Here is a 57,671-nt window from a genome sequence, read left to right as displayed (position 1 = left end):
CGCCGAGTCGAACCTCACCACGATCGAGGGTGCGAAGTCGTTCGTGCCGGCCGAGTGGTCGACCCACGAGTGGTCGGGCGACCCCTACGGCCGCGTGCTGCACTTCGGCATCCGCGAGCACGCCATGGGCGCGATCCTCAACGGCATCGTGCTGCACGGCAACACCCGCGCCTTCGGGGGCACCTTCCTCATCTTCAGCGACTACATGCGCCCCGCCGTGCGGCTCGCGGCCCTCATGAAGGTGCCGTCGATCTTCGTGTGGACGCACGACTCGGTCGCGCTCGGCGAGGACGGCCCCACCCACCAGCCGATCGAGCAGCTCACGACGCTGCGCGCCATCCCAGGCCTCGACATCGTGCGCCCCGCGGACGCCAACGAGGTCGCCTGGGCCTGGAAGGCGATCCTCGACCGCCACACCAACCCGACCGGCATCGCGCTGAGCCGCCAGAACCTCCCCGTGTTCGCGCGCGGCGAGGGTGCTGCCGAGGGCGACACCCTCGCGTCGGCCGAGAACGTGGCGCGCGGCGCCTACGTGCTCGCGGAGGCGCCCGGCGGTACGCCCGACGTGATCCTGCTGGGCACGGGCTCCGAAGTGCAGTTCGCCCTGGAGGCGCGCGAGCAGTTGAAGGCCGAGGGCGTGAACGCCCGCGTCGTGTCGGTTCCGAGCCAGGAGTGGTTCGCCGAGCAGGACGAGGCCTACCGCGAGTCGGTGCTGCCGGCATCCGTCACGGCCCGCGTCTCGGTCGAGGCGGGCCTCGCCCTCACCTGGGCGCCCTACCTCGGATCGCACGGACGCTCGGTCTCGATCGAGCACTTCGGCGCCTCGGCCGACTACAAGACCCTCTACCGCGAGTTCGGGATCACCACCGAGCACGTCGTCGCGGCAGCCAAGGAATCGCTCGCCGCGGCGGGCAAGTAACCCCCATCCCTCTGGGAACACAGCCTCAACGGAAGAAGATCCATCGTCATGACCGACACCACCAAGACCGCCGAGCTCTCGGAGATCGGCGTCAGCATCTGGCTCGACGACCTGTCGCGTGAGCGCATCGCCTCGGGCGGGCTCGAGGCCCTCATCGCCGAGCGCAACGTCGTCGGCGTCACCACCAACCCGACGATCTTCGCCGCGGCGCTCGCGAAGGGTCAGGCCTACGACGCGCAGGTCGCCGAGCTCGCCGCCGCGGGCACGAGCGTCGCGAACGCCGTGTTCGAGATCACCACGGACGACGTGGCCGCCGCCGCCGACATCTTCCGCCCGGTCTTCGACGCGACCGACGGCGTCGACGGCCGGGTCTCGATCGAGGTCGAGCCGGGTCTCGCGCACGACGCCGCCGGCACGATCGCGCAGGCGAAGGAGCTGTGGGCCAAGGTCGACCGCCCGAACGCGATGATCAAGATCCCCGCGACCGTCGAAGGTCTCGAGGCCATCACCGAGGTGATCGGCGCCGGCATCAGCGTCAACGTCACCCTGATCTTCAGCCTCGAGCGCCACCGCGCCGTCATCGACGCCTACCTCTCGGGGCTCGAGAAGGCGCAGGCCGCGGGCATCGACCTGTCGACCATCGAGTCGGTCGCGTCGTTCTTCGTGTCGCGCGTCGACACCGAGATCGACAAGCGTCTCGAGGCGGTCGGCACCGACGAGGCGCTCGCGCTCAAGAGCAAGGCGGGCGTCGCGAACGCGCAGCTGGCCTACCAGCTCTTCGAGCAGGAGTTCTCGAGCGACCGCGCGAAGGCCCTGCTGGCGGTCGGTGCGAAGCTCCAGCGTCCGCTGTGGGCCTCGACGGGCGTCAAGGATCCGGCGCTCCCCGACACCCTCTACGTGACCGAGCTCGCCGTCGCCGGTGTCGTCAACACGATGCCCGAGAAGACCCTCGAGGCCACCTTCGACCACGCTCCCCTGCACGGCGACGCGGTGACGGGCTCGTACGCCGACGCGCAGGGCGTGCTCGACGCGCTCGCGGCGGTCGGCGTCGACTACGACGACGTCACGGCGACCCTCGAGTCCGAGGGCGTGGAGAAGTTCATCGTGTCGTGGAACGAGCTGCTCGACACGGTCACCGCCGCCCTGGAGGCGGCGAAGTGACCGTCACGGTCGTGCCCACGGGCGCGGCGGCCGAGGCCGTCGAGCGCCACGTCCCGCAGCTGATCTCGGACGGCGTCGCCGGCCGCATCACCACGCTCGACGCGACGCTGTGGGGCCCGGAGGCCGAGGACGAGGCGTCGAAGCGCCTCGGCTGGACCGAGGCGGTCGCGGTCTCCGAGGGTCTCGTCGACGACATCCTGGCGCTCCGCGACGAGCTGCGGGCGAAGGGCGTCGACCACATCGTGCTCGGCGGCATGGGCGGCTCCTCGCTCGCCCCCGAGGTCATCGCGAACACCTACGGCGTCGCCCTGACCGTGCTCGACTCGACCGACCCCGCGCAGGTGCGCAGCGCGCTCGAGGACCGGCTCGCGAAGACGGCGGTCGTGATCTCCTCCAAGTCGGGCTCCACCGTCGAGACCGACAGCCAGAAGCGCGTCTACGAGCAGGCCTTCCGGTCCGCGGGCATCGACCCCACCGAACGGATTGTCGTGGTCACCGACCCGGGTTCGCCGCTGGACCAGTCGGCCCGGGCTGACGGCTACCGCGTGTTCAACGCCGACCCGACCGTGGGCGGCCGCTACTCCGCGCTGACCGCGTTCGGGCTGGTGCCGAGCGGCCTCGCCGGGGTCGACATCGCCGAGCTGCTCGACGAGGCGCAGGCGGTCTCGCTCGAGCTCGCCCTCGACGCCCCGAACAACCCCGGGCTGGTGCTGGGCGCCGCGATCGCCGGCACCGCTCCCCTGCGCGACAAGCTCGGCATCGTGTCGGACGGCACCCACATCGTGGGATTCGGCGACTGGGTCGAACAGCTCATCGCCGAGTCGACGGGCAAGAACGGCACGGGCATCCTCCCGGTCGTGCTCGACACCGACTCCTTCGAGGTCACCGCCGGCCTGCCCGACGTGCAGATCGTGCGGCTCGTCGCCGACGAGCGCGCGACGCGCGAGGTGCGCGACGGCGAGATCGAGGTCTCGGGTTCCCTCGGCGGGCAGCTGCTCGTCTGGGAGTACGCGACCGCGGTCGCCGGCCGACTGCTCGGCATCAACCCCTTCGACCAGCCCGACGTCGAGTCGGCGAAGATCGCGGCGCGCGGCCTGCTGGACGCGCGCCCCGAGCCGGTTCCGGCGCTCTTCACCGCGGACGGTGTCGAGGTGCGTACCGCCGGCGGACTCGAGATCGCCGAGCAGACCCTCGACGGCGCGCTCGACGCGCTCCTGGCGGCGCTCCCCGCCGACGGGTACGTCTCGGTGCAGGCCTACCTCGACCGCCCGGCCTTCCCGGGTCTCCCCGCCGTCCGGGATGCGCTCGCGCGCCGCTCCGGACGCCCGGTGACCTTCGGCTGGGGTCCGCGGTTCCTGCACTCGACCGGTCAGTTCCACAAGGGCGGCCCCGCCGTCGGCGTGTTCCTGCAGATCGTCGGCGCCGGTGGTGCCGATCTCGAGATCCCCGACCGGCCGTTCACCTTCGGACAGCTGATCCAGGCGCAGGCCGCCGGCGACGCGAGCGTGCTCGCCGACCACGGACGTCCGGTGCTGACCCTCACGCTCCCGCAGGTGGTCGACGGAGTCGCCACGCTGCGCGAGCGGATCGGCTGAGCGATGCCGGTGGAGATCACGCGGGAGAACAACCCGCTCCGGCTCCCCTCCGACCGTCGGCTCAACCGCATCGCGGGACCGTCGAGCCTCATCATCTTCGGCGTGACGGGCGATCTGTCGCGCAAGAAGCTGATGCCGGCGGTGTACGACCTCGCGAACCGCGGTCTGCTGCCGCCGGGGTTCGCGCTCGTCGGCTTCGCCCGCCGCGACTGGGTCGACCAGGACTTCGAGAAGGTCGTGCACGACGCGGTCAAGCAGTACGCGCGCACCCCCTTCGACGAGGACGTCTGGCGCCAGCTGAAGCAGGGCATCCGATTCGTGCAGGGCGAGTTCGACGACGACGCCGCGTTCGACCGGCTGAAGGCGACCCTCACCGAGCTGGACGAGAACCGCGGCACGATGGGCAACCACGCCTTCTACCTGTCGATCCCGCCGAAGTCGTTCCCGCTCGTCACCGAGCAGCTGCGCCGCTCGGGGCTCGCGGAGCAGGCGCCCGGGAAGTGGCGGCGCGTCGTCATCGAGAAGCCGTTCGGTCACGACCTGCAGTCGGCGCGCGAGCTGAACGCCGTCGTCGAGTCGGTGTTCCCGCCCGACAGCGTGTTCCGGATCGACCACTACCTCGGCAAGGAGACGGTCCAGAACATCCTGGCGCTGCGCTTCGCGAACCAGCTCTACGAACCCATCTGGAACGCCAACTACGTCGACCACGTGCAGATCACGATGGCCGAGGACATCGGCGTCGGCGGCCGGGCCGGCTACTACGACGGCATCGGCGCCGCGCGCGACGTCATCCAGAACCATCTGCTGCAGCTGCTCGCCCTCACGGCGATGGAGGAGCCCGTGTCGTTCGACGCGGCCGACCTGCGCGCCGAGAAGGAGAAGGTGCTCTCTGCGGTGCACCTGCCGAAGGACCTCGGATCGGCGACCGCGCGCGGCCAGTACGCCGGCGGATGGCAGGGCGGCGAAAAGGTGCTCGGCTTCCTCGACGAGGACGGCATGAACCCGCAGTCGGTCACCGAGACGTACGCGGCGCTCAAGCTCGAGATCGACACCCGCCGCTGGGCCGGGGTGCCGTTCTACCTGCGCGCCGGCAAGCGCCTGGGACGACGGGTGACCGAGATCGCGGTGGTCTTCAAGCGGGCCCCGCAGTACCTGTTCGCCCAGTCGCAGACCTCGGCTCTCGGCCAGAACGCGCTCGTCATCCGCGTGCAGCCGGACGAGGGCGTCACCATCCGCTTCGGCTCGAAGGTGCCGGGCGCGGGCATGCAGGTGCGCGACGTGACGATGGACTTCGGCTACGGCCACGCGTTCACCGAGGCGAGCCCGGAGGCCTACGAGCGGCTCATCCTCGACGTGCTGCTCGGCGACCCGCCGCTCTTCCCCCGCCACGAGGAGGTCGAGCTCAGCTGGAAGATCCTCGACCCCATCGAGCAGTACTGGGAGTCGCTCGGCGGACCGCTCGAGCAGTACAAGCCGGGCACGTGGGGCCCGGAGTCCGCCGATGAGCTGCTCGCACGCGACGGGCGCACCTGGCGTCGGCCCTGATCCGGAGAAGAACATGATCGTCGATCTGCCCGACACCACCACGAGCGCCATCTCGAAGGCGCTCGTCAAGATCCGCGAGGAGGGCGGCGCCGTCGCCCTCGGTCGCGTGCTCACCCTCGTCATCGCCACCGAGCTCGGCGAGGAGGAGGAGGCCATCGAGGCCGCCAACGACGCGTCGCGCGAGCACCCGATGCGTGTCATCGTGCTCTCGCGACGCGAGGAGACCGCCGCCGAGCAGGCGCGGCTCGACGGCCAGATCCGCGTCGGCGGCGACGCCGGCGCGAGCGAGGTCGTCGTGCTGCGCGCCTACGGCGCGGCGGCGTCCGACGAGGAGGGCCTCGTCACGAGCCTGCTGCTGCCGGACGCCCCGGTTGTCGTGTGGTGGCCCGGGTCCTGCCCGGAGGTGCCGAGCGCCTCCGCCCTCGGGCGCATCGCGCATCGCCGCATCACGGATGCCGCCGAGCACAGCAACCCGGTCGCCGCGCTCACGACGCTCGGCCGCAACTACAAGCCGGGCGACAGCGACTTCGCCTGGACCCGCCTCACCCTGTGGCGGGCGCAGCTCGCCGCCGTGCTCGACCAGCCACCGTACGAGGCCGTCGAGTCGATCTCGGTGAGCGGCTCCGCCGACTCCCCCTCGACCGAGCTGCTGGCCGCCTGGCTGCGCCTGCAACTCGATGCGCCGGTCGACCTCGAGGTCACCTCCTCGCTCGGCTCGAGCGGGATCCACGGGGTCACCCTCTCCCGCGCGTCGGGCGACATCCGCCTCGAACGCGTGCAGCCGAACATCGCGACGCTGGAGCAGCCGAACCAGCCGACGCACGACATCTCGCTGCCGCGCCGGAGCCTCCGGGACTGCCTCGCCGAGGAATTGCGTAGGCTCGACCCGGACGACCTCTTCGGAGAGGTGGTCCAGAAGGGGCTCGCGCTGCTCGAGGCGACCGCCGCGGGAACCGGGCCCGAAGGGAATTGAGCGTGAGCGAGCGACGGGTCCGGGTCTACGACGACAAGCAGAGCCTGGCGGATGCCGTCGCCGCGCGCTTCCTGAAGCGTCTCGCCGAGGTGCTCGCCGAGAAGCCGATGGCGCACATCGTGCTGACGGGCGGGACGATGGGCGAGACGGTGCTCGCGTCCGTGGCCGCGGCCAAGGGGCGCGACAAGGTGGACTGGTCGCGGGTCACCTTCTGGTGGGGCGACGAGCGCTACCTCCCGTCCGGCGACCCCGAGCGCAACGAGACCCAGTCGCGGCGTGCTCTGCTCGACGAGCTCGACCTCCCGGGCGCCAACATCAAGGCCTACCCGGCACCCGGCGAGCACCCCACGATCGAGGCCGCCGCCGACGCCTACGCCGCCGAGCTGGCCGCCGCGGCGCCCGCGGGCGAGGCGTACCCGGTGTTCGACCTCACCTTCCTGGGCGTCGGCCCCGATGGACACGTCGCGTCGCTGTTCCCCGACCACGAGGCGGTGCGCGACCGCGAACACGTCGTGCTCGCCGAGACCGCATCCCCGAAGCCGCCGCCGGAGCGGCTGACGTTGACGCTTCCCGTGATCAACTCCTCGGAGCGCGTGTGGCTCGTGCTCGCCGGCCCCGACAAGGCGGGTGCGCTGGGCCTCACGCTCGCCGACGCCAACCCGGCCGACGTGCCCGCCGCCGGGGTCAAGGGCCGCATGCGCACGGTGTTCTTCGTCGACGCCGAGGCCGCGGCCGAGGTGCCGGAGAACCTGCTCACGCGGGAGCGCTTCTGGACCGCGGCGCACGAGGTGCCGCAGACCCGCTGAGTCAGGCGGTGCCGCGACGCTCGCGCAGCTGCTGCAGGGCGTCGTCGAGGATCTGCTTCGCCTCGTCGTCGGTGCGACGCTCCTTCACGTAGGCGAGGTGCGTCTTGTACGGCTCGGTCTTCTGCAGCTGCGGCGGGTTCTCGCGATCGCGGCCCGCGGGCAGCCCCGTCGACGGGCTGTCGATGACGTCGGGGATCTCCTCGTCGGGCAGGTTCGCGGCGAAGTAGCGCACCGTCTCGTTGCCCAGGGCGTCCCAGTACGAGATCGCCACGCGGTCCGCGTGGTAGCCGCGGTCCTGCTCCCCCATCGGTCCGGATCCGACGCGGGATCCGCGGATGGCGCTGCCGCCCGATGCCATAGCTGTCTCCTGTGGTGGTGGTGTCGGAGCGGCTAGACGCCGACGCCGAACTTGGTGAGAAGCCCCAGCACCACGATCGAGAAGAACCAGGTGATGCCGAGTGCGACCGTGATGCGGTTCAGGTTGCGCTCCGCGACGCCCGAGGCGCCCAGGTTGCTCGTGACGCCGCCGCCGAACATGTCGGAGAGGCCGCCACCGCGTCCCTTGTGAAGCAGGATCAGCAGCGTCAGCAGGAGGCTGGTGATACCGAGCAGGATCTGGAACGCGACCTGCACGATCGACCAGAGAACATCCATCAGACTGTTGCTTTCCTCGGGTTCGGATTCGGGTGGGCCGGACGGCCGTGGTCAAGTATAAGCGAGGGCGCCGCTCAGATCGTGCCGACGTGGCTCTTGAAGCGCACGATGCTCGCGAACTCCTCGAGCTGCAGGCTCGCGCCGCCGACCAGGGCCCCGTCCACGTCCGGCTCCTTGAGGAAGCCCGCGATGTTGTTCGCCTTGACCGACCCGCCGTACAGGATGCGCGTGGACGCGGCCGCCTCGTCGCCGAGCACCTCGGCGAGGACGCCGCGCAGGGCCTCGCACACCTGCTGCGCCTGCGCGCTCGTGGCGGCCTGCCCGGAGCCGATCGCCCAGACCGGCTCGTAGGCGACGACGATCTCCTCGCCCGCGACGACGCCCTCGAGGGCGGTACGCAGCTGGGCGACGGGCACGGCGCTCGGACCGTGCTGCTCGAGGTCGTCGGCGGTCTCGCCGACGCAGATCACCGGCACGATGCCGTGGCGGTGGGCGGCGGCGACCTTCGACGAGACGAGCTCGTCCGACTCGCCGTGGTACTGCCGACGCTCCGAGTGCCCGATGATCACGTAGGCGGCGTCGAGAGCCGCGAGGAAGGCTCCCGAGATCTCACCCGTGTAGGCGCCCGAGTCGTGCGCCGACAGGTCCTGCGCCCCGAACTTCAGCTCCAGCTTGTCGCCCGCGATGAGCGTCTGCACCGACCGCAGGTCGGTGAACGGCGGGAACACCGCGACCTCGACGTCCGAGAAGTCGTGGTTCTTGTCCTGGAGGGTCCACGCCAGCTTCTGCACGAACGCGATCGCCTGCAGGTGGTCGAGGTTCATCTTCCAGTTGCCGGCGATGAACGGGGTGCGGGCCATCAGCTCTCCCATCCGAGGATCTCGAGGCCCGGCAGCTTCTTGCCCTCGAGGAACTCGAGGCTCGCGCCGCCGCCGGTCGAGACGTGTCCGAACTGCTCGTCGGCGAAGCCCAGCTGGCGGATCGCCGCGGCCGAGTCGCCTCCCCCGACGACGCCGAGGCCGTCGACCTGGGTGAGCGCCTCCGCGACCGCGCGGGTTCCGGCGGCGAACGCCGGGAACTCGAACACGCCCATGGGGCCGTTCCAGAACACGGTCTTCGAGGCGCGCACGCGCTCGGCGAAGGCCGCCGCGGTGTCGGGCCCGATGTCGAGACCGATGCCCGAGGCGCCGAAGGGGGTGTCCGCGATGCCGTCGGCGGGGGCGACGACGTGCTCGGCGTCGGCCGAGAATCCGGAGGCGACGACGACATCCGTGGGCAGCACGAGCTCGACGCCGCGCTCCGCGGCCTCGGCGAGGTAGCCGCGGACGGTGTCGAGCTGGTCGGCCTCGAGCAGGCTCGAGGCGACCTCGTGGCCCTGGGCGGCGAGGAAGGTGAACAGCATGCCCCCGCCGATGAGCAGCGCGTCGACGCGCGGCAGCAGGTGCCCGATCACGCCGAGCTTGTCGGACACCTTCGAGCCGCCGAGTACGACCGTGTAGGGCCGCTCGGGGTTCTCGGTGAGCCGGTCGAGCACCTCGAGCTCGGCGGCGATGAGCAGGCCCGCGGCGCTCGGGAGCGCCTGTGCGAGCTCGTAGACGCTCGCCTGCTTGCGGTGCACGACGCCGAAGCCGTCCGAGACGACGACATCGCCGAGCTCGGCGAGCTGCGCCGCGAACGCCACGCGCTCCTCGTCGGACTTCGACGCCTCGCCGGGGTTGAAGCGCAGGTTCTCGAGCAGCACGACGCCGGGGGTCGGCGCGGCCTCGATCACGCCGGCGGCCGTCTCGCCGACCGTCTCGGGCGAGAACGCCACGTCGACGCCGAGCAGCTCGCCGAGGCGCACCGCGACGGGAGCGAGCGAGTACTTCGGGTCGGGAGCGCCCTCCGGGCGACCGAGGTGGCTCATCACGACGACCTTCGCGCCCTGCTCGAGCAGCAGGCGGATGGTCGGGACGGATGCGCGGACGCGTCCGTCATCCGTGATGATGCCGTCCTTGAGGGGCACGTTCAGATCGCACCGCAGGAGCACGACCTTGCCCGAGAGCCCACCGAGGCTCTCGATCGTCCGGAGGGTCATCGCTTACAGACGCTCGCCGACGTACTCGGTCAGGTCGACGAGTCGGTTGGAGTAGCCCCACTCGTTGTCGTACCACGACGACACCTTCACGAGGTTGCCCGAGACGTTGGTCTGCCCGGCGTCGAACACCGACGAGTGCGGGTCGAGCTGGATGTCGGTCGAGACGATGGCGTCCTCGTTGTACTTCAGGTAGCCGACGAGCTCGCCCTCGGCCGCCGCCTTCTTGTAGGCGGCGTTGATGACATCCGCCGTGAGCCCCTCGGTCGGCGTGATGATCGTGAGGTCGACGATCGAGCCGGTGGGAACCGGCACGCGGTAGGAGGAGCCGCTGAGCTTGCCGTTGAGCTCGGGGAGCACCTGTCCGATCGCCTTCGCGGCGCCGGTGGAGGCGGGGACGATGTTGAGGGCGGCGGCGCGCGCACGGTGCAGGTCGCTGTGCGGCCCGTCCTGCAGGTTCTGGTCGGCGGTGTAGGCGTGCGCCGTCATCATGAAGCCGCGCTCGATGCCGAAGTTGTCGTTGAACACCTTGGCGAGCGGCGCGAGGCAGTTGGTGGTGCACGAGGCGTTCGAGATGACGTGCATGGTCGCCGCGTCGTAGGTGCCCTCGTTGACACCCATGACGAAGGTGCCGTCGACATCGGTTCCGGGCGCGGAGATGATGACCTTCTTGGCGCCGCCGGCGATGTGCTTCGACGCGTCGGAGGCCTTGGTGAACCGACCGGTCGACTCGATGACGATGTCGACGCCGAGCTCGCCCCAGGGGAGGTTCGCGGGGTCGCGCTCCTCGAAGACCTTGATGGCCTTGCCGTCGACGGTGATCGAGTCCTCGTTGTACGAGACGTCGGCGTCGAGACGGCCGCCGACCGAGTCGTACTTGAGCAGGTGCGCGAGGGTCTTGTTGTCCGTGAGGTCGTTCACGGCGACGATGTCGATGTCCGCACCCTGGGCGAGGGCTGCGCGGAGGAAGTTGCGACCGATCCGGCCGAAGCCGTTGATGCCGATCTTGACGGACACGTTGTCTCCTTGTGTGCGCGGGGGCGCGCGATGTGTCGGATGTGGTGTGGGTGTGGGGATGCGGCCGGGGCGCGGACCCCGGCCGCTTCGCCGGTTACGACAGTAGCAGCAGGCCCGCGGCGCTCGAACGGGCCGCCTCGAAGCGCGCACCCGCATCCGCCCAGTTGGCGATGCTCCAGAACGCCTTGACGTAGTCGGCCTTGACGTTGACGTAGTCGAGGTAGAAGGCGTGCTCCCACATGTCGAGCTGCAGGATCGGCGTGATGCCGAGCGGGGTGTTGTTCTGCTGGTCGTACAGCTGGTGCACGAGCAGGCGCGCGCCCACCGGATCCCAGGCGAGCACCGCCCAGCCGGAGCCCTGCAGGCTGTTCGCGGCGGCGCTGAAGTGCCCGACGAAGGCGTCGAACGACCCGAAGAACTCGTCGATCGCCGAGGCGAGCTCGCCGACCGGCTTGTCGCCGCCGTCCGGGGAGAGGTTCTTCCAGAAGATCGAGTGGTTGATGTGGCCGCCCAGGTGGAAGGCGAGGTCCTTCTCGAGCTTCGGCACGTTGCCGAAGTCGCCGGTGGCACGCGCCTCCTCGAGCTTCTCGAGCGCGGTGTTGGCACCCGCGACGTAGGCGGCGTGGTGCTTGTCGTGGTGCAGCTCCATGATGCGCGCGCTGATGCTCGGTTCGAGCGCCGCGTAGTCGTAGGGCAGATCCGGGAGGCTGTAGACGGCCATGGTTCTCCTTCTTCCTTGTGGGGTCTTACTCGTCGAAGTCGGGCGGCAGGTTCGCATCGGTGCCGGGGATGCCGCGATCACTCGCGGACTTGTCGGCCATCGCCAACAACCGGCGGATGCGTCCCGCCACGGCGTCCTTCGTCATCGGCGGGTCGGCGAAGTGGCCGAGCTCGTCGAGGCTCGCGTCGCGGTGGCCGAGCCGCAGCTCGCCCGCGTAGCGCAGGTGGTCGGGAACCTCGTCTCCGAGGATCTCGAGGGCGCGCTCGACGCGCGCGCAGGCGGCGACCGCGGCCTGCGCGGAGCGGCGCAGGTTCGCGTCGTCGAAGTTCACGAGGCGGTTGGCGGTGGCGCGCACCTCGCGGCGCTGCCGGAGCTCCTCCCAGGCCGTCACCGCCTCCACCGCGCCCATCAGCCGCAGGATCGCGGCGATCGCCTCGCCCTCGCGGACGACGACGCGGTGCACGCCGCGCACCTCGCGGGCCTTGGCCGGGATCTTGAGCCGCCCGGCGGCGCCCACGAGCGCCATCGCCGCCTCGTTGCCCGGGCACACGACCTCGAGGGCGGCCGAGCGGCCGGGGTCGGTGAGGCTGCCGCGAGCGAGGAACGCGCCACGCCAGATCGCCGCCAGATCCTCGCGGGAGCCGGTGGTCAGGCGGTTGGGCAGGCCACGGACGGGTCGGCGCCGCGCGTCGAGCAGGCCGGTCTGGCGCGCCAGGGTCTCTCCCCCGTCGACGACCCGAACGACGTAGCTGGCGCCCTTGTGGGGGCCGGCCCCGATGACCTTGCCCTCGGAGCGCACGCCGTAGAGCTCCGCGAGATCGCGGCGCACCCGCTGGGCGACCTTCTGCGAGTCGAGCTCCGCCTCGACGGCGATGCGCCCGGAGATGATGTGGAGCCCGCCCGAGAAGCGCAGCAGGGCGGCCAGTTCGGCTGCGCGCACGCTGGTCTTGCCGACCTCGACGGCGACGAGCTCATCCTTGACGTCCGCCGTCAGTGCCACGCGCTCATCCTCGTCTCTCGTCGTCTTCCATCGTGTTCGTCGGGGGCGCGGTTCACTCGCGACCGAGGTCGCGATGCCGCACGGTGACGGAGACCCCGGGGAGCTCACGCAGGCGACGCGCCACCTCTTCGGTGATCGCGACGGAGCGGTGCTTGCCGCCCGTGCATCCCATGGCGATCGTAGCGTGACGCTTGTTCTCCCGCCGGTACCCGTCGGCCACGGCGGCCAGCGCCGCCACGTAGTGCTCGACGAATTCGGGGGCGTCGCGCTGGCTGAGCACGTAGTCGCGCACCTCGGGGTCGAGGCCCGTCAGCGGCGCGAGCTCGGGCACCCAGAACGGGTTCGGGAGGAACCGGAGATCGGCGACCATGTCGGCGTCGGCCGGCAGCCCGTACTTGAAACCGAAGCTCATGACCGTGAGCTTGAGCGAGGGTGCCGAGTCCTCGCCGAAGAGCTCGGCGACGCGCGTCGCCAGCTGGTGGATGTTGAGATCCGAGGTGTCGATCACCACGTCGCTCTGCTCGCGCAGACCCGTCATCCGGGAGCGCTCGGCGAGGATGCCGTCGAGCAGCGTGCCGTCGCCCTGCAGCGGATGCGGACGTCGCACCTGCTCGAAGCGGCGCACGAGGGCGGCATCCGTCGCGTCGAGGAACACCAGGCGCGCACTGCCGGCGGCGCGCAGCTCGGCCACGATGTCCTGCGCGTCGGCGAACAGGTGCCCGCCGCGCACGTCGACCACGACGGCGATGCGCGGGATCGCGTCCCCGGTGTGGGCGCCGAGGTCGACGAGCGGCCGCAGCATCTGCGGTGGGAGGTTGTCGACGACATACCAGCCGAGATCCTCGAGGGCGTTCGCCACCGTCGACCGCCCGGCGCCGGACATGCCGGTCACGATGAGCATCTCGAGCCCGCGGCTGCCGTCGCTCATTCCCCGTCTTCCCGCTGTTCGACCGGTTGCGACCCGTCGTCGCGGGCCGTTCCCAGCCTATCGGCGATCACGGCGGCCAGCTGCGGTCCGATGCCGCGCACCTCGGCGATCGCCTCCGGGGCGGCAGCGCGCAGCCGGGCCACCGAGCCGAAGTGCCGCAGCAGCTCCTTGGACCGCGCCGGTCCCAGGCCCGGGATGTCGGCGAGCACGGTGCCGATGTCGGCGCGTCGCTTCTGGCGCTGGAAGGTGATCGCGAAACGGTGCGCCTCGTCGCGGATGCGCTGGAGCAGGAAGAGCGCCTCGCTGCCGCGGGGCAGGATCACCGGGAACTCGTCGTCCGGCAGCCACACCTCCTCGAGGCGCTTCGCGATGCCCACGAGCGGGATGTCGCGGATGCCGAGCTCCTCGAAGACGGCCGCCGCGGCCTGCACCTGCGGTTGGCCGCCGTCGACGATGAGCAGGCCGGGGCGGTACGCGAAGCGCCGATTCGGGCGCGCTCCCTCATCGGTCTCGGGGGCGTCGTCCTCGTCGAGCCGGGCGAGGCGGCGGCGCAGCACCTGCGCGAGCGATTCGGTGTCGTCGGTCGTGCCGGAGACGGCGAACTTGCGGTACGCGCTCTTCTTGGGCAGGCCGTCCTCGAACACGACCATGGAGGCGACCACGTTCGTGCCGCCGAGGTGCGACACGTCGTAGCACTCCATGCGCAGCGGCGCCTCGTCGAGCCCGAGGGCCTCCTGCAGCTCGGTGAGCGCCTGCGTCCGCGCCACGTAGTCGGCGGTGCGCCGGGTCTTGTAGAGCGCGAGCGCCTGCTTGGCGTTGAGGGTCGCGGTCTGCAGCACGGCGGCCTTGTCGCCGCGCTGGGCGGTCTTCAGGGTCACTCCCCCGCGCTCGCGCCGGTCGGCGAGCCACTGCTCGAGCGCGGAGGCGTCGTCGGGCAGCACCGGCACCACGATCTCGCGCGGCGGCTGCTCGGTCTCGTAGGCGGTCTCGAGCACCGATTCCACGAGCTCGCCCGGCGTGATGTCGAGCTCCTTGTCGACGACCCAGCTGCGCACCCCGCGGATGCGACCTCCCCGCACCGTGAACTGCTGCACGGCCGCCGCGAGCTCGTCCTCCTCGATGCCGAACACGTCGAGCTCGGCCGCCTCCGGCAGCACGACGGCGCTCTTCTCGAGCACGTTCTCGAGCGCCTGGATGCGGTCCCGGATCTTCGCGGCGCGCTCGTACTCGAACGCGGCGGCGGCATCCTTCATCTCGCGTTGGAGCAGGGTGATGACGCTGCGGTCGTGGCTCGCCATGAACGCGACGAACTGGTCGACGACCTCGCGGTGCTCCTGGATCGTGACCTTCTGCGAGCAGGGTCCGCCGCAGCGGCCGATCTGACCCGGGAAGCAGGGGCGGCCGGTCTGCATCGCGCGCTTGTAGCTGGCGTCCGAGCAGGTGCGGATCGGGAACGCCTTGATCATCAGGTCGATCGTCTCGCGCACCGCCCAGACCTTCGGATACGGGCCGAAGTAGCGCGCGCCCGGGATCCGCCGGTTGCGGGTGACCATGACCCGCGGAGCCTCGTCGGCCAGGGTCACGACGAGATACGGATAGCTCTTGTCGTCGCGGAACTTGACGTTGTACGGCGGCGCGAACTCCTTGATCCAGGTGTACTCCAGCTGGAGGGCCTCGACGTCGCTCGCGACGACCGTCCATTCCACCTTGGATGCCGACAGCACCATATGCCGGGTGCGCTCGTGCAGGCTGCGCAGCGGCTGGAAGTAGTTCGCGAGCCGCTGCCGCAGGTTGACGGCCTTGCCGACGTACAGGATGCGTCCCGAGGCATCCGAGAAACGGTAGACCCCCGGGGCGGTCGGGATCTCCCCCGCCTTCGGACGCCACGGCAGCACGTCGGCGCGCGACGTCGCCACGTCAGCCGGCCTTCCGGCGTCCCTGACCGCCGCTGCGCTCGTCGGAGCGGGCCGCGTCGAACAGCTCGGCGAGGAACACGCCGGTGTGGCTCTTCGGGTTGCGGGCGACCTTCTCGGGGGTGCCGGTGGCGACCACCATACCGCCGCCCGATCCGCCCTCCGGCCCGAGGTCGACGATCCAGTCGGCGCTCTTGATGACGTCGAGGTTGTGCTCGATGACGATGACCGAGTTGCCCTTGTCGACCAGCCCGTTCAGCACCTCCAGCAGCTTGCGCACGTCCTCGAAGTGCAGGCCGGTCGTCGGCTCGTCGAGCACGTAGATCGAGCGGCCGTTGGAGCGCTTCTGCAGCTCCGTCGCGAGCTTGACGCGCTGGGCCTCGCCGCCGGACAGGGTGGTGGCGCTCTGCCCGAGGCGCACGTAGCCGAGGCCGACGTCGACGAGGGTCTTCAGGTAGCGGTGGATGGCCGTGATCGGCTCGAAGAACTCCGCCGCCTCCGAGATGGGCATGTCGAGCACCTCGGCGATGTTCTTGCCCTTGTAGTGCACCTGGAGCGTGTCGCGGTTGTAGCGCGCGCCGTGGCAGACCTCGCACACGACGTAGACGTCGGGCAGGAAGTTCATCTCGATCTTGATGGTGCCGTCGCCGGAGCAGTTCTCGCAGCGGCCGCCCTTGACGTTGAAGCTGAAGCGACCGGGCTGGTAGCCCCGCGCCTTCGCCTCGATCGTCTCGGAGAACAGGGTGCGGATGCGGTCGAAGACACCCGTGTAGGTCGCGGGGTTCGAGCGCGGGGTGCGGCCGATGGGCGCCTGGTCGACGTGCACGACCTTGTCGAGGTGCTCGAGACCGGTGACCCGCTTGTGCTTGCCCGGCACTTGGCGGGCGCCGTTGAGCTGGTTCGCGAGCACCTTGTAGAGGATGTCGTTGACCAGGCTCGACTTGCCCGAGCCCGACACGCCCGTGACCGCCACGAACGCACCCAGCGGGAAGCTGACGGTGACGTCGCGCAGGTTGTTCGCACGCGCGCCCTCGACGACCACCTGCCGCGCCGGATCGAGCTTGCGGCGGGTGCGGGGCATCTCGATCGCCCGCCGGCCCGCGAGGTAGTCGCCCGTGATCGATCCGTGGTTGTCGAGCAGGGCGTCGTAGCCGCCGGAGTGCACGACGCGGCCGCCGTGCTCCCCCGCCCCGGGACCGATGTCGACGATCCAGTCGGCGGTGCGGATGGTGTCCTCGTCGTGCTCGACGACGATGAGCGTGTTGCCGAGGTTCTTGAGCTTGACGAGGGTGTCGATCAGCCGGCGGTTGTCGCGCTGATGCAGGCCGATCGAGGGCTCGTCGAGCACGTAGAGCACCCCGGTCAGCCCCGAGCCGATCTGGGTGGCGAGTCGGATGCGCTGGGCCTCGCCCCCCGAGAGGGTCGCGGCGGCGCGCGCCATCGTCAGGTAGCCGAGACCCACCTCGAGCAGGAACTCGAGGCGCAGCCGGATCTCGCGCAGCACCTGGGCGGCGATGCGCGCCTGGCGCTCCGTGAGCTCGAGGCTCTGCATGACCTCGTAGGCGTCGGTGATGCTGAGATCGGCGGTGTCGGAGATGCTGCGCCCGGCGACGAGCACCGCGAGCACCTCCGGCTTCAGGCGCTTGCCGTCGCACACCGGGCACGGCACCTCGCGCAGGTACTCGCCGTAGCGCTGCTGCGACCAGTCCGATTCGGCCTCGTGGTACTTGCGTTCGAGGTACGGCATGACGCCCTCGAACCCGGTCGAGTACTTCATGGTGCGCCCGAAGCGGTTGCGCCACTGCACCACGACCTCGAAGTCGTTGCCGCGCAGGATCGAGGTGCGCACCTCATCCGGCAGCTCTCCCCACGGCGTGTCGAGCGAGAAGTCGAGGTCGCGGGCGAGCCCCTGCAGCAGGCGCTGGAAGTAGCTGTAGAGGCCCTTGCCGCCCTGGTTCCAGGGCAGGATGACACCCTCGTTGAGGCTGAGCTCCGGGTCGCCGACGACGAGGTCGATGTCGACGGCCATCTTGGTGCCGAGCCCCGAGCACTCGGGGCAGGCGCCGAACGGCGCGTTGAACGAGAAGGTGCGCGGCTCGATCTCGGTCAGCTGGATCGGATGACCGTTCGGGCACGAGAGCTTCTCGCTGAAGGTGCGTCGTCGCGCCTTCGAGCCCTCCTGCTCGTCGACGAAGTCGATCTCGAGCACACCGCTCGCCAGCCCCAGCGCGGTCTCGACGGAGTCGGTGACCCGGCTGAGCAGGTCGTCGGCGGCGACGAGGCGGTCGACGACCACCGCGATGTCGTGCTTGTACTGCTTCTTGAGCGTCGGCGGCTCGGACAGCTGCACGAGCTCGCCGTCGACGATGGCCCGCGAGTAGCCGGACGCCGACAGCTCCTTGAAGAGGTCGACGAACTCGCCCTTCTTCTGCGAGATGACGGGCGCGAGCACCTGATAGCGGGTGCCGGTCGGCAGCTCCATGAGCTGGTCCGCGATCTGCTGCACCGTCTGGCGCTGGATCCGCTCCCCGCAGATCGGGCAATGCGGCTCACCGATGCGTGCCCACAGCAGTCGCATGTAGTCGTAGATCTCGGTGATCGTGCCGACCGTCGAGCGCGGGTTGCGGTTGGTCGACTTCTGGTCGATCGACACGGCGGGGCTGAGCCCCTCGATGAAGTCGACGTCGGGGCGATCGACCTGCCCGAGGAACTGCCGCGCGTAGGCGGAGAGCGATTCGACGTAGCGACGCTGACCCTCGGCGAAGATCGTGTCGAAGGCGAGACTCGACTTGCCGGAGCCGGAGAGCCCCGTGAAGACGACGAGCGAGTCGCGCGGGATCTCGAGGTCGACGTCCTTCAGATTGTGGACGCGCGCGCCCCGGACACTGAGCTTCTGGCTCCCGGGGACAGGGGTGATCGACACTGAACCGATTCTACGGGCGCGGTCCGACATCGGCTGGCGGGGTCGAACCTCAGCGATGCATGCGCGTGGGGTTGAGCCGGTGGCGCACGCCCCGCGGCAGCAGCCCGGACCAGCGCGAACCCCAGCGGACGAGGCGCGGATGGTGGAGCAGCCGGAGCTGGCGACGACTCAGCAGGGGCGAACGGGATCCGTCGAGGAGCGCGGCTGCGGTGCGGGCCGCTTCGAGCGCGTCGGCGTCGCTTCCCGCCCGGATGGCGCCCCGGTAGTCGGCGAGCGTCGCGGTCACCAGACGCGGCAGGAGCACGTCGGAGGTGTAGTACCGACGCAGTTCGACCGAATCCGGCAGCATCGCGCTCACCCGTCGGAAGAAGATCACGCGGCTGCGTCGGAACGAGGATCGCGTCGACGAGCTGCCGGCGTGGATCCGGAACACCCCCAGCGGCCGGTCGACGTACCGGCTCCGCCACCCGGCGCGGAAGATGCGGATCCACAGCTCGTCGTCCTCGTAGCCGACGAGATCCTCCGAGAATCCGCCCACGCCGTGGAAGGCGCTCGCGCGCACCATCGCGGCCGAGGGCAGGATCATCGTGTCGCTCGCGATCCAGTCGACGATCGACGATCGCGGATGCGCGATGCCCGCGGAGCGGAGGAAGCGCCGCACGACGAGGTGGCCGTCGCCGTCGATCTCGTCGAAGTCGGAGAACGCCAGGCCGACGTCGGGCTTGGCGAAGGCGGCGGCGAGCCGCTCGAGGTGGTCGGGGTACCACCGGTCGTCCTGATCGAGGAAGGCGATGAGCTCTCCGCCGGCCTCGGCTGCCGCGCGGTTGCGGCTGGCGGACTGGCCCCGGTTCTCCTGACGGATGAGCCGCACCGCCAGCTGCGGATGATCGGCCGCGAACGCCTCGACGAGCGACGCGGACCCGTCGGTGGAGCCGTCGTCGACGACGATCACCTCGAGCGGCGGGACGGTCTGCGCGAGGACGGAGCCGAGCGCCTCCGGGAGATGGCGCGTGCCCTCGTAGACGGGGACGACGACGCTCACGGAGGCGAGGCCGGGGTTCATCGGCCGCTCCGGTCGTCCGGGGCGATCCCGTCGACCGGGTACCCCTGCGCGCGCAGCCGACCGGCCTCCGCGTCGTACGGCCACGACACCTCGGCGACGGGACGCGTGCTGCGGACGGCGCAGATCCAGGTCATGGTGGGCGACGAGACGGTCTGCATCCGCGGCTGCTCGGCCCTCCACTCCCCGACGGGGACGACGAGCGCGGGGTGCGCGCCCCCGGTGCGCACCACGTCGAACCCCAGCGCCGGCGAGAAGAGCGATCCGAGGCCGGCACGGGAGAAGCGCCAGAAATCGTTCGGCTCCGCATGGGACGGCCACACCCAGGGCGCCGCATGCACCGCCAGGCCGTCGGGAGGGAGGATGCGCGCGATCTCGTGCGCGACGAGCCACGGCGCCTCCACGTGCTCCAGGAGGCTGCCCGAGAGCACGATCGGGAAGGTACCGGGGTCGACGACCGCGCTGAGCCGGTGCACGTCCGCGACGAGGTCGACGCCCAGGCCGGGGTGGATGTCGACGCCCACGACCTCGCGGTCCCCCACGAGCTCGGCGATCGTGGGCGGCAGCTCGGGATGGCTTCTGCGGGCGCCGAGGAGGAGCACGGGCCCGGGCGGCGCCGCCGCGATGCGTCCGGCGAGCTCCGTCCAGTCCTCCGAGGAGAGGTCGACCGCGGGCCGGCGCTCCGGCGGCAGCGGGAGGATCGCGGTCATGGTGCCGTCGGCCCCGCGCCACTCCACCGTCAGCTCCGCGGGGGCGGGCCCTTCGAGCATCACGTCGAATCCGCTCCCCGCGACCGATTGGGCGTCGGGCCAGAACAGCTCCAGATCGGGACGCGCGACGCGGGTGAGCGGCACCCGCGCGCCGCGGTGGTGCACCGTCGCGTCCTCGCCCGGATCCCCGTCGTGGTGAAACCACCCCGACACGAAGGTCGAGTCGGTGTCGCTCCAGAAGACGTCGACGTGATGACTGATCGGGACGGCCACCGGTGGCACCTCGAACGACGCACGGCACAGCCGCGCATCGCTGCGGGCGAGCTGGGCGTCGGGAGAGGGCGCGGTCGACAGGAGTTCGAGCGCCTGGTCGACGTCGGCGAGAAGGGGGCGCGCGGCGTCGAGCTCGCCCCGGGCGGTGAGTTCCACGAAGATCCGTGCCGTCCACATCGCGTGACGCAGCTCACCCTCGACGCCCGCCCCGGCGTGCGCCCGGAGGCCGGGCACCTGCGCTGCGACCGTCGCCGGGTCCGCGCGCGCGAGCGCCAGCAGGCGGTGGTAGCGAGCCTGTGCGTCGATGTCGATCGTGTCCAGATCCAGCACCGGGTAGATGGAGCGCCGCCGGGAGACGGCGTCGAGCGCCTGATCGAAGCGGACGACGGCCGTCGAGGGGTCGCCGTCGAGGAGCTCGGCCATCCCGAGGGCGAATGCGCATCCGGCGAGCCCATCCGGCCACGTCACAGGACCGTCGCCGTCGATGTCGACCGACGCCGACGCGAGCAGTGCCGCGCGCAGCGCCGGACGGATCTCCCGCGCCTCGTCGAACCGCCCGCGGGCGACCAGCTCGCGGGTCGCCCGCGAGAGGAGCCCCGAACGCAGCACGGGCGCCGGCACCTCGTCGGCGCGCTCCCGCAGGTAGTCGACCAGCGTCGCCGGGGAGGCGTCGAGGTGGAGTCGGGGAAGCGGACCGGGGCCCATCCGAGCCACGATCTCGTGGGAGACCCGGGTGCGGGTGATCCGCCACTCGGTGAAACCGGCCGCCGTCAGCAGGGCCTCGAGCCCGTCGCGACTCGCCAGGAACACGTGGTATCCGGGGCTCAACGCCGAGACGACGTCGTCGGGATCCGCGTCCGGTGCGATGAGCGCGGCGTCCGGGGTCGTCATCACGAGCAGCCCGCCCTCGGCGAGTCGGGCCGCGATCTCGCGCAGGAATCCGAGGGGGTCGGTGACGTGCTCGAGCACCTCGCTCGAGAGGATCACGTCGAACGGGTCGCCGACCTCCGTCGCGCTGGAGAGCGGCTCGTCGCGGATGTCGAGCGCGAGGTCGCGCGCACCGCGGACGCCGGCGTAGGACGGCTCGACGCCCGTCACGTCCCACCCGTGGCGCCACCGGGCGAAATCGCCCGCGAAGCCGTACCCGCATCCGACGTCGAGCATGCGGGTGCCCGGACCGCCCGGCAGCTCGTCGACCAGTGCGGCGATGGTTCCGATCCCCGCTCCCGTGAGCACGTAGTCGTCGACCGTCGCGTCGTCGGGCGACGACCCGAGGATCTCGTCGAGCAGCATGACCGAGCCGCACCGAGCACAGCGTGTCGCCGACGCCGCACCGAGCGGGGTGTCGAAATCGAGCACCCGGGTGCCCTCGCCGCCGAATCCGCATGCGCGGCAGCGGCTGTCGGCGACGCGCGACATCCAGCGGAGCGTGGTCATCCCGCCTCCCGTCGCTCCCGGACCCGATCGCTAGGCTATCGTGCCGCGCGGCGGTGGCGGTTCAGCGCACGTGACCGACGGCCTCCATCTGCCGCAGCTCCTTCTTGAGCTCGGAGAGCTCGTCGCGGAGGCGCGCGGCGAGCTCGAACTTGAGCTCGCCCGCGGCCTGCAGCATCTGCTGGTTGAGGTCGGCGATGACCGTCTCGAGCTCGGCGGCGCCCGAGGCGCCGACGCCCTCCCGGCGCAGGTTCGGGGTGGGCGAGCGTCGCTTCGAGCCGTCCTGGCCGCTGCGGCCGGCGAGCAGCTTCGCCGTGTCGGCCTCCTCGCGCGCGAGGATGTCGGTGATGTCGGCGATGCGCTTGCGCAGCGGCTGCGGGTCGATGCCGTGCTCGACGTTGTAGGCGACCTGCTTCTCGCGGCGGCGGTTGGTCTCGTCGATCGCGAACGTCATCGAATCGGTGAGCTGGTCGGCGTACATGTGCACCTCGCCCGAGACGTTGCGGGCCGCGCGCCCGATCGTCTGGATGAGGGAGGTCGAGCTGCGCAGGAACCCCTCCTTGTCGGCGTCGAGGATCGCCACGAGCGACACCTCGGGCAGGTCGAGCCCCTCGCGCAGCAGGTTGATGCCGACGAGCACGTCGTAGACGCCGGCGCGGAGTTCGGTGAGCAGTTCGACGCGGCGCAGCGTGTCGACATCCGAGTGCAGGTAGCGCACCCGCACCCCGGCCTCCGTGAGGTAGTCGGTCAGCTCCTCGGCCATCTTCTTCGTGAGCGTCGTGACGAGCACCCGCTCGTCGCGTTCGGCGCGCAGCCGGATCTCCTCGAGGAGGTCGTCGATCTGCCCCTTGCTGGGCTTCACCACGATCTGCGGATCGACGAGGCCGGTCGGGCGGATGATCTGCTCGACGACGCCGTCGCCCATGGAGAGCTCGTAGCGCCCCGGGGTGGCCGAGAGGTAGACCTTCTGGCCGACCCGGTCGAGGAACTCCTCCCAGCGCAGCGGTCGGTTGTCGAGCGCGCTCGGCAGCCGGAAGCCGTGCTCGACGAGGGTGCGCTTGCGGCTCGCGTCGCCCTCGTACATCGCGCCGACCTGCGGCACGGTCACGTGCGACTCGTCGATCACGACGAGGAAGTCGTCGGGGAAGTAGTCGAGCAGGGTGTTCGGCGGCTCTCCGGGTGCGCGCCCGTCGATGTGGCGCGAGTAGTTCTCGATGCCGTTGCAGAACCCGATCTGCTCCATCATCTCCAGATCGAACCCGGTGCGCATGCGCAGCCGCTGGGCCTCGAGCAGCTTGCCCTGCTTCTCGAGCTCGGGAAGGCGCTCGGCGAGCTCCTCCTTGATCGACCGGATGGCGCGGTGCATCGCCTCGGGACTGGCCGCGTAGTGGGTGGCCGGGAAGATCGACACCGCATCCATCTTGCGCACCACGTCGCCCGTGAGCGGGTGGAGGGCGTAGAGCGCCTCGATCTCGTCGCCGAACATCTCGACACGCACCGCGAGCTCCTCGTAGACCGGGATGATCTCGATCGTGTCGCCGCGCACGCGGAACTTGCCGCGCGAGAAGTCGACGTCGTTGCGCTCGTACTGCATGTTGATGAAGCCGCGCACGAGCTTGTCGCGCGAGATGCGGTCGCCGACCTGCAGGGCGACCATCGCGCCGAGGTACTCCTCGGCGGCGCCGAGGCCGTAGATGCACGACACGGTCGACACGACCACGACGTCGCGGCGGCTCAGCAGCGAGTTGGTGGTCGAGTGCCGCAGCCGTTCGACCTCGGCGTTGATCGAGCTGTCCTTCTCGATGAAGGTGTCGGTCTGCGGGACGTACGCCTCGGGCTGGTAGTAGTCGTAGTAGCTAACGAAGTACTCGACGGCGTTGTTCGGCATGAGCTCGCGGAACTCGTTGGCGAGCTGCGCGGCGAGGGTCTTGTTGTGCGCCAGCACGAGCGTCGGGCGCTGCACCTGCTCGATGAGCCAGGCGGTCGTGGCCGACTTGCCGGTGCCGGTGGCTCCGAGCAGCACGATGTCGCTCTCGCCCGCCTGCACCCGGTGTGCGAGCTCGGCGATCGCGGTCGGCTGGTCGCCGCTCGGCGTGTACTCGGACACGACCTCGAACGGACGCACGGAACGCGTCGGCTGCATGGCTCCAGCCTAGGCAGCACCCCCGACACGCCGCAGGGTCGCCCACAGCTCATCCACCTGGGCGAGCGTGTCGCCGAGGGAGCCGTTCGCGTCGACGACGTCGTCCGCGATCGCGAGGCGCGCCGACTCCGGCGCCTGCGAGGCGATGCGGCGACGTGCCTCGGCTTCGTCCATCCCGCGCAGCTCGACGAGTCGGCGCACCCGGGTCTCCTCGTCGGCGGCGACCACGATCACCCGGTCGAACTCGTCGGCACGACCCTCACCGCGCTCGTCCACGAGCAGGGGGACGTCGTAGACGACCACCGCACGCGGGTCGGCGGCGCGGGCTGCGGCGAACAGGGCGCGCGAGCGCTCCCCGACGGCGGGATGCGTGATCGCGTTGAGGTCGCGGCGTGCCGCCTCGTCACCGAAGACGATCGCCCCGAGCGCGGCGCGGTCGAGACCGCCGTCCGTCCCGACCACCGCGGGACCGAAGCGCTCGGCGATGCGGGCGAGCGCCGGGGTGCCGGGTTCGACGACCTCCCGCGCGATCCGGTCGGCGTCGACCACGACCGCACCGAGCTCCGCCAGCCGGCGTGCGACGGTCGACTTGCCGGAGGCGATGCCTCCCGTGAGCGCGACGAGCATGCCACCATCGTGGCACGCGCGGACCGACGATCAGGGCGACCAGACGTACGGCGTCGTCGTCGTGAGCTGGATGAACCCCAGCGCCTCCAGCACGGGTCGGCTCATCTCGGATGCGTCGACCCGCAGGAACGGCACGCCCTGAGCGTGGGCGACCGACGCCCGCGCCGCGACGAGCGCGCGGTAGATGCCGCGACGTCGGTGGTCGGGGCGGGTCGATCCGCCCCAGAGGCCGGCGAACCGCTCCCCCGGTCGCATCGTCGTCCAGGCCGCCGACACGAGCTCGCCTCCGCTCTCCGCGACGAGCACCCGCAGCCCGTCGCCGTGGGTCTCCCGCAGGGTCGCGAGCTCGGCGGCCACCCACCCGTGGTCGGTGCTCCAGACCTCGCCCAGCAGTCCGGCGATCGCGGCGAACTCGTCGGCATCCGCGTCGCGGACGGTGACGCCGGGCGGCGGGGCCGCGGCGGCGAGCTCGGCGGACGCGGCGACCATGATCGCCTCGATCGGACCCGGTTCGAAGCCCGAGGCGAGCAGCAGCGGCACGAGGCTGTCGGGGCGGTCCCCCGCGTAGGTCTTCCACTCCAGCGGCAGACCCCTCGCCGCGAAATGCTCGACCTGGCGGCGGATCAGCGCCTCCAGCGGCGGACCGTCGACGCCCAGGTCTGCCGGGGCGCGCACGAGCCCGGCGGCGCGGAACTCGATCCGCATGAGCGGACCGTCGAATTCATAGGGACGGCCCTCGGCGACCCGGGGTTCGAGGGCGCGCTCGTCGGCATCGAAGAGCGCGAGCAGCTCGTCTCGGTCCGGAAGGGGCGCCATGCCGACAGCCTAGGAGCCGTACCATGGCGGCATGCTGGAGCTGCTCACCGGCGCGGGCCTGGCCGCGGCCGCCGGCCTGAACGCCTACATCCCGCTCATCGTGATGGGGATCGCGGGGCGGTTCGACTGGATCCAGCTGCCGGGCGGCTGGACCTGGCTCGAGAACGAGTGGGTGCTGCTCATCCTCGCCGTGCTCCTCGTCGTCGAGATCGTGGCCGACAAGGTGCCGGCGGTCGACAGCGTCAACGACTGGATCCAGACCGTCGTGCGTCCGGCGTCCGGCGGCATCGTGTTCGCGGGCGGGATCGGCACCTCGACGGTCGCCGTCGACGACCCCGAGACCTTCTTCTCGTCCGGCGCCTGGATCCCGGTGATCATCGGCATCGTCCTGGCGCTCGTCGTGCACCTCGCGAAGACGGCCGTGCGGCCGGTGGCCAACCTCGGCACCGCCGGCGTCGCCGCTCCGGTGCTGAGCACGGCGGAGGACGGTGCGAGCCTCCTGCTCGTGGTGTTCGCGCTCGTCGCGCCGGTTCTCGTGCTCATCGGACTGGCGCTGCTCGTGCTCGGCTTCGTGCTGCTCGTCCGCTCGATCCGCCGGCGGCGGCGCGAGCGCGCGGCCGCGGCCTGAGACGGCGGATGGCCGGCCCCCGAAGGGAGACCGGCCATCCGATGCTGAGCCCGAGGCTCAGGAGTTGCTGCTGAGCTTCTCGCGCAGGGCGGCGAGCGACTCGTCGTCGGCGAGGGTGCCGACCGACGAGCTGTCCGACGAGAACGAGTTGCCCGAGGGGCGCGAGTCGAGCTCGGCCTCGGTCTCCTCGGCCGCGACGATCTGCTTCTTGTGAGCCTCCCAGCGAGCCTGGGCGGCCGCGTACTCGGCCTCCCACGCGTCGCGCTGGGCCTCGAAGCCCTCGAGCCACTCGCCCGAGGTCGGGTCGAAGCCCTCCGGGTACTTGTAGTTGCCCTGCTCGTCGTACTCGGTGACCATGCCGTACAGCGCGGCGAGGCCCGAGTCGAACTCGGTGTTGTGCGGGTCGATGCCCTCGTTGGCCTGCTTGAGGCTCAGCGAGATGCGGCGACGCTCGAGGTCGATGTCGATGACCTTGACGAACACCTCGTCGCCGACCGACACGACCTGCTCCGCGAGCTCGACGTGCTTGCCCGAGAGCTCCGAGATGTGCACGAGGCCCTCGATGCCGTCGGCCACGCGGACGAACGCGCCGAACGGCACGAGCTTGGTGACCTTGCCCGGAGCGATCTGGCCGATCGCGTGGGTGCGGGCGAAGACCTGCCACGGGTCCTCCTGGGTCGCCTTGAGCGAGAGCGACACGCGCTCGCGGTCGAGGTCGACCTCGAGGATCTCGACGGTGACCTCCTGGCCCACCTCGACGACCTCGGACGCGTGCTCGATGTGCTTCCACGAGAGCTCCGAGACGTGCACGAGGCCGTCCACGCCGCCGAGGTCGACGAACGCGCCGAAGTTGACGATCGAGGACACGACGCCCTTGCGGACCTGGCCCTTCTGGAGGTTGTTGAGGAAGGTCGAACGCGACTCCGACTGGGTCTGCTCGAGCAGCGCGCGGCGGCTGAGCACCACGTTGTTGCGGTTCTTGTCGAGCTCGAGGATCTTCGCTTCGATCTCCTGGCCGAGGTACGGCGTGAGGTCGCGGACGCGGCGCAGCTCGATGAGCGAGGCCGGCAGGAAGCCGCGGAGGCCGATGTCGACGATCAGGCCGCCCTTGACGACCTCGATGACCGAACCGGTGACGACGCCGTCCGAGTCCTTGATCTTCTCGACGTCGCCCCAGGCGCGCTCGTACTGGGCGCGCTTCTTGGACAGGATGAGGCGACCCTCCTTGTCCTCCTTCTGGAGGACGAGCGCCTCGACGCTGTCGCCGACCGAGACGACCTCGGTCGGATCCACGTCGTGCTTGATGGAGAGCTCGCGCGAGGGGATGACACCCTCGGTCTTGTAGCCGACGTCGAGGAGGACCTCGTCGCGGTCGATCTTGACGACGGTGCCTTCGATGAGGTCTCCGTCGTTGAAGAACTTGAGGGTCAGTTCGACCGCGGCCAGGAAGTCTTCAGCAGATCCGATGTCGTTGATGGCGACCTGCTTGGTAGCCGAGGCGGTCGTTGCGGTAGTCATGTAGTGGGTGCTCCGGATGGGGACATGGTTCGGGCCCGAGAAGCGATGTTGCTGGGGTGCTCCGCGGGCATGCGGATAGGGATGTCACGAACGTGACTCTCCAGACTACCGCACTCCCCTGCGTTCTGCGACGATGTCGCGGATCGCGGGCCCCAGGTCCGGATGGCGGAACCCGTAGCCGGCGTCGAGCAGGCGCGCGGGCAGCACCCATCTGCTCTTCAGGAGCAGCTCGGTCTCGGTGCGGATCATCCACGCGCCCACCTCCAGCACCGGTCGGGGCGCGGGAAGACCGACGGGCACGCCGAGGGCAGCCCGGACGGTGCGCATGAGCTCCGTGTTGGTCACCGGTCGCGGCGCGGCGAGGTTCACGACCCCGGCCAGCTCGGGATGCGACTCGATGAAGTCGATTGCGCCGGCGACGTCGTCGAGGTGGATCCAGCTGAACATCTGGCGGCCCCACCGGGATGCGAAGCGGTGCTGCGTTCCCGCCTCCCGGCGGGCGCGGGTCGAGAACCACGGGGTGTCCCACTGGGGCCCGCCGAGTCCTGCGCGCGCCAACCTCAGCAGCGGCACGAGCGCGCTGCCGTCGCCCAGGACGATCGCCGTCCGGATGGCGACCCGGCGTGTGTCGGGCGCATCGGCACCGAAGAACGCATCCTCCCAGGCGCGCGCGACCGACACCGAGAATCCCACGCCGAGCTCGCCGTCGGTCTCGGTCTGGGGTCGATCGTCGGCGTGGCGGTAGATCGTCGCGGTCGAGGAGTTGATCCAGACCGCGGGAGGTCGGGCCGCGGAGGCGACCGCCGCGCCCAGCGCACGCGTCGTCGACACCCGGGAATCCAGGATCTCGGCACGTTCGCCGGGCCCGTAGCGGCAGTTCACGCTGCGACCCGCGAGGTTCAGCAGCAGACCGGCACCGTCGATCGCCTCGCGCAGGCCGTCGGCGTCGTCCCAGTGCGCGTCCGCCTCCCCCCGCCCGATGGTGCGCACCTCGCGTCCGGATCCACGCCAGCGGTCGGTGAGGTATCGCCCCATGAAGCCGGACGCGCCGGCGACGACCACGGGCGTCGAGTCGCTCACGCGACCTCCGGCGCGGCCGGCTCGATGCGGTAGGAGAAGGCTCCCGCGTACTCGTAGGCGCGCCCGACGATCGGCAGGTCGAGGGTCAACGCAACATGCTGGCGCCCGTCGGCGAGGGTGCGCTCGTGCACCTCGATGCGCGGCGCCCACGCGGCCGGGAGCGAGAATCGCAGCCCCAGCATCCGCACGCCGACGCGCCCCGAGCGGATGCGCAGACCGCCCTCCTCGGGTTCGATGCGCAGCTCCGCCACCACACGCTCCCCCGCGCCGAGGCGCTGGCGGAGCCCGCGCGGGGTCCAGATGATGCGGTCGGTCATCGTGCGGTCACCTCCCGCGAAGCGGAACCGTCGGACCCCGATCAGACCGTGCGGGGTCGGCACGTTGACGATCGTGAACGGCACGTCGGCCTCCCACACCGGCCAGACCACGTTCCAGCGGCCCAGCACGGCGAGCAGAGGCCAGAGCCAGCGGCGCGGCGTGCCGACGCTGGTGAACACGCCGTCGCCGATGCCGTGGGCGCCGTACGGGGCGCCGCCGAAGTAGTCCTGCAGCGCCGGCGACAGCTGCTCGAGGTCGTCGCCGAGTGCCGCAGCCCACGGCGCGCCGGGGTGCCGCCGCCGGCTCACGGGGCGAGCGCGGTGCGGAGCGTGTCGAGACCGACGCCGCCCAGGTCGAGCGCGTTCTTGTGGAAGTCGCGGAACGAGAAGGCGGCGCCCTCGCGGCGCTGCGCGTCGTCGCGGATCTGCTCCCAGATGCGCTGGCCGACCTTGTACGACGGGGCCTGACCGGGCCACCCGAGGTAGCGGTTGACCTCGAAGCGTACGAAGGCGTCGTCCATGTTGACGTTGCGGCGCATGAAGGCGAGCGCGAAGTCGGCGTCCCAGGTGCCGTCGCTCGGAAGGTCCTCGAGGCCCCGCACGCGCGGCTTCGGCTTGCCGAGGTGCACGCCGATGTCGAGCACGACGCGGGCCGCGCGCATGCGCTGACCGTCGAGCATGCCGAGGCGGTCGGCCGGGTCGTCGAGGTAGCCGAGCTCCTGCATGAGCCGCTCGGCGTAGAGCGCCCAGCCCTCCGCGTGCCCGCTCGTGCCCGCGAGCTGACGCCGCCAGGTGTTCAGCTGCGCACGGTTGAACACGGCCTGGCCGATCTGCAGGTGGTGCCCAGGGACGCCCTCGTGGAACACCGTGGTCTTCTCGCGCCAGGTGTCGAACTCGGTGACCCCCTCGGGCACGCTCCACCACATCCGTCCCGGTCGGCTGAAGTCGTCCGAGGGGCCGGTGTAGTAGATGCCGCCGTCCTGGGTGGGGGCGATCATGCACTGCAGGGCGCGGACGGGCTCCGGGATGTCGAAGTGGGTGCGTCCCAGCTCGTCGACGACGCGGTCGCTCAGCTCCTGCATCCACGCCCGGAGCGCGTCGGTGCCGTGCAGCTTGCGGCTCGCGTCGCCCTCGAGGTGCGCCACCGCCTCCTCCACGCTCGCCCCGGGCAGGATCTCGTGAGCGACGCGCGTCTGCTCGTCGATCATGCGCTCGAGTTCGCCGATGCCCCACTCGTAGGTCTCGTCGAGGTCGACCTCGGCACCCAGGAAGTGACGCGAGCGCAGCGCGTACAGCTCGCGCCCGACGCCGTCGTGCTCCCCCGCGGCGGGCAGCAGCTCGGTCTCGAGGAACTCGGCGAGCCGCACGTAGGCGGCTGCCGACTCCTCGGCACCGCGGGCCAGGTCGGAGCGGAGGCTGCCGGGCAGCTCGCCGGACTCCGGCGCGGCCCCGGCCGTGAAATCGGCGAAGAACCCGTCGGTGCGACCCGTGCGACGCGCCTGCTCGGCCACCTCGCGCACCTGGCGCTTCGCGGGCACGACACCCGCCGCGATGCCCGCGCGCAGCGTCTCGACGTAGCCGGAGATCGCGCCGGGGAGGTTGCCGAGGCGCTCGGCGATCGTGGCCCAGTCCTCGACGGTGGCGGTGGGCATGAGGTCGAACGACTCGCGGATCTCCTGCGCGGGCGAGGCGATCACGTTGAGGTCGCGCAGATGCAGCTGCGCGTCGTGCGCCTCGAGCGACAGCCGGGACTCGGCGAGCAGGTCGGTGCGGGTGACCTCGTCGACGGCGTCGACCGGCACGGCCGCGTCGAGCGCGCGGACCACCTCGCGGGTGGCCTGGGCGAGCTGCTCGTGACCGGCGGGCGAGAGGTCGCCGTACTCGCCCGTGCGGCCCGGCACGCCGATGTAGATGGCGATGTCGGGGACCAGCTCGACGAGGGTGGAGACCCACTCCTCTGCGATGGCGTCGATGGGCGTCGCGGCTCGTTCCTGCGTCATGGACACCACCCTAGGGCGGGGTGCCGACGGAGCACACGGACCTCGGTCCCGTCGTCACTCCAGGTCGAGATCGCGTTCGAGCATCGCGGCGAGGGCCTCGAGGGCGGCCTCGTCGTCGCTCGACAGTGTCACCCGTTCACCGTGGTCGATGCCGAGCGAGAGCACCCCGAGGATGCTCGCGGCGTTGACGCTGCGGCCGGATGCGGTGGTCAGCATGACGGGCACGGAGGTCTGCGCGGCGGCCTGCGAGAACAGCGCGGCGGGCCGTGCGTGCAACCCGACGCTCGAGGCGACGACGACGGTGCGCTCGGACATCGGCTCTCCTCTCGGCTCCTTCGCCCCATCCCAGGTGCGGATGTGTTCCGTCTAGTGTGCGGCAGCATCCCAGTTCGGGCCAGTACCGACCTGCACATCGAGCGGAACCGACAGCTCGGCTGCGCCCGCCATCCCGTCGGTGACGATCGTGCGCATCCGGTCGAGCTCGCCCGGCGCGACCTCGAACACGAGCTCGTCGTGCACCTGCAGCAGCATGCGCGACTCGAGCTGCTGCGCGCGCAGCTCCGCGTCGATCGCGAGCATCGCACGCTTGATGATGTCGGCCGCCGAGCCCTGGATGGGCGAGTTGAGCGCCTGGCGCTCGGCGTTCTCGCGCAGCACGCGGTTCGTCGAGGTGAGGTCGGAGAAGGGCCGACGACGGCCGAAGATCGTGGTGGTGTAGCCGTCGACGCGCGCCTGCTCGACGACGCCGCGCAGGTACTCGCGCACGGCCCCGAAGCGGGCGAAGTAGTCGGCCATGAGCTCCTTGGCCTCCGAGACCTCGATGCGCAGCTGCTTCGAGAGCCCGAACGCGGACAGGCCGTAGGCGAGCCCGTACGACATCGCCTTCACCTTCGTGCGCATGACGGGGGTGACGTCGGCCGGGTCGACGCCGAAGATGCGGGCGCCCACGAAGCGGTGCAGGTCCTCCCCCGAGCGGAAGGCCTCGATGAGCCCCGCGTCCTCCGAGAGGTGCGCCATGATCCGCATCTCGATCTGCGAGTAGTCGGCCGTGAGCAGCGTCTCGAACCCCGCGCCGGCGAGGAACGCCGAGCGCACCTCGCGGCCGACCTCGGTCTTCACGGGGATGTTCTGCAGGTTCGGGTCGTTCGACGAGATGCGGCCGGTGGCGGACCCCGTCTGCTCGTAGCTGGTGTGCACGCGGGCGTCGGACCCGATCGCCGTCTGCAGCGTCTCGACGATCTGCCGGATCTTGGTGGCGTCGCGGTGCTGCAGCAGCAGGGCGAGGAACGGATGCGGATGCTGCTCCTGCAGGTCGGCGAGGGCCTGCGCGTCGGTCGAGTAGCCGGTCTTGTTGGCCCGCGTCTTCGGCATGCCGAGCTGGTCGAACAGCACCTCCTGGAGCTGCTTGGGTGAGCCGAGGTTCACCTCGCGCCCGATCTCGGCGTACGCCTGCTGGGCGATGTCGGCCGCCTGGGCGCCGAGGCGGCTGTTCAGCTCGCCGAGCACCGCATCCGACACCGTGATGCCCTGCACCTCCATGCGCGCCAGCACCGGTACGAGCGGCACCTCGATGTCGCGCTGCACCGAGAGCGAGCCCGGGTCGAGGCGCGCGTCGAGCTCGGCCTGCAGTCGCACGAGGTACCACGCCTCGGTGGCGGGGCTGAGAGCCTCGGTCTCGGGCACGAGCTGGCTCGGGTCGGGCTCGGGGAGCGTCTCTCCGAGGTAGTAGTAGACGAGCCCGCCGAGGCTGTCGGCCTTGGTCGAGGGGCGCAGCAGCCACGCGGAGAGCGCGGTGTCGCCCGCGACGCCCTCGAGCGCGAGGCCCTGCGCGCGGAGCGCCTTCAGCTGACGTTTCGCGTCGTGCAGGTACTTGGGGGCGTCGGACGCCAGCCACGCCTCGAGTGCCGTGTAGTCGGGGCGCCCCGGAGCCCACGGCACCCAGGCGGTCTCGGTGAGGCTCGCGATGCCGAAGCCCTCCACCTGGCCGTTGACGGTCGCCACCCGCAGCCCGAGCGGCATTGTGCCGCCCTGCGACTGCGTGCCGAGCCACTTGGCGAGCTCCTCGTCGATCATGGTGCGCACGACGGGGGCGCTGATGGCGCTCGCTTCGTCGCCGTCCGCCTCGACGAGACCCGCATCCGCCGCCGCGCCCTCGATCTTGAAGACCCGGTCGAGCAGGGTGCGGAACTGGAGTCGGTCGAACACGGCCCGCACGGCCGTCGGATCGATGGGCTGGCGCTCGAGGTCGCCCGGCGCGAGCGGCAGCTCCACGTCGCGCACGAGGCGGTTGAGGCGGCGGTTGCGCACGACGCGGTCCTGCTGGGTGCGCAGGTTCTCGCCCACGACGCCCTTGATCTCGTCGGCGTGGGCCAGCAGCTCCTCGACGGTGCCGTACTGCTGGATCCACTTGACGGCCGTCTTCTCGCCGACCTTGTCGACGCCCGGCAGGTTGTCGCTCGTCTCGCCGACCAGTGCGGCGATCTCGGGGTACTGCTCGGGGCGGATGCCGTACCGCTCGATCACCGCATCCGTGTCGTAGGTCTTGAGCTCCGAGACCCCGCGCACGTTCGGGTAGAGCAGCGTGATGTCGTCGTCGACGAGCTGGATGGTGTCGCGGTCGCCCGAGACGACCAGCACGCGGTAGCCGTCGGCGGCGCCGCGGGTGGCGAGCGTCGCGAGGATGTCGTCGGCCTCGAAATCCTCCTTCGAGAGCGTCTTGATGTTCATCGCGTGCAGTGCCTCTTCGAGCAGCGGCACCTGGCCGACGAACTCGGGGGGCGTCTCGCCGCGGGTGCCCTTGTAGTCCTCGTACTCGCGCGTGCGGAACGAGAAGCGCGAGATGTCGAACGCGACCGCGAGGTGGGTGGGCTTCTGCGCCTGCAGCAGGTTCAGCAGCATCGAGATGAAGCCGTGGATGGCGTTGGTGTGCTGACCGTCGCGCGTCACGAAGCTGTCGACCGGCAGCGCGTAGAACGCCCGGAACGCCAGCGAATGGCCGTCGATGAGCAGGAGCGTAGGCTTTTCTTCCGGCACGCGGCCAGCCTATCCGCAGGCCCCGACACCCCACCGACCGTCCCGACCCCGATGGAGCGCCCATGGTCATCCTCCCGCCCGACCTCGACCCGGAGCTCGTCGCCCGGCTGGCCGACTCGGGGGGCGGACAGCTCGCGAAGAAGATGGGGATCGAGTTCCTCGAGCTGTCCGCGGCGCACTCGGTGGCCCGGATGCCGGTCGAAGGCAATCGCCAGGTCGTGGGGCTGCTGCACGGCGGTGCCCACGTGGTGCTCGGCGAGTCGCTCGGGTCGATCTCGTCGGCGATCCACGCGGGGCCGGGACGGATGGCCGTCGGCATCGAGATCAACGCCACCCACTCGCGGTCGATGACCGAGGGGTGGGTCACCGGAACCTGCACGGCCCTCGTGCTCGGGCGCACCCTCTGCACGCACGAGATCGTCATGACCGACGAGCAGGGGCGCCGCCTCTCGACGGTGCGGATGACGAACTACCTGAAGGACAGGTGACTGCCCGCTGATTGAGTAGCGAGCGGAGCGAGCGTGTCGAAATCATGCTCCGGGGAGCGCTGAGATCTCGGCACGCGGCTTCGCCGCTACTCGATCTGACTGGGCGCGGCTCCGCCGCGTCCAGTCACTTCTTGGGCGCGAGCTGGTCGATGATCGCCTGGGCGACGTCGTGCATCGTGAGGCGCCGGTCCATCGACGCCTTCTGGATCCAGCGGAAGGCCTCCGGCTCCGAGAGCCCCATCTTCTCGTTGAGCAGCCCCTTGGCGCGGTCGACGAGCTTGCGGGTCTCGAAGCGCTCGACCATGTCGGCGACCTCGGCCTCGAGCGTCACGATCTGCTGGTAGCGGCTGAGCGCGATCTCGATCGCCGGCAGCAGGTCGTTCGGCGTGAAGGGCTTCACGACGTAGGCGAGCGCGCCGGCCTCGGAGGCCCGCTCCACGAGCTCCTTCTGGCTGAACGCCGTGAGCAGCACGACCGGCGCGATGTGGTTCTTGGTGAGCCGCTCGGCCGCCGAGATGCCGTCGAGCTGCGGCATCTTGACGTCCATCACCACGAGGTCGGGGCGCAGCTCGGTGGCCAGAGCCACGGCGGTCTCGCCGTCGCCCGCCTCACCGACGACGTCGAAGCCGTTGTCGCGGAGGATCTCGACGATGTCGAGGCGGATGAGCGACTCATCCTCGGCGACGACGACGCGACGGGGCGCGGTGGGGGTTGCTTCGGTGTCACTCACCCTTGAATCCTACGGTAACGTCAGGTTGCCGCGGCGACTCCGGATGCGGGTCGCCGGCACCGGCCGGTGTGGCGGAATGGCAGACGCGACCGACTCAAAATCGGTTGTCCGTGAGGGCATGTGGGTTCGAGTCCCACCACCGGTACTCCCCGCGGTGATTCAGCCGGCAGGCACCGCCTCGATCCGCGCGAGCTGCTGCGCCGTGCGCAGGAAGCTGTCCGGGTTCAGCGAGATCGAGTCGATCCCGTGCTCCACGAGGAACTCGGCGAAGGCCGGATGGTCGCTCGGCGCCTGGCCGCAGATCCCGACCTTGATGCCGGCGGCGTGCGCGCCCTCGATCGCCATGGCGACCATCCGCATGACCGCCGGGTCCTGTTCGTCGAAGAGTGCGGCGAGCGATCCCGAGTCGCGGTCGACGCCGAGGGTCAGCTGCGTCAGGTCGTTCGATCCGATCGAGAACCCGTCGAAACGCCGCGCGAACTCGCGCGCCAGGATCACGTTCGCCGGGATCTCGCACATCATGTAGACCTGCAGGCCGTCGACGCCGCGCTCGAGGCCGTTCTCGGCCATGACGGCGAGCACCCGGTCGGCCTCGGCCACGGTCCGGCAGAACGGGATCATGACGATCACGTTTTCGAAGCCCATGTGAGACCGAACCTCCCGGATCGCGCGGCACTCGAGCGCGAAGCCGTCGCGGTACCTCGGGTCGTAGTAGCGCGAGGCGCCCCGGAAGCCGATCATCGGGTTCTCCTCGGGCAGCTCGAACGCCTCGCCGCCGAGCAGGTGCGCGTACTCGTTCGACTTGAAGTCGCTCATCCGCACGATGACGGGTTGCGGGTGGAAGGGGGCCGCGAGCTTCGCGATCCCCCGCGAGAGGACGTCGACGAAGTAGTCGGAGCCGTTCGCGTACCCGCGGGTGATCTCGTCGATCCGCGCACGCGCATCCGGGTCGGTCACCCGCTCGGGATGCGCGAGCGCCATCGGATGCACCCGCACGGCGTCGGTGATGATGAACTCCATGCGCGCGAGGCCGACCCCCGCCGCGGGGAGGCGCCACCACTGGAACGCGGCCTCCGGGCTCGCGATGTTGACCATGAGACGCGTGCGGGTGGGCGGCAGATCGCCGAGGTCGACGACCTCCCGTTCGAACGGCAGGACCCCGTCGTAGACGCGGCCCACCTCGCCCTCCGCGCAGCTGAGGGTCACCGGGCGCCCGTCGGCGAGCACGGAGGTGGCGTCGCCCGTGCCCACGACCGCGGGGATGCCGAGCTCCCTGCTCACGATGGCCGCGTGGCTCGTGGTGCCGCCGTGCTCGGTGACGATGCCCGCGGCGCGGGCCATGACCGGAACCCAGTCGGGGTCGGTCATCTCGGTGACGAGGATCGACCCGTCGCGGAACAGCTCCATCTGGGACGGGTCGCGGATGACGCAGACCTCGCCGCTCGCGATCCCGCCGCCGATCGCCGCCCCCTCGGTGAGCACCGGTCCGGAGCCCGTCAGCCGGTAGACGGAGAACGACGACGCCGATCGGGTGCTGTGGACGGTCTCGGGCCGCGCCTGCACGAGGAACAGCTCGCCGGTCTCGCCGTCCTTCGCCCACTCCATGTCCATGGCGCGTCCGTAGTGACGAGCCACCGCCGTTGCCCAGCGGGCGAGCTGCAGGATGTCCGCATCCGACAGCACGAGCGCCTCGCGCTCCCGGGTCGAGGTCGCGACCGTGCGGGTGCGCGCGCTGCCGCCCCGGCCGTAGACCATCTTCTGCTCCTTCGCGCCCCGCCTGCGCTCGATGATCGGCGCGAGCGCCGGATTCTCGAGCAGGGGCGTGAAGACCATGTAGGTGTCGGGGTCGACGATGCCCTGCACGACGAGCTCGCCGAGGCCCCATGCCGCGCTGATGACGGCCGCGCGCTCGAAGCCGCTCTCGGTGTCGAGCGAGAACATGACCCCGGATGCGCCGAGGTCGCTGCGCACCATGCGCTGCACGCCGATGGAGAGCGCGACGGAGAGGTCGTCGAAGCCCTTGAGCCCGCGGTAGGTGATCGCGCGATCCGTGAACAGCGACGCGTAGCAGCGACGGCAGGCGTCGAGAAGCTGGCGCTCCCCCACCACGTTGAGGAACGTCTCCTGCTGCCCGGCGAAGCTGGCATCCGGGAGGTCCTCCGCGGTGGCGCTGCTGCGCACGGCGACGGCGAGCTCCTCGACGCCGCTCGCGCGTGCGAGCTCCCGATACGCGGTGCGGATCGCCTCCGAGAGCGATTCCGGCATCTCGGCCGCGAGGAACGCCTCGCGGATCGCCTCCCCCGCCGCCCGCAGGGTCGTCCGACCGCTTCGGAAGCCGTCGAGCTCGGCCGTGATCCGGCTGGCGAGATCGTTGTGGGCGACGAAGGAGCGGTAGGCGTCCGCCGTCGTGGCGAAGCCGTCGGGAACCCGCACGCCGGCGCTCGTGAGGGCGGCGCGCAACTCGCCGAGCGAGGCGTTCTTCCCGCCGACGAGCGGCACATCGCCCATCCCGACCTCGGCGAACCACATGACCTCAGACATAGGATTCCGGCTCCGATCCGAGACGGAACACGCGTCCCGTCACCTCGTCGGGACGCACCCGCACCCAGCGGAGCTTGCGGGTCGCGGTCCACGGCCGCAGCGGCAGCGCCGAGGCGTAGTCGATGTCGGCGGGCGCCTCGAGCCGCTCGGCGCGCCCCTTGACGATCACGCTGAACGCGGCCGCCCCGTCCGGGTCGACCCCGTCCACCTCGAGCGCCACCTGCGGATGGTCGGAGAGCTCGGTGAGCTTCGTGCCCGGTCCGGTTCGGAAGTAGATGCGGGTGCCGTCGACCACGTAGTTGACGGGGAAGATCTCGACCCCGCGCCCGCTCGCGACCGCCAGCCTTCCGTACTCCGTCCGCTCGAGCACCTCCCAGCAGAGCTCGAGGCCCATCTCGCCGACGGGCCCGTTCGCCCGCGCTCGGTTCAGAAGCACCTGCGCATCCATGACCACTCCCTCGTGTCGTCTCCGCACCTCCAGAGTCCTCTCCCGCTCGGGTGCGGGGAGGGTCGAAGGTCACATGGGATCGCGGTGTGACTTTCGTCCTGTCCGCGTGCGGGCGCTGCGGAGGACCATGTGGACGTGCCCGCCGCTCCTGAACCCCTTCGCGGCCGCGGTGACGCCCTCGAGGCGTACTGGAGCCTGACCCCCGCACGGGTCCGGGCGCTGCTGGGTGCTCCCGCCGACGGACTCGACTCGGCGGATGCGGCCGAGCGACTCATCCGATACGGGCCGAATCAGGTGGACCCGCGTCGGCGCCACAGCGGCTGGCGGCTGCTCGCCCGCCAGTTCCTCAATCCGATCGAGATCATCCTGGTGATCGCCACCGTGCTGGCCGGGTTCCTGGGCGACTGGACCGACAGCGGCATCATCCTGGTGATCATCCTCGCGTCGGGCGTGCTCGGGTTCGTGCAGGAGCAGAACGCCGGGCGTGCGGTCGAGGCGCTGCTGGCGAGCGTCGAGGCGAGTTGCACCGTACGCCGCGACGCGACGTCGAGGTCGGTGCCGGTTGCCCGGATCGTGCCCGGCGACCTGGTGCTGGTCCGTGCGGGCGACCTCATCCCGGGCGACTGCGTCGTCGTGACGGGGAACGGGCTCACCGTCGACGAATCCGCCCTCACGGGAGAGACGTTCCCCGCCGAGAAGCGCCCGGAGGCGGTACCACCCGAGACCCCGCTCGGGGAGCGGGTCGGCGTGGCGCACCTCGGCACCCACGTCGCCTCGGGGTCCGGCTCGCTCCTCGTCGTCCGCACCGGGTCGTCGACGGAACTCGCGGCGATCGCCGCCCGTCTGTCCGACGCGCGGTCGAGCACCGGCTTCGAGAAGGGGATGGCTCGATTCGGCCTCCTGCTCTCGCAGGCGATGCTCGTGCTCGTCGTCGTGATCTTCGTCGTGAACCTCGTGCTACGGCGACCGCCGATCGACGCGGCGCTCTTCTCGCTCGCGCTCGCCGTCGGGCTGACCCCGCAACTGCTGCCGGCGATCGTCGCGATCGGCCTCTCGCAGGGTGCACGGGCGATGGCCCGACGGCGGGTGATCGTGCGGAGACTCGACGCGATCGAGGACATCGGATCGATGTCGGTGCTCTGCTCCGACAAGACGGGGACGATGACCGAGGGGCGCATCACCCTGGCCCGCGCCCTCGGCCTCGACGGTGAGGACTCCCCCGAGGTCGCCGAGCTCGCCGCCCTCAACGCGGGCCTCCAGGTGGGCTGGGCGAACCCCATCGACCAGGCGATCCTCGCCGCCCATCCGACCCCCGTCGCCGCGGTGGCCGTCGGCGAGCTTCCCTACGACTTCCTGAGGAGACGGATGACCGTGCGTGCTCTCGCGGCACCGGGGTCGGCGCCCGTGCTCGTGACCAAGGGGGCGCTCGGAGCCGTGCTCGAGGTGTGCACGCACGCGGCGACACCCGAGGGGGTCGTGCCCATCGCACGCGCTCTCGACGTGGTGCAGCGCCTGCAGGCGGAGGCCGCCGACGAGGGCTTCCGCGTGCTCGGGGTCGCCACCCGCGCCATCGCCGGGGACGGTGAGCTGACAGCGGAGGACGAGTCGGACCTGACCTTGATGGGGCTCGTGACGTTCGCCGACGCCGTGAAACCGGATGCCGAGGCGACCATCCGCGAACTGGGGCGCAGCGGTGTCTCGGTGCGGATGGTGACCGGCGACGGTCGCCTGGTGGCCCAGCACGTGGCGCGCCAGGTCGGGCTCGACACGTCGATCGTGTACACCGGGCACGAGATCGACGCCACCGGCGACGACGCCCTCGCGCGGGCGGTGGAATCGGTCCACGTCTTCGCCGAGTTGAACCCCGTGCAGAAGGAGCGGGTCATCCGCGCCTACCGCCGGGGCGGTCACGTCGTCGGCTATCTCGGCGACGGCATCAACGACGCGCCTCCGCTGCGCGCCGCCGACGTGGGGATCACGGTCGACACCGCCGTCCCCGTCGCGAAGGAGTCGGCGGCCGTGGTGCTGCTCGACAAGAGCCTCGATGTGCTGCTCGACGGCACGCGCCAGGGACGGCGCACCTTCGCCAACACGATGAAGTACATCTTCGTGACGACGAGCGCGAACTTCGGCAACATGCTGAGCATGGCCGTGGCCTCCGCGCTGCTGCCGTTCCTGCCGCTGCTCGCCGGGCAGATCCTGGTGATCAACCTCCTCAGCGACCTGCCCGCGACGATGATCGCGACGGATGCCGTCGACGAGAGCCAGCTGCGTCGCCCGCAGCGCTGGAACCTGCGGCTCATCCGCAACTACATGATCGTGTTCGGGGCGCTGTCGAGCGTGTTCGACCTGCTGACCTTCGCGGTGCTGCGGCTGGCCTTCCACGCGGGTGCGAGCGAGTTCCGCAGCGCCTGGCTGCTCGGGTCGATCCTCACAGAGGTCGGGGTGCTCTTCGTGCTGCGCACGCGCGGACCCTTCTTCCGCAGCCGCCCGGGCACGGGGCTCATGGTCGTGAGCGCTCTCGTGGTGGCGGCAGCCGGCTGGCTGCCGTACTCGCCCCTCGCGGTGCCGCTCGGGCTCGTGCCCGTTCCGGGCGAGCTGCTCGCCGTGGTGATCGTGGTGACGATCGCGTATCTCGCCGCGAACGAGCTGCTCAAGCACTGGTTCTGGGCGTGGGGCGCACCGCCGCGCGCGGCGGCATCCCGCGCCCCCGCCTCCACGTGACCTAGGTCCCTGCCCTCCGCGACCTGTCGGGAGTACACCGAGACTCAGGACCTCATCCACCGAAGAAGGAGTGGGACATGTCCGGAATCATCATCGTCGGAGTCAGCGGGAGCGAGCACGCCCACCCCGCGATCGCCTGGGCCGTCGATCACGCGACCACGCACGCGACGCGCCTGGAATTCGTCCACGTCGTCGACGTCGGCCGGGTCTTCGCCGGAACCTCGCTCGCGAGCGAGGCGGTGGTCGCCGCGGAGGAGCGGATCACCGAGATCGCGGAGCGCGTCATCTCGCAGCATCCGGAGCTCACGGCGACGGGCGTCGTCGTGGTCGGCGGCTCCGAACGCGCACTGGTGGAGCACGCGCGCGACGTCGGCGCGTCGCTGATCGTCGTCGGATCGCACGCGGATCGCGGCGCGCTCGCCGAGGTCTACAGTCGGCGTGCGGCGCGGATCGCCGCCTCCGCCGACTGCACGGTCGTCGTGGTGCCCTCCCCCGTCGACCCGCGCGGCCGGATCGGGGTCGTGGTCGGCGTCGACGGGTCGGAGGTCTCCGCGCAGGCGGTTCGGTTCGCCGCGGAGGAGGCGAGCATCCTCGGTGAAGCGCTGACGGCCGTCTACGCCGCCGAACTGCCCTGGCCGTGGGGAGTCGAGCCCCAGCCGGCGCGTTTCCCGCGCAGCGTCGACGACGAGGTCGTGCTCGCCGAGGCCCTCGCCGGCATCGCCGAGGACCATCCCGACCTCGAGGTGCGACGGAGCCTGCCCGGCGCACATCCGGTGGAAGCCCTCGCCCTGGCGGCCGCGGGTGCCCGGCTGCTGGTCGTCGGCAGCCACGGGCGCCCGGCGGCGGGTCGCCTCTGGTTCGGATCCGTCGGTTCGGACCTGCTGCTGCGCATGCCGTCGCCGATAGCCGTGGTGCGCTGAGCTCTCAGCTCCGACCGCGGTCAGCGAGGGAACGGGAGGGTCCGACGTCGTAGGGGCCGCGCCTGCCCGGCGGCGTAGCATCCCGCCATGGCCTTCGATGTCGCCGGGGAGGCGTACGACCTTTTCATGGGCAGGTACTCGATCCCGCTCGCCCAGCTGCTGATCGCGGAGGTGGGCATCGCCCCGGGCGATCGCGTGCTCGACGTGGGGTGCGGGCCGGGCTCGATGACGAGCCTGCTCGTCGAGATCCTGGGAGCGGAGCGGGTGGCAGCCGTCGATCCCTCGCCGCCGTTCGTCGAGGCCGTGCGGAGGAGGCTGCCCGGAGTCGCGACCCACCTCGCGGGCGCCGAGCTCATGCCGTTCCCCGATACGGGCTTCGACGCGGCGATCGCGAACCTCGTGGTGCCGTTCATGGCGGACCCGGATGCCGGGCTGCGCGAGATGCGCCGTGTCGTGCGGGACGGGGGTGTCGTCGCCGCGACGGCGTGGGACCACATGGGGGCGGGTGCGCCGCTCGCCCCGTTCTGGTCGGCGGTCATCGCCGTGGAGCCCGACGCGCTCGACGAGTCGACGCAGGCCGGTGCGGGCGAGGGCGACCTCGAGACCGTGCTCTCGACCGCCGGTCTGCGCGAGGTGCGGGGGCTGTCGTTCACCGTGCGGGTGACGCATCCGACCTTCGAGGACTGGTGGGAGCCGTACACCCTCGGTGTCGGGCCGGCGGGCGACTATCTGCGGCAGACGGCACCCGAGCTGCGTGCGCGGATCGAGGAGAGCGCGCGCGAACTGCTCGGCGGGGGCCCGTTCGACGTGACCGGCCGCGCATGGTGCGCGATCGGGGCGCGCTGATCCCGGAGACGACCGACGGCGCCGCCCCGAGGGACGGCGCCGTCGAGGCGATCAGTCGGCGTGGTCGCCCGACTCCCACACGGGGGTGAGCTTGTTGACGGCGTCGCCGACGACGTGCACGCGCAGGTCGTTCGTCGACCCGGGGATCCCGGGAGGGGACCCGGAGATCACGACGACGCGGTCGCCGATCGCGGCCAGCTCGTTCTCGAGCAGGATCTCGTCGACCTGCTTGTACATCGCATCCGTGTGCTTGACCCGGTCGACCTTGAACGACTCGATGCCCCAGGTGAGGTTCATGCGGCGGCGGATGGCGTCCTCCGGAGTGAACGCGAGCATCGGGATGTACTCGCGCAGGCGCGACATGCGCCGTGCGGAGTCGCCCGACTCCGTGAAGATGCAGAGGTACTTCGCCTCGACGAACGCGGCCACCTCGGCGGCGGCGAGGGTGATCGCGCCTCCCTGGGTGCGGGGCTTGGTGCCGAGCGGTGCGATGCGCTCGAGGCCGTGCTCCTCGGTCGATGCGATGATGCGCGCCATGGTCTGGACGGTCACGACCGGGTACTCGCCGACGCTGGTCTCGCCCGAGAGCATGACCGCGTCCGCGCCGTCGAGCACCGCGTTCGCGACGTCCGAGGCCTCGGCGCGGGTCGGCACCGGCGAGTGCGTCATCGACTCGAGCATCTGGGTGGCGACGATGACGGGCTTCGCCATGCGACGGCAGAGCTCGACCGCGCGCTTCTGCACGACGGGCACCGCCTCGAGCGGCAGCTCGACGGCCAGGTCGCCGCGGGCGACCATGATGCCGTCGAACGCGTCGATGATCTCCTCGAGCGCGTCGACCGCCTGCGGCTTCTCGATCTTGGCGATGACGGGGATCTTGCGACCCTCCTCCGCCATGATCTCGTGCACGCGGGTGATGTCCCGGGCGTCGCGGACGAACGAGAGGGCGATGTAGTCGGCGCCGAGCTTCAGGCCCCAGCGCAGGTCGGCCTCGTCCTTCTCGGACAGCGCCGGCACGTTGACGGCGACACCGGGGAGGTTGATGCCCTTGTTGTTCGACACGGGTCCCGCGACGATCACCTCGGTGCGCACCTGCACCCCGTCGGTGTCGAGCACCTGCACCTTGACCTTGCCGTCGTCGATCAGCAGGAAGTCGCCCGGCTTCACGTCCTGGGGCAGCCCCTTGAAGGTGGTGCCGACGAGCTCCTTGGTGCCGGCGACGTCCTCGGTCGTGATGGTGAAGATGTCGCCCACCGCGAGCTCGTGCGGGCCGTCGGCGAACTTGCCGAGGCGGATCTTCGGCCCCTGGAGGTCGACGAGCACGGCCACCGGCTGGCCGGCATCCGCTGCCGCGCGGCGCACGTTGGCGTAGATCTCCTCGTGCACGTCGTAGCTGCCGTGGCTGAGGTTCATCCGGGCGACGTTGACGCCCGCCTCGATGATGGCGCGGAGATTCTCGTAGCTCGACACTGCGGGTCCCAGTGTCGCGACGATCTTGGCTCGTCTCATGATTCCTTCGGTGTGGTGTGGGTGGTGCGGATGGCGCCGGGTGAGCGGATGCTCAGAGACCGAAGCCGCGGTCGGTGGGTCGGACGGGGGCGGGGAGCTGCGTCTCGCCCTCCAGGTAGCGGTCGACGGACGCGGCGACGGCGCGGCCCTCGGCGATCGCCCAGACGATGAGCGACTGGCCGCGTCCGGCGTCGCCGGCGACGAAGACGCCCGGCTCGCTCGTCGCGTACAGGTCGTCGCGGACGACGTTGCCACGGGTGTCGAACGGCACGCGCAGCTGCTCGTCGAGGTGCTCGGGCTCAGGGCCGGTGAAGCCCATCGCGATGAGCACCAGGTCGGCGGGGATCTCGCGCTCGGTTCCCGACTTCGGCACCCGGCGACCGTCGAGGTACTCGGTCTCGGCGACGCGCAGGGCGCGCACCTCGCCGGCCTCGTTGGCGAGGAACTCGACGGTGGAGGCGAGGTAGACGCGCTCGCCGCCCTCCTCGTGGGCGGAGGAGACTTCGAACACCGTCGGGACCATCGGCCACGGCTGGTGCTCGGGACGCTCCTCCGGCGGCTGGAAGCCGATCGCGAGGTTGGTCACGCTCAGCGCCCCCTGGCGGTGCGCGGTGCCGATGCAGTCGGCACCCGTGTCGCCGCCGCCGATGACGACGACGTGCTTGCCGTGGGCGGTGAGCTGCTCGGGCACCGTGTCGCCCGCGACCACCTTGTTCTGCTGCACCAGGTAGTCCATCGCGAAGTGCACGCCGAGGAGGTCGCGACCCGGGATCGGCAGATCGCGGGGAACGGTCGACCCGGTCGCGATCACGACGGCGTCGTAGCGCTCCTTGAGCTCCGCCCACGAGATGTCGACGCCGATCTCGACGCCCGCGCGGAAGCGGGTGCCCTCGGCCTGCATCTGCGCGAGCCGCTGCTCGATCTGACGCTTCTCCATCTTGAAGTCCGGGATGCCGTAGCGCAGCAGGCCGCCGATGCGGTCGTCGCGCTCGTAGACCGCGACCGTGTGGCCCGCGCGCGTGAGCTGCTGCGCGGCCGCGAGCCCCGCGGGGCCCGAGCCGACGACGGCGACCGTCTTGCCGGTGAGACGCTCGGGCGGGTGCGGCTGCACCCATCCGCTCTGGAAGGCCTGGTCGATGATCGACACCTCGACCTGCTTGATCGTCACGGGCGGCTGGTTGATGCCCAGCACGCACGACGACTCGCAGGGGGCGGGGCACAGCCGCCCCGTGAACTCGGGGAAGTTGTTGGTGGCGTGCAGACGCTCGATCGCCTGCCGGCCCTCGCCGCGCCAGGTGAGGTCGTTCCACTCCGGGATGAGGTTGCCGAGCGGGCAGCCCTGGTGGCAGAACGGCACGCCGCAGTCCATGCAGCGGCCGGCCTGGCGTCGCAGCTGCGAGGAGTCCTGCGACTCGTAGACCTCTTTCCAGTCCATGATGCGGACGGGCACGGGGCGCCGGGCGGGGAGCTCGCGCTCCTGGACCTTGAGGAATCCCTTCGGGTCGGCCATCGTCAGCCCCCCGTCACTTCGAGGATGCGGCTCCACACGACCTCGCCGTCGGGGTCGAGCCCCTCGTCGGCGGCCTGCCGACGGGCTTCGATCACCGCGGCGTAGTCGCGCGGGAGCACCTTCACGAACTTGGACATGGTCTCCTCGGGGTTCTCGAGCATCCGCTTCGCGAGGGCCGAATCGGTCTCGGCGACGTGGGTGGAGAGCAGATCGGTGACGATCGCGATGTCGGCCGACTCGAGCGGCAGCAGCTCGAGCTCGCCGCTCGCGAGCGAGTCGCGGTTGACGCGCTCGGGACGCAGCTCGTACACGTACGCGGTGCCGCCGGACATGCCGGCGCCCAGGTTGCGCCCCGTGCCCCCGAGGATGAGGGCGAGGCCGCCCGTCATGTACTCGAGCGCGTGGTCGCCCACGCCTTCGACGACCGCTGTGGCGCCGGAGTTGCGCACCAGGAACCGTTCGCCGACGACGCCGCGGATGAACATCGACCCGCGGGTGGCGCCGTAGCCGATCACGTTGCCGGCGATCACGTTGCGCTCGGCGGGGAACACCGCGCTGCGCGGCGGGCGGACGACGATCTGGCCGCCCGAGAGCCCCTTGCCCACGTAGTCGTTCGAGTCGCCCTCGAGCCGCAGCGTGATGCCGTTCGGCAGGAAGGCGCCGAGCGACTGGCCGGCCGAGCCGTGGAGGGTCACCTGGATGGTGCCCTCGGGCAGGCCGTGCTCGCCGTGGCGCTTCGTCACCTCGTGGCCGAGCATCGTGCCGACCGCGCGCTCGGTGTTCTTGATCGCCAGGTCCAGCTCGATCGGCGTGCCGTGCTCGAGTGCGTCCGTCGCGAGGCGGATGAGCTCCCGGTCGAAGTGCTCCTCGAGCTCGTGGGCCTGCGGGCGGCGGTTCATGCGCGGCTCGTCGGCCGGGAACTCCGGCCCCTGCAGCACGGGGGTGAGGTCGAGACCGTCGGCCTTCCAGTGCTGCACGGCACGGTCGGTGTCGAGCAGCTCGGCGTGACCGATCGCCTCGTCGAGCGAGCGGAAGCCGAGCTCGGCGAGGTACTCGCGCACCTCCTGGGCGAGGAACTCGAAGAAGGTCTCCACGAACTCCGGCTTGCCGCTGAAGCGCGCCCGCAGCTCGGGGTTCTGGGTGGCGACGCCGACCGGGCACGTGTCGAGGTGGCACACCCGCATGAGGATGCAGCCCGACACCACGAGCGGGGCCGTCGCGAAGCCGTACTCCTCGGCGCCGAGCAGCGCGGCCACGATCACGTCGCGTCCGGTCTTCATCTGCCCGTCCACCTGCACCACGACGCGGTCGCGCATGCCGTTGAGCATGAGCGTCTGCTGGGTCTCGGCGAGACCGATCTCCCACGGCGTGCCGGCGTGCTTGAGCGAGTTGAGGGGCGACGCGCCCGTTCCGCCGTCGTGTCCCGACACGAGCACGACGTCGGCGAGGGCCTTGGTGACGCCCGCGGCGACCGCGCCGATGCCCGACTGGCTGACGAGCTTGACGTGCACGCGAGCCTCGGGGTTCGCGCGCTTGGCGTCGAAGATCAGCTGCTTCAGATCCTCGATCGAGTAGATGTCGTGGTGCGGCGGGGGCGAGATCAGCCCGACGCCGGGGGTGCCGCCGCGGGTACGGGCGATCCACGGGTAGACCTTCTGCGGCGGCAGCTGGCCGCCCTCGCCCGGCTTGGCGCCCTGCGCCATCTTGATCTGGATGTCGGTCGCGTGCGTCAGGTACATGCTGGTCACGCCGAACCGACCGGAGGCGATCTGCTTGATGCGGCTGCGGCGCTCCGGGTCGAGCAGGCGCTCGACGTCCTCGCCGCCCTCGCCCGTGTTGGAGCGCCCGCCGATGCGGTTCATCGCGATTGCGAGGGTCTCGTGCGCCTCGCGCGAGATCGATCCGTAGCTCATCGCACCGGTGTTGAAGCGGCCGATGATCGCCGAGATCGGCTCGACCTCGTCGATCGGCACCGGGGTGCGCTCCCCCGTCTTCAGACGGAACAGGCCGCGCAGGGTCATCAGGCGCTCGGCCTGCTCGTCGACCGACTGCGTGTACTCGCGGAACACGTCGAACCGCCGCGTGCGCGTGGAGTGCTGCAGCTTGAAGACCGTCTCGGGGCTGAAGAGGTGCGGCGGGCCCTCGCGGCGCCACTGGTACTCGCCGCCGGTCTCGAGGCGCTCGTGCACCTTCTCGCCGGAGTTCTCCGGGTAGGCGCTCTCGTGCCGCTCGCGGTTCTCCTCGGCGATCACGTCGATGCCCACCCCGCCCAGCAGCGTGGTGGTGCCCGTGAAGTACCGGTCGACGAACTGCTGGCTGAGTCCGACCGCCTCGAAGGCCTGGGCGCCGGCGTAGGAGCCGATCACCGAGATGCCCATCTTGGACATGATCTTCAGCACGCCCCTGCCGAGCGCCTTGATCAGGTTCGCCACGGCCTTCTCAGGCGTCACGCCCTGGATGATGCCGGTCGCGACGAGCTGCTCCGCGGTCTCCATCGCGAGGTAGGGGTTGATCGCGGACGCGCCGTAGCCGAGCAGCAGCGCCGCGTGGTGCACCTCGCGCGCGTCGCCGGTCTCGACGATCAGGCCGACCTGCATCCGGGTCTCCTGGCGGATGAGGTGGTGATGCACGGCGGCGAGCGAGAGCAGCGATGGGATGGGAGCCAGGTCGGCCGTGGAGTTGCGGTCGGAGATCACCAGGAACTGGGCCCCCGCGGCGATCGCGGCGTCCGCTTCGCGGCACATCTCGGCGAGACGCTGCTCCATCGCGTCCTCGCCGTCGTCGACCCGGTACAGGCCGCTCAGGATGTGGGTGAGGCGCGTGCCGTCGTCCTTGCCGATGCGGATGATCTTGGCGAGCTCGTCGTTGTCGATGACCGGGAAGTCGAGCACGATCTGGCGCGCATGCTCGGGCGTCGCGTCGAGCAGGTTGCGCTCGGGGCCGAGCCCGAGCTTCATGGAGGTGACGACCTCCTCGCGGATCGAGTCGAGCGGCGGGTTGGTCACCTGCGCGAACGCCTGCGTGAAGTAGTCGAACACGAGTCGGGGACGCTCGGAGAGCACCGCGATCGGGGTGTCGGAGCCCATCGCGCCGAGCGGCTCCGCGCCGTTCTGCGCCATCGGGGTGATGAGGATGCGCACCTCCTCCTCGGTGTAGCCGAAGGTGCGCTGGCGCCGGGTGACCGAGGCTGCGGTGTGCACGACGTGCTCGCGCGGCGGCAGCTCGGCGAGGGCGATGCGGTTGTCGTCGACCCAGGCGCGGTACGGCTCCGCGGCCGAGAGCTGCGTCTTGATCTCGTCGTCCTCGATGATGCGCCCCTCGACGGTGTCGATGAGGAACATCTTCCCGGGGCGCAGCCGCCCCTTGCGCACGATCTTGTCGGCCGGGAAGTCGAGCACGCCGATCTCGCTCGCGAGCACTACGAGGCCGTCGTCGGTCACCAGGAAGCGCCCGGGGCGCAGGCCGTTGCGGTCGAGCGTCGCGCCGACGAGCGAGCCGTCCGTGAACACGAGCGCCGCCGGGCCGTCCCACGGCTCCATGAGGGCCGAGTGGTACTCGTAGAAGGCGCGCCGGGCCGGGTCGATGTCGACCTGGTTCTCCCAGGCCTCGGGCACCATCATCATGATCGCGTGCGGGAGGCTGCGGCCGCCGAGGGTCAGCAGCTCGACGACCTCGTCGAAGGACGCGGAGTCGCTCGCGCCGTCCGACACGATCGGGAACAGCGGGCGCAGGTCGCCGAGATCCTCGGACTGCAGCTGGCTCTGGCGGGCGCGCATCCAGTTGCGGTTGCCCTGCACCGTGTTGATCTCGCCGTTGTGGGCGATCATGCGGAACGGCTGCGCGAGCGGCCACGAGGGGAAGGTGTTCGTGGAGTACCGCGAGTGCACGAGTGCGAGCTTCGTGGCGAAGCGCTCGTCCGAGAGGTCGGGGTAGAACGGCTCGAGCTGCAGCGTCGTGACCATGCCCTTGTAGACCAGGGTGCGGCTCGACAGCGAGGGCAGGTACGAGCCCAGCTCGCGCTCGGCGCGCTTGCGGAGTCGGAAGGTCTGACGGTCGAGCACGATGCCGGCGAGCGGCTTGCCGGCCGCGTCGCTGTGCTCGGATGCGACGAACAGCTGCTCGAAGGCGGGTGCGGCCTCGCGCGCGAGGGTTCCCAGGTGCGCGGGGTCGGTCGGCACCTCGCGCCAGCCCAGCACGCGCAGGCCCTCCTGTGCGGCGATCCCGCCGATGGCCTGCTTCTCCGCCTCGCGGGCGGCGTCGTCGAGCGGCAGGAACGCCATGCCGACGGCGTACTGGCCCACCGGCGGCAGCTCGAAGCCGACCACCGCTCGCAGGAAGGCGTCGGGGATCTGCGTGATGATGCCGGCGCCGTCGCCCGTTCCGGCGTCCGAGCCCACCGCGCCGCGGTGCTCCAGGTGCCGGAGCGCGTCGAGCGCGTTCGTGACGATGTCGTGACCGGCGGTGCCGCGGAGCGTCGCGACCATCGCCAGCCCGCAGGCGTCCTTCTCGAAGCGCGGGTCGTACATCCCCTGCGCCTCGGGGATCGCGCTGAAGCGCGCATACGGGTTGCGGACACCCGAGGGGGCGGGAGTGCTGCCGGGCTGCGCCATGGCTACCGTCCTCACGTTGGAACTGGAAGTGGGACGTCGGTGGCCCAACTGATGAGAGGGAGTGCCGGAACCGCCGGGGCGGGCCGGGTCGTCAGCGAGGTGCGGGTAACTCAGCTTGATCGGGTCGAACCGCTTGTGGCGGCAGCTTCGGTGAGCTCCGCGGCGCCATCGCCCGGCTCGTCATCATCCGAATCCGAATAGGTGTCCTCGGAGTCTACCGCAGCCGACGGCTCGGGTCGGCGACCGGGCTGGTAGACGTCCGGTTCGACGCCCAGGTGACGGCGGCTCTGCACGGCGATGATGATGATGCCCAGCACGACGGCGCCGAGCGCGGCCCAGACGTTCGAGCGGATGCCGAAGAAGGTGTCGCTCGGGTCGAGGCGGATCGACTCGAACCAGCTGCGGCCCACGCCGTACCAGATGAGGTAGAGGCCGAGCACCTTGCCCCACTGCCAGAAGTCCTTGCGCACGAGGGTCGGCAGGCGGCGACCCGCCACCCGCACGATCTTTTCGGTGAGCAGGATGATGAGCACGAAGCCCGCGACGTTCCAGATGATCTCGTAGAGGAAGGTCGGGTGGAAGAGCACGTCCTCGGGGATGCCGACGGGGATCGCCGGGTTGGGGCGGTCGATCTCGAGGCCCCACGGCAGGTCGGTGGGGAGGCCGAACAGCTCCTGGTTGAAGTAGTTGCCGAACCGGCCGCACGCCTGGGCGATGAGGAGCCCGGGGGCGATCGCGTCGGCGACGCTCCAGAAGCGGAGGCCGGTGATGCGGCATCCGATCAGCACGCCGATGGCACCGCCGATGAGCGAACCGAAGATGGCGCCGCCGCCCTCCCAGATCGCCCAGATGCTGCCGGGCTGGAACGGGTTCCACGGGTTGTCGTGCCCCGGTCCGAAGTAGTCGCCGAGGTGGGTGGCCACGTGGTACAGCCGTGCGCCGATGATGCCGAGCACGACGGCCCAGATGCCCACGTCGACGATGACCCACGGCTCGGCGCCCCGTCGCGTGAGACGACGGTTCGCGATGACCACCGCGGCGAAGATGCCGACGATGATGACGAGGGCGTAGGTGGTGATGCGGATCGCCCAGTCCTCGGGCACGAACGGCATGATGCCGTGCAGCCACTCGCCGATCGGGATGTGGATCTGCTTCCAGTCCGGCGGAGGGCTCGGGATGCTGACGGGGGCTGCGATCACGGAGGCGAGTCTACTTTCCCTGGGAGAGAGCGGATGCAAGGCGGGCGACGCCGGCGACGCCGTCCTGGGCGAGGGCGCTGACGAGCGCGGAGCCGACGATCGCGCCGTCGGCGTAGCCGAGCACCTCGGCGACCTGGTCGGGCGTGGAGATGCCCACCCCGACGCAGGCGGCGATCGTGTCCGGACCCGTGGCGCCGGCCGCGCGGAGGCGCGCCACGAGGGCGCGGGCCTTCGCGTCGAGGTCGGCACGGGCACCCGTGATGCCCATGGTCGAGACGGCGTAGACGAAGCCCCGGCTCGCCGACACGGTGTCGTCGAGGCGCGCGTCCGTCGACGACGGGGCGGCGAGGAAGACGCGGTCGAGACCGGTGCGGTCGCTCTCGGCGATCCAGTCGTCTGCGGAGTCCGGAGTGATGTCGGGGGTGATGAGCCCCGCTCCCCCTGCATCGCGCAGGGCGTCGGCGAAACGCGCGACGCCGTACTGCACGACCGGGTTCCAGTAGGTCATCACGAGCACGGGCGCGTCCACCCGCGACCGCACGGCCTCGACCGCCGTGAACACGTCGCGCACCCGGAAGCCGTTCGCGATGGCCTGCTGGGTGGCCTTCTGGATGGCGACGCCGTCCATGACGGGGTCGGTGTACGGCAGGCCGAGCTCGAGCGCGTCGACGCCGTTCTCGACGAGCGCCACGGCCGCGTCGATGCTGGTGGCCAGGTCGGGGAAGCCGATCGGTAGGTAGCCGACGAGCGCGCCCGAGCCGGTGATGGCCGTCGCCACCGATGCGCCCGCGCTCACGACTGCACCGCGCCCTCGTCGAACAGGTCGAACCAGCGGCCCGCCGTCGCCACGTCCTTGTCGCCGCGCCCCGAGAGGTTCACCAGGATGAGCCCGTCCGGCCCCAGCTCCCGGCCCAGGCGGAGCGCCCCGGCCAGCGCGTGCGCCGACTCGATGGCGGGGATGATGCCCTCGGTGCGGCTGAGCAGGCGCAGGGCCTCCATCGCCTCGGCGTCGGTCGCCGGCAGGTAGCTTGCCCGGCCGATGTCGGCGAGATAGGCGTGCTCCGGCCCGACGCCCGGGTAGTCGAGCCCGGCCGAGATGGAGTGCGACTCGATCGTCTGGCCGTCCTCGTCCTGCAGCAGGTAGCTGCGCGCGCCGTGCAGCACACCCGGGCGACCGCGTTCGATCGAGGCGGCGTGCTTGTCGGTGTCGACTCCGTCGCCGGCCGCCTCGATGCCGTACAGGGCGACACCCTCGTCGTCGAGGAAGGCGTCGAAGATGCCGATGGCGTTCGAACCGCCGCCGACGCAGGCGACCACGGCATCCGGCAGGCGACCCGCCGCCGTCAGCAGCTGTGCGCGCGCCTCCTCGCCGATGACCGACTGGAAGTCGCGCACCATGGCGGGGAACGGATGCGGACCGGCGGCCGTGCCGAAGATGTAGTTGGTGGTGTCGACGCTCGTGACCCACTCGCGGTAGGCCTCGTTGATGGCGTCCTTCAGCGTGCGCGACCCGGTGGTCACCGAGATCACCTCGGCGCCGAGCAACCGCATCCGGGCGACGTTGAGCGCCTGCCGCTGGGTGTCGACCTCGCCCATGTAGATCGTGCACTCGAGCCCGAAGAGGGCGGCGGCGGTGGCCGTGGCGACCCCGTGCTGGCCCGCACCGGTCTCGGCGATGACGCGCGTCTTGCCGATGCGGCGTGTCAGCAGCGCCTGCCCGAGCACGTTGTTGATCTTGTGCGAGCCGGTGTGGTTGAGGTCCTCGCGCTTGAGGAACACCCGCGCGCCGCCCGCGTGCTCGGCGAAGCGCGGCACCTCGGTGATGATCGAGGGACGGCCGGTGTAGCTGCGGTGGAGCTCCGCGAGCTCCTCCTGGAACGCGGGGTCGGCCTTCGCCACCTCGTACGCGGCCGCGAGCTCGTCGATCGCGGCGATCAGGGACTCCGGCATGAAGCGCCCGCCGTAGGGGCCGAAGAACGGCCCGGGCAGGCCCCGCAGGCTCTCGCGGATGCCGGCGCTCATCCCGCCGCCAGGAAGGACTCGAGGGTGGTCACGGGGTCGTCCCCCGTCACGAGCGCCTCGCCGATCAGCACGACGTCGGCGCCCGCCTCGCGGTAGTGGGCGACATCGGCCGGCGAGGTGACCGCGGACTCGGCCACCCGGACGACACCGGCGGGGATGGAGCCGGCGAGGCGTCCGAAGAGATCGCGGTCGAGCTGGAAGGTCGAGAGGTCGCGCGCGTTCACGCCGACGAGCTGGGCGCCGATCTCGAGCGCGCGGTCCACCTCGGCCGCCGAGTGCGCCTCGACGAGCGCCGTCATGCCCAGCTCCCCGATCAGGGCGTAGAGCTCGCGGAGCACCGGCTGGTCGAGCGCCGCGACGATGAGCAGCACGAGGTCGGCTCCGGCGGCGCGGGCCTCGAACACCTGGTACGGGTCGGCGATGAAGTCCTTGCGGAGCACCGGGATCCCCACCGCCGCGCGCACCTCGCGCAGGTCGTCGAGCGAGCCGCCGAAACGGCGCTGCTCGGTGAGCACGCTGATCGCGCTCGCGCCGCCCGACTCGTACGAGACGGCGAGCCCGGCGGGATCGCGGATCTCGGCGAGAGCACCGCGCGAGGGGCTCGCTCGCTTCACCTCGGCGATGATCTTGACCCGCTCGGCGGGCGCGAGAGCGACGAGGGCGTCGTGCGGAGGGGCCGCCGCGAGGGCGTCCGCCTCCACCTCGGCCAGGCTGCGCGCAGCACGGCGAGCCGAGGCGTCTTCGAGGGCCCCGGCGACGAGATCGGCGAGCACGCTAGTCGTGCGCCTTCGGGGCGTACTTCGGGCCCTTGACCCCGTAGCCGAGCTTGGCGAGCACGAGGCCGACGATCAGACCCACCACGAGGAGACCCGCCGAGGCCCAGACGAGCGCGGGCTGCTCGAGGAAGAAGAAGACGGTGCCTGCCGCGAAGGCGACGAGCATGATGGTCACCGCGACCCAGGCGGCGGGCGAGTTGCCGTGTCCGGGATCGTGCGTGTCGGTCACGTGGGGCTCCTTGTCGAGTGCGCGCGGGACGGGTCCCGCGGGGATGCCCGCGTCGGCGGGCGTGGTCAGTCTAGCGGGAGGGTGCGGTGGGGTCGTCGCCCCCGCTCAGCGCGTCCCACTCGGCGATCGGGTCCGTGGTCGGTTCGTCGACGGCGACCGCGCGCGTGCGACTGTAGCGGCGTCCCGAGACGGGCCAGCGGGGCGCGACGACGGCGAGCAGCACTCCGACGACGACCACCAGACCGCCGAGCGCGATGGCGACCGCGGGCCACGCCGACACCGACACGGCAGTGACCAGGGCGTTCACCGAATCCGCTCCCGAGATCCCCGTGACCTCGGTGACGGCGGATGCGGACGCCGCGACCGGGCCGCCGAGGGCCACGACCGACACCGCGACGATGCAGGCGCCGAGCAGCGCCTCGAGCACGCCGAACACGACGCGGAACACCGGCCCCGCGAGGGCGACGGCCGCGACGACCGCGAGCAGGGTGAGCGCGAGCGGGACCAGGGCGGCCGCCGCGACGTCGCCGCGTACCACGAGCGGCACCGGGTCTCCCGCGGTTGCCGCGAGCTCGAGAGTGAACCACGGCTGCGACCAGGCGAGCAGGGTGAGCGCCGCGAGCAGGGCCGTCGACCCGAGCAGGAGCGCGCGCTGACGGGAGACGGTCACGATCCGTCGATCCGGCGCATGGCGTTCGCGATCGCGACCGCCCGCAGCGGCGCCGCCGCCTTGTTGACGGCCTCCTGGTGCTCGCTCGCCGGGTCGGAGTCGGCGACGAGCCCCGCCCCCGCCTGCACGTGTGCGGTGTCGCCCACGAGGGTGGCGGTGCGGATCGCGATCGCGAGGTCCGCGTCGCCCGCCAGGTCGAAGTAGCCCACCACTCCCCCGTACAGGCCCCGCTGCGCCACCTCGAGCTCGTCGATGATCTCCAGCGCCCGCGGCTTCGGGGCACCCGAGAGGGTGCCGGCCGGGAAGGTCGCGCGGAAGACGTCGACCGCGCTGGCGTCGGGGCGCAGGTCGCCCTCGACGCTCGACACCAGGTGCATGATGTGGCTGAAGCGCTCGACCTGCATGAACTCGGTCACCTCGACGGTTCCGGCCGTGCAGACCTTCGACAGGTCGTTGCGGGCGAGGTCGACGAGCATGAGGTGCTCCGCCTGCTCCTTCGGATCGGCGAGCAGCTCCTCGGCGAGCTCGAGGTCGCGCTCGGGCGTCTCGCCGCGCGGGCGTGATCCCGCGATCGGATGGGTGAACACCCGCCCCCGCTGCACCTTGACGAGCGCTTCGGGCGAGCTCCCGACGATCGCGTACGGCTCGCCGGACGCGGTCTCGAGCGCGAGCAGGTACATGTACGGGCTCGGGTTGAGGGCGCGCAGCACGCGGTACACCTCGAGAGGTGTCGCGCGCAGCTCGTGGTCGAAGCGCTGCGAGATCACGACCTGGAACACGTCGCCGTCGCGGATGAACTCCTTCGCGCGCACGACATCCGCCTCGAAGTCGTCCTGACGGATGCGGGGCCGCGGGTGCGCCTGCACGGCGAGGTCGACCTCCGCGAGCTGGGCGACCGACGGCTGCGCGAGCGCCGCCTGCAGCTCGTCGAGACGACGCTGGGCGTCGGCCCACGCGTCGTCGGGAGAGTGCGCGCCGTCGTTGAGCACCGCGGCGATGAGGGTCGCCGTGCCGGTGCGGTGGTCGAGGGCGACGAGCTCCGAGACGAATGCGAGGGCCTGCCCCGGGATCGCCACCTCCGCGGGGGGCACCGTCGGCAGATGCTCGAGCTGACGCACGGCCTCCCAGCCGATGAAGCCCACGAGACCCCCCGTGAGCGGCGGGTGGCCGTCCTGCGGCGGCGTCCGCCAGCGGTCGTAGAGCTCGGCGACCGCCGCGAGGGGTGCTGCGGGCGCGCTGCCGCCGAACGCGCGCTGCTCGTCGAGCCCGTAGTCGATCCAGACGGCCTGGTCGTGCTCGCCGTCGCGCCGCTGGGTGAGCACGCCCACCGAACCCGCGCCCACGAACGACCAGCGCGACCAGATCCCGCCCTGCTCCGCCGACTCGAGCAGGAAGGTGCCCGGGCGGTCGGCGGCGACCTTGCGGTAGACGCCGACGGGCGTCTCGCCGTCGGCGAAGAGCTCGCGCAGCACCGGGACGACGCGGTGGCCCGCGGCGACGGCGGCGTCGAACTCGGCGCGTGCGGTGGTGGTCACGGGGTGGCCTCCGAGGGGTCTCCGATCACGGGATCGAGGGGATCGACGTCGAAGCAGGCGTGGGCACCCGTGTGGCACGCGGGGCCGAGCTGCTCGACCTGGACCAGCAGCGTATCGCCGTCGCAGTCGAGTGCGGCGCCCCTCACGTACTGCCGGTTGCCGCTCGTGTCGCCCTTGCGCCAGTACTCCTGCCGGCTGCGCGACCAGAACGTCACCCGCCCCTCGCCGAGGGTGCGCCGCAGCGCCTCGGCGTCCATGTACCCGAGCATGAGCACCTCGCGGGTGTCGTGCTGCTGGATCACGGCGGGCAGCAGCCCGTCCTGGTCGAAACGGGCGCGCGCGACGACCTCGGCGACCTCGGCTGCGGTGTTCATCTGACCTCGATCCCGGCGTCGACGAGGGCGTGCTTCACGTCGCCCACCGTCAGCTCGCCGTTGTGGAACACGGATGCGGCGAGCACGGCATCCGCGCCCGCCCGGACCGCGGGGGCGAAGTCGCCCGCGGCTCCCGCTCCCCCGCTCGCGATGACCGGTACGCGGGAGATCTCGCGCATGGCGGCGACGAGCTCCAGATCGAAGCCATCCTTGGTGCCGTCGGCGTCGATCGAGTTGACGAGCAGCTCGCCCGCGCCCCGTTCGATCGCCTCCTGCGCCCAGGCGAGCGCGTCCCGGTCGGTCTCGGTGCGGCCGCCGTGGGTGGTGACCACGAACCCGGACGCGGTGCGCGGGCTGCGCTTCACGTCCAGCGACAGCACGCACACCTGCGCGCCGAAGCGGTCGGCGATCTCGCCGACGAGTTCGGGACGCGCGATGGCCGCCGAGTTCACGCCGATCTTGTCGGCTCCGTGCCCGAGCAGCCGGGCGACGTCGTCGACGGAGCGCACGCCGCCCCCGACCGTGAGCGGGATGAAGACCTGCTCGGCCGTCGCGGTGACCGTCTCGTACATGGTCGAGCGGTCCTCGACGGTCGCGGTGACGTCGAGGAAGGTGATCTCGTCCGCGCCCTGCTCGTAGTACCTGGCGGCGAGCTCCACCGGGTCGCCCGCA

At 71.1% G+C, this 57,671-nt stretch carries 47 protein-coding genes and 1 tRNA gene (2 of these 48 running past the window's edge); 12 read left to right on the top strand and 36 right to left on the bottom strand.

All coding sequences use genetic code 11. From position 1 onward, the window contains the following. The 6 genes in view from tkt to pgl are tightly spaced (at most 48 nt apart) and all read left to right on the top strand, a layout consistent with a single transcriptional unit that may run on beyond the window. Positions 1-919, top strand: the 3' portion of a protein-coding gene (gene tkt / locus NUH29_RS01690) for a transketolase (RefSeq protein ID WP_258797145.1). 1,181 nt of this gene lie to the left of the window's left edge; only the last 919 of its 2,100 coding nucleotides appear in the window; its start codon lies off the left edge, out of view; its stop codon occupies positions 917-919. A 48-nt stretch (positions 920-967) separates the two neighbouring features. After that, positions 968-2,080: a transaldolase gene (gene tal / locus NUH29_RS01685; RefSeq protein WP_258797143.1), complete on the top strand. Its 1,113-nt coding sequence runs from the start codon at positions 968-970 to the stop codon at positions 2,078-2,080. Next, positions 2,077-3,675 (top strand): phosphoglucose isomerase-related protein, encoded by a 1,599-nt coding sequence (locus NUH29_RS01680; protein WP_258797142.1) that lies wholly within the window; start codon positions 2,077-2,079, stop codon positions 3,673-3,675. Before tal ends, NUH29_RS01680 begins: the two co-directional genes overlap by 4 nt. 3 nt (positions 3,676-3,678) lie before the next feature. Further along, positions 3,679-5,220 carry a glucose-6-phosphate dehydrogenase gene (gene zwf, locus NUH29_RS01675; protein ID WP_258797141.1) on the top strand — a complete coding sequence of 514 codons (1,542 nt, stop codon included), beginning with the start codon at positions 3,679-3,681 and terminating at the stop codon, positions 5,218-5,220. 13 nt (positions 5,221-5,233) lie between these two features. Beyond that, positions 5,234-6,193: a glucose-6-phosphate dehydrogenase assembly protein OpcA gene (locus tag NUH29_RS01670; RefSeq protein WP_258797140.1), complete on the top strand. Its 960-nt coding sequence runs from the start codon at positions 5,234-5,236 to the stop codon at positions 6,191-6,193. A 2-nt stretch (positions 6,194-6,195) separates the two neighbouring features. Continuing rightward, positions 6,196-6,999 carry a 6-phosphogluconolactonase gene (gene pgl, locus NUH29_RS01665; RefSeq protein ID WP_258797139.1) on the top strand — a complete coding sequence of 268 codons (804 nt, stop codon included), beginning with the start codon at positions 6,196-6,198 and terminating at the stop codon, positions 6,997-6,999. Position 7,000: 1 nt separating this feature from the next. On the opposite strand, the gene NUH29_RS01660 is transcribed toward pgl, so the two are convergent. The 15 genes from NUH29_RS01660 to NUH29_RS01590 all read right to left on the bottom strand — a co-directional run bounded on the left by NUH29_RS01660 (position 7,001) and on the right by NUH29_RS01590 (position 25,292). Beyond that, positions 7,001-7,357, bottom strand: coding sequence for an RNA polymerase-binding protein RbpA (locus tag NUH29_RS01660; protein WP_258797137.1), 357 nt, complete (start codon positions 7,355-7,357; stop codon positions 7,001-7,003). Positions 7,358-7,389: 32 nt separating this feature from the next. Next, positions 7,390-7,653 (bottom strand): preprotein translocase subunit SecG, encoded by a 264-nt coding sequence (gene secG, locus NUH29_RS01655; RefSeq protein WP_187673971.1) that lies wholly within the window; start codon positions 7,651-7,653, stop codon positions 7,390-7,392. A gap of 74 nt (positions 7,654-7,727) precedes the next feature. Then, positions 7,728-8,513 (bottom strand): triose-phosphate isomerase, encoded by a 786-nt coding sequence (gene tpiA, locus NUH29_RS01650; protein ID WP_258797135.1) that lies wholly within the window; start codon positions 8,511-8,513, stop codon positions 7,728-7,730. After that, positions 8,513-9,730, bottom strand: a complete 1,218-nt coding sequence (locus NUH29_RS01645; RefSeq protein WP_258797133.1) for a phosphoglycerate kinase — start codon at positions 9,728-9,730, stop codon at positions 8,513-8,515. The genes tpiA and NUH29_RS01645 overlap by 1 nt, the downstream gene beginning before the upstream one ends. Before the next feature lie 3 nt (positions 9,731-9,733). Next, a complete protein-coding gene (gap, locus tag NUH29_RS01640) occupies positions 9,734-10,744 on the bottom strand; it encodes a type I glyceraldehyde-3-phosphate dehydrogenase (RefSeq protein ID WP_258797131.1) in 1,011 nt (336 codons plus the stop codon). Between the two features lie 94 nt (positions 10,745-10,838). Next, the gene (locus NUH29_RS01635) at positions 10,839-11,465 is read right to left on the bottom strand and encodes a superoxide dismutase (RefSeq protein ID WP_258797130.1); all 627 of its coding nucleotides are present in this window, start codon (positions 11,463-11,465) and stop codon (positions 10,839-10,841) included. 25 nt (positions 11,466-11,490) lie between these two features. Further along, positions 11,491-12,465, bottom strand: a complete 975-nt coding sequence (gene whiA / locus NUH29_RS01630) for a DNA-binding protein WhiA (RefSeq protein ID WP_258797129.1) — start codon at positions 12,463-12,465, stop codon at positions 11,491-11,493. A gap of 52 nt (positions 12,466-12,517) precedes the next feature. Beyond that, on the bottom strand, positions 12,518-13,393 hold the full coding sequence (rapZ, locus tag NUH29_RS01625; protein ID WP_258797128.1) for an RNase adapter RapZ: 876 nt from the start codon (positions 13,391-13,393) through the stop codon (positions 12,518-12,520). Further along, the gene (gene uvrC, locus NUH29_RS01620; protein ID WP_258797127.1) at positions 13,390-15,309 is read right to left on the bottom strand and encodes an excinuclease ABC subunit UvrC; all 1,920 of its coding nucleotides are present in this window, start codon (positions 15,307-15,309) and stop codon (positions 13,390-13,392) included. The genes rapZ and uvrC overlap by 4 nt, the downstream gene beginning before the upstream one ends. Position 15,310: 1 nt before the next feature. Further along, a complete protein-coding gene (gene uvrA, locus NUH29_RS01615) occupies positions 15,311-18,259 on the bottom strand; it encodes an excinuclease ABC subunit UvrA (RefSeq protein WP_373317419.1) in 2,949 nt (982 codons plus the stop codon). A 19-nt stretch (positions 18,260-18,278) separates the two neighbouring features. Then, entirely contained in the window at positions 18,279-19,292 is a 1,014-nt protein-coding gene (locus NUH29_RS01610) for a glycosyltransferase family 2 protein (RefSeq protein ID WP_258797125.1), read from the bottom strand. Then, a complete protein-coding gene (locus tag NUH29_RS01605) occupies positions 19,289-21,709 on the bottom strand; it encodes a methyltransferase domain-containing protein (protein WP_258797124.1) in 2,421 nt (806 codons plus the stop codon). The genes NUH29_RS01610 and NUH29_RS01605 overlap by 4 nt, the downstream gene beginning before the upstream one ends. 61 nt (positions 21,710-21,770) lie before the next feature. Continuing rightward, positions 21,771-23,849 carry an excinuclease ABC subunit UvrB gene (gene uvrB, locus NUH29_RS01600; RefSeq protein WP_258797123.1) on the bottom strand — a complete coding sequence of 693 codons (2,079 nt, stop codon included), beginning with the start codon at positions 23,847-23,849 and terminating at the stop codon, positions 21,771-21,773. A 9-nt stretch (positions 23,850-23,858) separates the two neighbouring features. Then, positions 23,859-24,476, bottom strand: coding sequence for a dephospho-CoA kinase (coaE, locus tag NUH29_RS01595; protein WP_258797121.1), 618 nt, complete (start codon positions 24,474-24,476; stop codon positions 23,859-23,861). 30 nt (positions 24,477-24,506) lie between these two features. Further along, positions 24,507-25,292: a GNAT family N-acetyltransferase gene (locus NUH29_RS01590; RefSeq protein ID WP_258797120.1), complete on the bottom strand. Its 786-nt coding sequence runs from the start codon at positions 25,290-25,292 to the stop codon at positions 24,507-24,509. Between the two features lie 31 nt (positions 25,293-25,323). On the opposite strand from NUH29_RS01590, the gene NUH29_RS01585 reads away from it, so the two are divergent. After that, positions 25,324-25,920, top strand: a complete 597-nt coding sequence (locus NUH29_RS01585; RefSeq protein ID WP_258797118.1) for a DUF4126 domain-containing protein — start codon at positions 25,324-25,326, stop codon at positions 25,918-25,920. 57 nt (positions 25,921-25,977) lie between these two features. Here NUH29_RS01585 and rpsA read toward each other — a convergent pair whose 3' ends face one another. The 6 genes from rpsA to polA form a co-directional block, all read right to left on the bottom strand. Then, on the bottom strand, positions 25,978-27,438 hold the full coding sequence (gene rpsA / locus NUH29_RS01580) for a 30S ribosomal protein S1 (RefSeq protein ID WP_258797116.1): 1,461 nt from the start codon (positions 27,436-27,438) through the stop codon (positions 25,978-25,980). Positions 27,439-27,543: 105 nt separating this feature from the next. Then, positions 27,544-28,518: an epimerase gene (locus NUH29_RS01575; RefSeq protein WP_258797115.1), complete on the bottom strand. Its 975-nt coding sequence runs from the start codon at positions 28,516-28,518 to the stop codon at positions 27,544-27,546. Then, a complete protein-coding gene (locus tag NUH29_RS01570) occupies positions 28,515-29,144 on the bottom strand; it encodes a DUF4166 domain-containing protein (protein ID WP_258797114.1) in 630 nt (209 codons plus the stop codon). The genes NUH29_RS01575 and NUH29_RS01570 overlap by 4 nt, the downstream gene beginning before the upstream one ends. Beyond that, the gene (locus tag NUH29_RS01565; protein ID WP_258797113.1) at positions 29,141-30,835 is read right to left on the bottom strand and encodes a DUF885 domain-containing protein; all 1,695 of its coding nucleotides are present in this window, start codon (positions 30,833-30,835) and stop codon (positions 29,141-29,143) included. Before NUH29_RS01565 ends, NUH29_RS01570 begins: the two co-directional genes overlap by 4 nt. 54 nt (positions 30,836-30,889) lie before the next feature. Further along, positions 30,890-31,150 (bottom strand): HPr family phosphocarrier protein, encoded by a 261-nt coding sequence (locus tag NUH29_RS01560; protein WP_258797112.1) that lies wholly within the window; start codon positions 31,148-31,150, stop codon positions 30,890-30,892. A 51-nt stretch (positions 31,151-31,201) separates the two neighbouring features. Continuing rightward, positions 31,202-33,868 (bottom strand): DNA polymerase I, encoded by a 2,667-nt coding sequence (gene polA, locus NUH29_RS01555; protein ID WP_258797111.1) that lies wholly within the window; start codon positions 33,866-33,868, stop codon positions 31,202-31,204. Positions 33,869-33,930: 62 nt separating this feature from the next. Here polA and NUH29_RS01550 point away from each other — a divergent pair, with 62 nt between their 5' ends. Next, a complete protein-coding gene (locus tag NUH29_RS01550) occupies positions 33,931-34,356 on the top strand; it encodes a PaaI family thioesterase (protein ID WP_258797110.1) in 426 nt (141 codons plus the stop codon). 124 nt (positions 34,357-34,480) lie between these two features. Here NUH29_RS01550 and NUH29_RS01545 read toward each other — a convergent pair whose 3' ends face one another. Next, complete coding sequence (locus NUH29_RS01545; RefSeq protein WP_258797109.1) at positions 34,481-35,086, bottom strand: ANTAR domain-containing response regulator; 606 nt, start codon at positions 35,084-35,086, stop codon at positions 34,481-34,483. 62 nt (positions 35,087-35,148) lie between these two features. Here NUH29_RS01545 and NUH29_RS01540 point away from each other — a divergent pair. Continuing rightward, positions 35,149-35,231: transfer RNA gene (locus NUH29_RS01540), tRNA-Leu, on the top strand. A gap of 14 nt (positions 35,232-35,245) precedes the next feature. Here NUH29_RS01540 and ppsA read toward each other — a convergent pair. Together ppsA and NUH29_RS01530 are read right to left on the bottom strand one after the other, a co-directional pair. Beyond that, positions 35,246-37,627, bottom strand: coding sequence for a phosphoenolpyruvate synthase (gene ppsA, locus NUH29_RS01535; RefSeq protein ID WP_258797108.1), 2,382 nt, complete (start codon positions 37,625-37,627; stop codon positions 35,246-35,248). Continuing rightward, entirely contained in the window at positions 37,620-38,063 is a 444-nt protein-coding gene (locus NUH29_RS01530; protein ID WP_258797107.1) for a pyridoxamine 5'-phosphate oxidase family protein, read from the bottom strand. Before NUH29_RS01530 ends, ppsA begins: the two co-directional genes overlap by 8 nt. A 147-nt stretch (positions 38,064-38,210) precedes the next feature. On the opposite strand from NUH29_RS01530, the gene mgtA reads away from it, so the two are divergent. The 3 genes from mgtA to NUH29_RS01515 all read left to right on the top strand — a co-directional run bounded on the left by mgtA (position 38,211) and on the right by NUH29_RS01515 (position 42,565). After that, positions 38,211-40,799: a magnesium-translocating P-type ATPase gene (gene mgtA / locus NUH29_RS01525; protein WP_258797106.1), complete on the top strand. Its 2,589-nt coding sequence runs from the start codon at positions 38,211-38,213 to the stop codon at positions 40,797-40,799. Between the two features lie 77 nt (positions 40,800-40,876). After that, positions 40,877-41,719, top strand: a complete 843-nt coding sequence (locus NUH29_RS01520; protein ID WP_258797105.1) for a universal stress protein — start codon at positions 40,877-40,879, stop codon at positions 41,717-41,719. A gap of 87 nt (positions 41,720-41,806) precedes the next feature. Next, positions 41,807-42,565, top strand: coding sequence for a class I SAM-dependent methyltransferase (locus NUH29_RS01515; protein ID WP_258797104.1), 759 nt, complete (start codon positions 41,807-41,809; stop codon positions 42,563-42,565). A gap of 51 nt (positions 42,566-42,616) precedes the next feature. On the opposite strand, the gene pyk is transcribed toward NUH29_RS01515, so the two are convergent. The 12 genes from pyk to hisF all read right to left on the bottom strand — a co-directional run. After that, positions 42,617-44,074, bottom strand: a complete 1,458-nt coding sequence (gene pyk / locus NUH29_RS01510; RefSeq protein WP_258797102.1) for a pyruvate kinase — start codon at positions 44,072-44,074, stop codon at positions 42,617-42,619. Between the two features lie 52 nt (positions 44,075-44,126). Beyond that, the gene (locus NUH29_RS01505; RefSeq protein ID WP_258797100.1) at positions 44,127-45,584 is read right to left on the bottom strand and encodes a glutamate synthase subunit beta; all 1,458 of its coding nucleotides are present in this window, start codon (positions 45,582-45,584) and stop codon (positions 44,127-44,129) included. A 2-nt stretch (positions 45,585-45,586) separates the two neighbouring features. Then, a complete protein-coding gene (gltB, locus tag NUH29_RS01500; RefSeq protein ID WP_258797260.1) occupies positions 45,587-50,194 on the bottom strand; it encodes a glutamate synthase large subunit in 4,608 nt (1,535 codons plus the stop codon). 110 nt (positions 50,195-50,304) lie between these two features. After that, positions 50,305-51,390 (bottom strand): prolipoprotein diacylglyceryl transferase, encoded by a 1,086-nt coding sequence (gene lgt, locus NUH29_RS01495; protein WP_373317425.1) that lies wholly within the window; start codon positions 51,388-51,390, stop codon positions 50,305-50,307. A gap of 13 nt (positions 51,391-51,403) precedes the next feature. Beyond that, complete coding sequence (trpA, locus tag NUH29_RS01490; protein WP_258797099.1) at positions 51,404-52,189, bottom strand: tryptophan synthase subunit alpha; 786 nt, start codon at positions 52,187-52,189, stop codon at positions 51,404-51,406. Continuing rightward, positions 52,186-53,415 carry a tryptophan synthase subunit beta gene (gene trpB, locus NUH29_RS01485; RefSeq protein ID WP_258797097.1) on the bottom strand — a complete coding sequence of 410 codons (1,230 nt, stop codon included), beginning with the start codon at positions 53,413-53,415 and terminating at the stop codon, positions 52,186-52,188. The genes trpA and trpB overlap by 4 nt, the downstream gene beginning before the upstream one ends. After that, complete coding sequence (gene trpC, locus NUH29_RS01480; protein ID WP_258797096.1) at positions 53,412-54,188, bottom strand: indole-3-glycerol phosphate synthase TrpC; 777 nt, start codon at positions 54,186-54,188, stop codon at positions 53,412-53,414. The genes trpB and trpC overlap by 4 nt, the downstream gene beginning before the upstream one ends. A gap of 1 nt (position 54,189) precedes the next feature. Further along, the gene (locus NUH29_RS01475) at positions 54,190-54,420 is read right to left on the bottom strand and encodes a DUF6704 family protein (protein ID WP_258797095.1); all 231 of its coding nucleotides are present in this window, start codon (positions 54,418-54,420) and stop codon (positions 54,190-54,192) included. A gap of 70 nt (positions 54,421-54,490) precedes the next feature. Then, on the bottom strand, positions 54,491-55,090 hold the full coding sequence (locus NUH29_RS01470) for a Trp biosynthesis-associated membrane protein (RefSeq protein ID WP_258797093.1): 600 nt from the start codon (positions 55,088-55,090) through the stop codon (positions 54,491-54,493). Further along, a complete protein-coding gene (locus NUH29_RS01465) occupies positions 55,087-56,625 on the bottom strand; it encodes an anthranilate synthase component I (protein ID WP_258797092.1) in 1,539 nt (512 codons plus the stop codon). Before NUH29_RS01465 ends, NUH29_RS01470 begins: the two co-directional genes overlap by 4 nt. Then, the gene (hisI, locus tag NUH29_RS01460) at positions 56,622-56,999 is read right to left on the bottom strand and encodes a phosphoribosyl-AMP cyclohydrolase (protein ID WP_258797091.1); all 378 of its coding nucleotides are present in this window, start codon (positions 56,997-56,999) and stop codon (positions 56,622-56,624) included. Before hisI ends, NUH29_RS01465 begins: the two co-directional genes overlap by 4 nt. Next, a protein-coding gene (gene hisF, locus NUH29_RS01455; RefSeq protein WP_258797089.1) for an imidazole glycerol phosphate synthase subunit HisF crosses the window boundary here: on the bottom strand, positions 56,996-57,671 show its 3' portion. The gene runs 86 nt beyond the window's last position; the window shows 676 of its 762 coding nt (coding positions 87-762); the start codon falls outside the window, past its right edge; it ends in the stop codon at positions 56,996-56,998. Before hisF ends, hisI begins: the two co-directional genes overlap by 4 nt.

The sequence above is a fragment of the Protaetiibacter mangrovi genome, from assembly GCF_024752305.1.
GTDB classification, from domain to species: Bacteria; Actinomycetota; Actinomycetes; order Actinomycetales; family Microbacteriaceae; genus Homoserinibacter; species Homoserinibacter mangrovi.
This window is presented reverse-complemented; position numbering and strand designations above follow the sequence as displayed.

Coding starts and splice junctions, on each gene's coding strand:
- tal (WP_258797143.1), top strand. CDS start 968: ATGACCGACACCACCAAGACCGCCGAGCTCTCGGAGATCGGCGTCAGC.
- zwf (WP_258797141.1), top strand. CDS start 3,679: ATGCCGGTGGAGATCACGCGGGAGAACAACCCGCTCCGGCTCCCCTCC.
- NUH29_RS01670 (WP_258797140.1), top strand. CDS start 5,234: ATGATCGTCGATCTGCCCGACACCACCACGAGCGCCATCTCGAAGGCG.
- NUH29_RS01660 (WP_258797137.1), bottom strand. CDS start 7,357: ATGGCATCGGGCGGCAGCGCCATCCGCGGATCCCGCGTCGGATCCGGA.
- secG (WP_187673971.1), bottom strand. CDS start 7,653: ATGGATGTTCTCTGGTCGATCGTGCAGGTCGCGTTCCAGATCCTGCTC.
- tpiA (WP_258797135.1), bottom strand. CDS start 8,513: ATGGCCCGCACCCCGTTCATCGCCGGCAACTGGAAGATGAACCTCGAC.
- NUH29_RS01645 (WP_258797133.1), bottom strand. CDS start 9,730: ATGACCCTCCGGACGATCGAGAGCCTCGGTGGGCTCTCGGGCAAGGTC.
- NUH29_RS01635 (WP_258797130.1), bottom strand. CDS start 11,465: ATGGCCGTCTACAGCCTCCCGGATCTGCCCTACGACTACGCGGCGCTC.
- rapZ (WP_258797128.1), bottom strand. CDS start 13,393: ATGAGCGACGGCAGCCGCGGGCTCGAGATGCTCATCGTGACCGGCATG.
- uvrA (WP_373317419.1), bottom strand. CDS start 18,259: ATGTCGGACCGCGCCCGTAGAATCGGTTCAGTGTCGATCACCCCTGTC.
- NUH29_RS01610 (WP_258797125.1), bottom strand. CDS start 19,292: ATGAACCCCGGCCTCGCCTCCGTGAGCGTCGTCGTCCCCGTCTACGAG.
- NUH29_RS01605 (WP_258797124.1), bottom strand. CDS start 21,709: ATGACCACGCTCCGCTGGATGTCGCGCGTCGCCGACAGCCGCTGCCGC.
- uvrB (WP_258797123.1), bottom strand. CDS start 23,849: ATGCAGCCGACGCGTTCCGTGCGTCCGTTCGAGGTCGTGTCCGAGTAC.
- coaE (WP_258797121.1), bottom strand. CDS start 24,476: ATGCTCGTCGCGCTCACGGGAGGCATCGCCTCCGGCAAGTCGACCGTC.
- NUH29_RS01590 (WP_258797120.1), bottom strand. CDS start 25,292: ATGGCGCCCCTTCCGGACCGAGACGAGCTGCTCGCGCTCTTCGATGCC.
- NUH29_RS01585 (WP_258797118.1), top strand. CDS start 25,324: ATGCTGGAGCTGCTCACCGGCGCGGGCCTGGCCGCGGCCGCCGGCCTG.
- rpsA (WP_258797116.1), bottom strand. CDS start 27,438: ATGACTACCGCAACGACCGCCTCGGCTACCAAGCAGGTCGCCATCAAC.
- NUH29_RS01565 (WP_258797113.1), bottom strand. CDS start 30,835: ATGACGCAGGAACGAGCCGCGACGCCCATCGACGCCATCGCAGAGGAG.
- NUH29_RS01560 (WP_258797112.1), bottom strand. CDS start 31,150: ATGTCCGAGCGCACCGTCGTCGTCGCCTCGAGCGTCGGGTTGCACGCA.
- NUH29_RS01550 (WP_258797110.1), top strand. CDS start 33,931: ATGGTCATCCTCCCGCCCGACCTCGACCCGGAGCTCGTCGCCCGGCTG.
- ppsA (WP_258797108.1), bottom strand. CDS start 37,627: ATGTCTGAGGTCATGTGGTTCGCCGAGGTCGGGATGGGCGATGTGCCG.
- NUH29_RS01520 (WP_258797105.1), top strand. CDS start 40,877: ATGTCCGGAATCATCATCGTCGGAGTCAGCGGGAGCGAGCACGCCCAC.
- NUH29_RS01515 (WP_258797104.1), top strand. CDS start 41,807: ATGGCCTTCGATGTCGCCGGGGAGGCGTACGACCTTTTCATGGGCAGG.
- pyk (WP_258797102.1), bottom strand. CDS start 44,074: ATGAGACGAGCCAAGATCGTCGCGACACTGGGACCCGCAGTGTCGAGC.
- NUH29_RS01505 (WP_258797100.1), bottom strand. CDS start 45,584: ATGGCCGACCCGAAGGGATTCCTCAAGGTCCAGGAGCGCGAGCTCCCC.
- gltB (WP_258797260.1), bottom strand. CDS start 50,194: ATGGCGCAGCCCGGCAGCACTCCCGCCCCCTCGGGTGTCCGCAACCCG.
- trpB (WP_258797097.1), bottom strand. CDS start 53,415: ATGAGCGCCGGCATCCGCGAGAGCCTGCGGGGCCTGCCCGGGCCGTTC.
- hisI (WP_258797091.1), bottom strand. CDS start 56,999: ATGAACACCGCAGCCGAGGTCGCCGAGGTCGTCGCGCGCGCCCGTTTC.